This is a genomic window from Streptomyces sp. NPDC089919 (genome assembly GCF_040684615.1).
Taxonomy (GTDB): domain Bacteria; phylum Actinomycetota; class Actinomycetes; order Streptomycetales; family Streptomycetaceae; genus Streptomyces.
Genome location: NZ_JBFBGK010000063.1, coordinates 1 through 48723, shown reverse-complemented (window position 1 = coordinate 48723; position 48723 = coordinate 1). Strand labels below are relative to the sequence as shown.

Below are 48723 nucleotides of genomic sequence, written 5' to 3'. Positions count from 1 at the left end.
CTTCCCGAAACCGGTGGGCGCCGCCCCCGGAGCCCCCGCGCCTCAAACGCCGGCGAGGCTGGTACGGGGGACGGCGGGGCTACGCCCCGACCCCCGCACCGCCGCTCCGCGACGGTCGCCTCAATCGCCGGCGAGGCTGGTAGGCGTACAGCGGGGCTCCGCCCCAGGAGCCCCGCCCCGCCCCCCTCAAGCCCCCGGCAAGCGGCGCCCCCCGCTTCCCGCCGCCACCGGCAGGCCGGGTACCCCCCGGGCGCCCGGGCCGACCACGGACGCACGGGCCGCCGGGGCGAAGGAGGTCAGGGCCACGCCGGTCACGAGGAGGACGGCCGCGGCCCAGCGCGGGCCGCTGATCTGCTCGTCCAGGAAGAGGGCGGCGGCGGTCATGCCGAAGGCCGGGACCAGGAGGGAGAAGGGGGCCACCGACGAGGCCGGGTAGCGCCGCAGCAGGTAGCCCCAGGCGCCGAAGCCGAAGACCGTGGACACCCACGCGACGTAGCCGAGGACGCCCAGCCCGCTCCAGTCCAGGCCCCGCAGCGCGGCCAGGTCCTCCTCGGGGCCCTCCAGCAGCAGGGACAGGACCAGCAGCGGGAGCACCGGGACGGTGCACACCCACACCATGAAGTTGAGGGCGTCCTTCGGGGCCGCCTTGCGGGTCAGTACGTTCGACACGCCCCAGCAGGCCGCGGCCGCGACCACCAGCAGGAAGGCCGGCAGCGGCCCCGACGCGCCCTGGTCGACCCCGGCCACCACGATCCCGGCCAGCGCGACCGCCATCCCGGCCAGCCGCAGCCGGCCCGGCCGCTCCCCCAGTGCGAAGGCGGCGAAGACGGCGGTGAAGACCGCCTGGACCTGGAGCACCAGGGAGGACAGCCCGGCCGGCATGCCGTGCGCCATGCCGGTGAAGAGCAGGCCGAACTTGGCGACCCCCAGGGCCAGTCCGACCCCGATGATCCACTTCCAGCCCACCACCGGCCGCCCCACCAGGAACACCGCCGGCAGCGCCGCGACCAGGAAGCGCAGGGCGGACAGCAGCAGCGGCGGGAAGTGGCCGAGACCGATCTCGATGACGACGAAATTGACGCCCCACACGGCGGCGACGAGCACGGCCAGGGCGATGTGTACGGGACGCATGATCCGAGCATCGATCCCCCGACCGTGAAGCACCAGCACGGATTGCTTCACCTTCGGATGAAGCATTGCTGAATCCACCGCGCTGCCTATGCTGGACCCATGCTCGATCTGGCCCGGCTGCGCGCCCTGCACGCCGTCTCCGTCCACGGCTCGGTCGCCGCCGCCGCGGCGGCCCTGGGCTACACCCCCTCGGCCGTCTCCCAGCAGATCACCAAGCTGGAGCGGGAGACCCGGACCACCCTGCTCGAACGCCGCGGCCGGGGCGTGGCGCTCACCGACGAGGCCCGGCACCTGGCCGCCGCCGCACAGGAGCTGCTGGCGATCGTGGAGCGGACCGAGACCACCCTGGAGGAGCGCCGCGGGCAGCCCTGCGGCCGGCTGACCGTCGCCGCCTTCGCCTCGGCCGCCCGGGGCCTGCTGCCCGGCGTCCTGGCCGACCTGGCGGTCCGTCATCCCGGGCTGGACGTACGGCTGTCGGAGGTGGACCCGCACCTGTCGGTGGACCTGGTGGCCCGGGGGGTCACCGACCTGGCCGTGGCGCACGACTGGGACATCGCCCCGCTGCCCGCCCCCGAGGGAGTCGAGCAGGCACCGATCGGCGAGGACCGCTGCGACCTCCTGGTGCACCGGGACCACCCCTTCGCCGGCCGGGCGCAGGTGCGCCGCCCGGAGCTGGCCGGCCAGCGGTGGATCTGCCAGCCGCCCGGCCGGGTGTGCCACGACTGGCTGATGCGCACCCTGCGCACCGCCGGGCACGAGCCGGAGATCGCGCACGTCGCCGAGGAGAACCACACGATCGTGGCGCTGGTCGCGGCCGGCCTCGGGATCGCGGTGGTCCCCCGGCTCGGTACCGGCGCACTCCCGGCGCAGGTGACCGCCGTCCCCCTCGAACCGGCCCCGGTCCGCCGGCTGTACGCCCTGTGGCGCACCGGCGCGGCCCGCCGGCCCGCGATCACCGAGACCGTCGCCACCCTGCGCGCCCACTGGCCGCCCCCGGCCTGAGCCCGCCGACGGCCCACGCGCCCCGCGGCCCGCGTGTCCCGGCGGTCCGGCCCCGGGGCCGCAGTAGCGTGCCGGGATGGTGTACCGAGCCTCCCGTCGCACCCTGCTCGCCGCGGCCGCGCTGGCCGCCGTCACGCCCGGGGCCGCCACGGCCGCCGCCGCGCCGGACCGGCCGGACCTCCCGGCGCCCTGGCTGCGCCGTCTGGTCGGCCGGATGGACCTGGCCGAGAAGGTCGGGCAGCTCTTCGTCACCCGCGTCTTCGGCCACTCCGCCACCGCGCCCGACGAGGCGGACGCGGCGGCCAACCTGGCCGCCTTCGGCGTGCGCACCGCCGCCGAGCTGGTCGAGCGGTACCGGGTGGGCGGGGTCGTCTACTTCGGCTGGGCGCACAACGTCCGCTCCCCCGCGCAGGTCGCCGACCTCTCCGACGGCCTCCAGCGGGCCGCCCTCGCGCTGCCCGTGCCGGTGCCGCTGCTGGTCTCCGTCGACCAGGAGCACGGCGCGGTGGCCCGGATCGGCCGGCCGGCGGCCCTCTTCCCGGGCGCGATGGCGCTCGGCGCGGGCGCGCTGGGTTCGGGCTCGGTGGACCGGGCCCGCGAGGCCGCCCTGCTCGCGGGCCGGGAGCTGGCCGCGCTCGGCATCGGCCAGGACTACGCGCCGGTCGCGGACGTGAACGTCAACCCGGCCAACCCGGTGATCGGCGTCCGGTCCTTCGGGTCCGACCCGCAGGCGGTGGCCGCCCTGGTCGCCGCCCAGGTGCGGGGCTACCGGGCGGCCGGGATCGCCGCCACCGCCAAGCACTTCCCGGGCCACGGCGACACCGAGACCGACAGCCACGTCGGACTGCCCGTGATGCGGCACTCCCGCGAGGAGTGGGAACGGCTGGACGAGCCGCCCTTCCGCGCGGCCGTGGCGGCGGGCGTGGACGCCGTCATGACCGCGCACATCGTCTTCCCCGCGCTGGACCCGTCGGGCGACCCGGCGACCCTGTCGCGGCCGATCGTGACCGGCATCCTGCGCGAACGCCTGGGCTTCGGGGGCGTGGTGGTCACCGACGCCCTGGACATGGCGGGGGTGCGCCAGAAGTACGGGAACGACCGGGTGCCGGTGCTGGCCCTGAAGGCCGGCTGCGACCAGCTGCTCAACGCCCCCGACCTGGAGCTGGCGCAGCGCAGCGTGGTGGCGGCGGTGCGCGGCGGGGAGCTGTCGGAGGAGCGGATCGAGGAATCGGTCCTGCGGATCCTGGAACTGAAGCGGCGGCGGGGCCTGTTCGAGGACCCGTACGTCGATCCCGGCCGGGTGCCGGCGGCGGTGGGCACCGCCGCACACCTGGCGGCGGCCGACGCGATCGCGGCCGGCACCACCACCCTGCTGGCCAACCCGCGGGGTCTGCTGCCGCTGTCCCCGGAGCGCACGCCCCGGCTGCTGGTCACCGGCGCGGACCCGCTGTCGCCCTCCGGCACCACCGGCCCGACAACCGGCGTGCTCGCCCAGGAGCTGACCGCGCTGGGCTTCACCGCGACCGCGCTGCCCACCGGCCTGGAGCCGGACGCGGCGGCCGTGGCGGGGGCCGTGGCGGCCGCCCGGCGGGCGGCCGCGGTCGTGGTGTGCACGTACAACGTGACCGGTGCCGGGGGTCCGCAGCGCACGCTCGTGCAGGCGTTGGTGGACACCGGCGTCCCGGTGGTCGCGCTGGCGGTGCGCAACCCGTACGACGTGGCCGCGCTGCCGGAGTGCGCCGCCAGCCTGGCCTCGTACGCCTGGACGGACGTGGAACTGCGCGCCGCGGCGCGGGTGCTGGCCGGCGAGGTGCGGCCGGCCGGCCGCCTCCCGGTGCCGGTGCCGGGCCGCTACCCGCTCGGGCACGGGCTCACGTACTCCTGAGCGCACGACCGTGCCCCGCCCGCCCGGGAGGGCGGACGGGGCACGGGTACGACGGGACCTGCGGCGGTGTTACGGGCGCAGGGCCGAGACCCGCTCGAGGTCGCGGCGGTCCAGCTTGGCGTCCGGCTTCGCCAGCGGGCGGGCCTTGGCCGCGTCCGCCTGGACGGCGGCCGGGGCGACGCCGCCCCACTGGAGGATCCGGGCGGTGGCCAGGGCCTTCTCGGCGTCCTTCAGCTTGGCGACGTTCGCGCCGTGGTTGGCGCCCGGGGCGACCATCACGAAGCTGTCGCGGGAGCCGTAGCCGAGGTGGAAGGGCTCCGCACCCCACGGGTCGTTCTGCCCGTACACGAAGAGCATGTGGCGGGCGTTGTGGCGGACCCACTGGTCCACGTCGTGCATCGCCTTCGGCTGGAAGGCCATGGGGATGCTCGCCGGGACGAAGTTGCGCGGCGGCTGGTAGCCGTACCGGCTCAGCTTGCCGAGCCAGGGCTGCTTGATGTCCGGGGAGCCGAGCTGGGTGCCCGCCTGGTAGTAGTACGGGGTGTACGTCTCCAGGCCCTGGTCGGCGTAGGCCGAGAAGCCGGAGATCGTGTCGATCGAGTCCCAGATCTGCTGGTCGGTCGCGGTCTTGGCGTCCGGGATCGTGGCGCAGTCGGCGAGCAGGCTGTACTGCCAGAAGGCCCACACGTAGTCGAGCACGACGGCCTCGTAGGCCTTGTCGAGGGTGCCGACGGTGGTGAAGGTGTAGCCGTTCTCGGCGGCGTACGCGGCGTACTTGGCCTCGAGCGCGTCACGGCGCACCAGCGCCTCGCGCTGCACGCCCTCCAGCTTGGTGCGGCACTCCTTGGTGCCGACCTTCTGGAAGAAGCGGTCGTAGGCCGAGTCCTCCTTGTTGATGACGTCGTTGGGCGCCACGTACGCGACCACGCCGTCCATGTCGCGCGGGTAGAAGCGCTCGTAGTAGGTGGCGGTCATGCCGCCCTTGCTGCCGCCGGTGGCGATCCAGTTCTTGGAGTAGAGCGGCTTCAGCGCCTTGTAGATGGCGTGCTGGTCGCTGGCGGCCTGCCAGATGTCCAGCTTCGACCAGTCGGCGGGAGCGGGCCGCGACGGGGTGAAGAAACGGTACTCCAGAGAGATCTGGTTGCCGTCGACGATGGTCGTCGGCTCCGCCCGGCGCGGGCTGGTGTTGACGTTGTAGCCCGAGGTGTAGAAGACGGTCGGGCGCGAGGTGTCCTTGTGGAGCAGGGTGAAGCGCTGCTCGAAGGTGCCCTTCCACGGCTTCCGGTGGTCGACCGGCTGCTTGAAGTTCAGTACGAAGAAGCGGTAACCGTCGTACGGCTTCTCCTCGATGAGGCTGATCCCCGGGATCGCGAGGATCCGGTCCTTGATGTCTGTGCCGTTCCCCGGCCCGGCGGCGGTGGCCGCCCCGGCCGTGGCGCCGGCCGCCGTCATGGTGCCGATCAGCACCACGAGCGACAGCAGCCATCTGAGCGCCTTGCGCATGCACCCTCCCCTGAGTTCACTGCGGACGCCGTGAACCTAGCGGGGTCAACGCGGTGCTGACCAGCCCCGGTCGGGACGGATCAGCACAAGATCCAGCCCGACTCGACGGATCCGGCGCCCACGGCACCCTTCACATAGACACACCGGGTGAGCGCGTACACGGTGACGGGCCCGGCCAGCCGGGTGAACCTGCCGCTGTCCCGCACGGGCACCCCGCCGCGCGGCTGGATGCTCACCGACATCTGCTGCCGGCCGCCCGGGCGCTTGGGGATCGTCACCGCGCAGGCGTGGGTGCGGGTCTTGTAGACCTGGACGGTGCCGGTGCTGAAGGGCAGGGACTTCATCAGCCGGCCCGCGCAGCCGGAGGCCGCGTGGGCGGCCGGCACGCCGACCCCGCCGAGCAGCAGCGCGGCGCCGGCCAGCGCGACGCCCGCGCTCCTGGCCGCCCCCCGGCGGCCCCCTCCCCAGGAAGCAAACACCCTCGACCCCTCACCGTCCGAACGCCAGTACCTACCTCGGACGCGCGGGGGCACGGCTTGGTTGCATCCCGCACCGGGGTGGCGGAGAAACGCTCCTGCGCCCACCGCCTCCCGCGGTCAGGCCGCGGCGCGCTCGTCCTGGCCGATGAAGGTCCGCCACAGCCGGGCGTACCGGCCGTCCAGGGCCAGCAGCTCGGCGTGGGTGCCGTCCTCGACGACCCGGCCGCGGTCCATCACGACCACCCGGTCCGCGCGGGCGGCGGTGGTCAGCCGGTGCGCGACCACCAGGGTGGTGCGGCGGCCGGCCAGCCGGTCGGTGGCCTGGTTGACCAGCGCCTCGGTCGCCAGGTCCAGGGCGGCGGTGGCCTCGTCGAGCAGCAGGACGTCCGGGTCCACCAGCTCGGCCCGGGCCAGCGCGATCAGCTGGCGCTGACCGGCCGAGAGGTTCCGGCCGCGCTCGGCGACCGGGTGCAGGTACCCGCCGTCCAGGGTGGCGATCATGTCGTGGGCGCCCACCGCCCGGGCGGCGGCCTCCACCTCGGCGTCGCTCGCGTCCGCCCGGCCGTAGGCGATGGCGTCCCGGACCGTGCCGGCGAAGAGGTACGACTCCTGCGGGACCACGCCCAGCCGGTGCCGGTAGCCGGTGAGGTCCAGCTCGCGCAGGTCGGTGCCGTCGGCGGTGACCCGGCCGCCGGTCGGGTCGTAGAACCGCGCGACCAGCTTCACCAGGGTGGACTTGCCGGCGCCGGTCTCGCCGACGAAGGCGACCGTCTGGCCCGCCGGTATCCGCAGGTCGATGCCGGCCAGCGCCTCGCCCTTGCGGTCGGCCTCCTCGGGCGTGCCGTACGCGAAGTGCACGTCCTCGAAGGCGATCTCGCCGCGCAGGGCGCCGACCTCGCGGGGCCGCTCCGGCTGCGGGGTGCGGGTGGGCTCGCGCAGCAGCTCCTGGATGCGGCCCAGCGAGACGGTGGCCTGCTGGTAGCCGTCGAAGACCTGGGAGAGCTGCTGGACGGGGGCGAAGAAGAGGTCGATGTAGAGCAGGTAGGCGACCAGCGCGCCGGTGGTGAGGGTGCCGGCGTCGACCCGGCCGGCGCCCACGATCAGCACGGCCGCCGAGGCCAGCGAGGAGAGCAGCTGGACGAAGGGGAAGTACACGGATATCAGCCACTGGCCGCGCACCCGGGCCTCGCGGTAATCGTCGCTGCGGGCGGCGAACCGCTCGGCGCCGGCCCGCTCGCGGCGGAAGGCCTGCACGATCCGCAGCCCGGAGACGGACTCCTGGAGGTCGGCGTTGACCACCGAGACGCGGTCGCGGGCCAGCTCGTACGCCTTCACGGAGCGGCGGCGGAAGACGATGGTGCCGATCACCAGCAGCGGCAGGGTGGCGAAGACGATCAGGGCCAGCTCGACGTCGAGGACGAGCAGGGCGACGAGGATGCCGAAGAAGGTCAGCACCGAGACCACGGCCGTCACCAGGCCGGTCTGCAGGAAGGTGCTGAGCGCGTCCACGTCCGTGGTCATCCGGGTCATGATCCGGCCGGTCAGCTCGCGCTCGTAGTAGTCCAGGCCGAGCCGCTGGAGCTGCGCGAAGATCTTGACGCGCAGGCTGTAGAGCACCCGCTCGCCGGTCCGGCCGGTCATCCGGGTCTCGGCGACCTGGGCCGCCCACTGGGCCAGTACGACGACCAGCGCGAGGCCGGCCGCCACCCAGACGGCGCCCAGCGCGAGCCGGGAGACGCCCTCGTCGATGCCGTGCCGGATCAGCACCGGCAGCAGCAGGCCGGCGACGGCGTCCACCGCGACCAGACCGAGGCTGACCGCCAGCGGGGCCCAGAAGCCGCGCAGCAGCCGGCGCAGGCCGTAGCTGTCCTCGGGCGCCGCGGCCCGGGCCTCGTCCACGTCGGGGGTGTCGGTGGCCGGCGGCAGCGCGGCCACCTGGGCCAGCAGCTCGGGGGTGGCGGGCATGCCGGCCACCGCGGAGCCCATGCTGTGCGGCGGGCCGGCCGGGGAGCCGGCGGGAGCCGCACCCGCGGCGGGGGCGGCCGCGGGGGTCTCCTCCTCCGCGCGCCGCCACAGCTCGGGGGTGACGGCGTCGGCGACCCGGCGCTTGGCGCTGACCGGCTCGGCGTCGATCTCCGCCTCGGCCTCCAGGTCCAGCTCGAGCTCCAGCTCGGCCAGGGTGGCGGCCTCGGCCGTGTCCAGCCCGGCCGCGGCCTGGCCGGCCGGGTCCGGGGAGCCGCCGGCCAGGGCCTCCGGGTCGGTCAGCAGCCGCCGGTACAGCTCCGAGCGGCGCTCCAGCTCGGCGTGGGTGCCGATGTCCGAGAGCCGGCCGCGGTCCAGGACGGCGATCCGGTCGGCCAGCGCCAGGGTGGAGCGGCGGTGGGCGATCAGGAGGGTGGTCCGGCCGGCCATGACCGAGCGGAGCGCTTCGTGGATCTCGTGCTCGATGCGGGCGTCCACCGCGGAGGTGGCGTCGTCCAGGAGCAGCAGCCGGGGGTCGGTGAGGATGGCGCGGGCCAGGGCGAGGCGCTGGCGCTGCCCGCCGGAGAGGGTCAGGCCGTGCTCGCCGACCTTGGTGTCGTACCCGTCGGGCAGGGCCTCGATGAAGCCCTCGGCCTGGGCGGCCCGGGCGGCGGCGCGGATCTCCTCGTCGGTGGCCTCCGGGTGGCCGTACGCCAGGTTGGCGCGGACGGTGTCGGAGAAGAGGAAGCTGTCCTCCGGGACCAGGCCGATGGCGGCGCGCAGGGAGTCCTGGGTCAGCTCGCGGACGTCGTGGCCGCCGACCCGGACGGTGCCGTCGGTGACGTCGTAGAAGCGGGGCAGCAGCAGCGAGACGGTGGACTTGCCGCTGCCGGAGGCGCCGACCACGGCGACGGTCTCGCCGGGGGCGATGGTCAGGCTGAGGCCGTCGAGGACCGGGCGGGCCGGGTCGTAGCCGAAGGAGACCTTGTCGAACTCGACGGTGGCGGGGGCGTCGGCGGGCAGCTCGGTCGTGCCGTCCTCGATCACCGGCTCGGTGTCGATCAGCTCGAGGACCCGCTCGACGCCGGCCCGGGCCTGCTGGCCGACGGTCAGGACCATGGCGAGCATCCGGACCGGGCCGACCAGCTGGGCGAGGTAGGTGGAGAAGGCGACGAAGGTGCCGAGGGTGACCTGGCCGCGGGTGGCCATCCAGCCGCCGAGGGCCAGCATCGCCACCTGGCCGAGGGCGGGGACCGCCTGGAGGGCCGGGTTGTAGCGGGAGCTGAGCCGGATGGTGCGCAGCCGGCCGGCGAAGAGCCGGCGGCCGGTCTCGCGGAGCTTGTCGGTCTCCTGCTCCTCCTGGCCGAAGCCCTTGACGACCCGGACGCCGGTGACGGCCCCGTCGACCACGGAGGCGACGGCGGCGGCCTGGCCCTGGGCCCACCAGGTGGCGGGGAAGAGCTTGGCGCGGCTGCGCTTGGCTATGAACCACAGGGCGGGGGCGATGGCCAGGGCGATCAGGGTGAGCAGCGGCGAGAGCCACAGCATGATGCCGAGGGACATGCCGAAGAGGAGGAAGTTCCCGATGGTCATCGGGAGCATGAAGAGCAGGCCCTGGATCAGCTGGAGGTCGCTGGTGGCGCGGCCGACGACCTGACCGGTGGAGAGCTCGTCCTGCCGGCGGCCGTCGAGCCGGGCGATGGTGTCGTACATCTCGGTGCGCAGGTCGTGCTGGACGTCGAGGGCCAGCCGGCCGCCGTAGTACCGGCGTATGTAGGTCAGGACGTACCCGACGAGGGCGGCGGCGACCAGCGCGGCGGCCCAGGGGGTCATGGACTTGCTCTGCCCGACGATGACGTCGTCGATGATCACCTTGGTGATCAGGGGGACGACGGCCATCAGGGCCATGCCCGTCAGCGAGGAGCCGAGGGACAGGAGGACGTTGCGGCGGTAGCGCCAGGTGTAGCCGGCGAGCCGGCGGGCCCAGCCGCGCGCGGGACCGCTTCCGGCCGCCGCGTCCCCCGCCACCGTGCTGTGCTGTGCTGGTCCGGCTGTCTCTGCCGCCGCCACGTGGAGCCTCCCCGTATCGTCCTGTCCTGCCGGACAGCCCAACACGTGGAGCTGCGGATTTCATCCCGCCGCAACAAACCACCGGTCGCACGAGGGCGCACTCCGGGGGCGCACGACCACCCCCCTTGCGCGTCTCCGCCCCACCCCGACCACCCCCCGAGCGACGCGTTCAAGCCACACCGTCACTACGCCGCACGGGTGCGGTCCCGCTGCCCGGCCGGGCCCCTACCTGTACGCCCCGCCGCGGGCGGTCGGGATGTGTGGGGTAGCCGCTTGACGGGTCGTGGCAGGCTGGTCCGGCGGCGGACCCGGGCCTGGGATCGCCGCAGGCGACGGCGAAGCCGCGAAGTCCCAGGGTTGGTCCTGCCGCAGGGCCCGCAGGCCACGACCCGTCAAGCGGCGCGGGGCCCCGCACATCCCGACCGCCCGCCCCGAAGCCCCCCCCCCGGGGAGGACCCCCCTCACCCCAGATGCGTGGCCGCGAACATCCGCAGCCGCACCGGCAGGACCACCACCGACGGCCCCGGCGTCGCCAGGGACTTGGCCAGGTCGGTGGCCAGGTCGTCCGGGGTGGTGGTGACCGCCGGGACGCCGAAGGCGGCGGCGAGGGCGGTGAAGTCGGGGCGGACCAGTTCGGTGGCCTCGGTGGCGCCGTACTCCTGGTCCATGTACTCGCGCAGGATGCCGTACCCGCCGTCGTCCACGATCAGCCAGGTGACGTCCAGCCCGTGCTGCCTGGCCGTGGCCAGCTCGGCGAGCGAGTACATCGCCCCGCCGTCGCCGGAGACGGCCAGCACCGGGGTCCCCGGCTCGGCCGCGGCGGCGCCCAGCGCGGCCGGGAAGGCGTAGCCCAGGCCGCCGGCGCCCTGGGCCGAGTGCATCGTGTTGGGGTGCCGGGCGTCGAAGGCGGACCAGGCCCAGTACGACAGGATCGTCATGTCCCAGAAGGACGGCGACCGGTCCGGCAGCGCCTGCCGCACCGCCCCCAGCACCGCCAGCTCGGCCCCGAGGTCCTGCTCCGCCAGCCGGACCCCGATCTCGCCCAGCACCATCCGCACCCGCTCCGGCGCCCACGGGTCCGGTCGCTCGCCGACCGTCTCCAGCAGGGCCATCAGGGCCAGCCGGGCATCGGCGTGGATGCCGAGGGCGGGGTGGTTGGACTCCAGCTTGCCGAGGTCGGCCTCGATCTGGATCACCCGGCCGCCCGGGAAGAAGGTGTGGTAGTTCGAGGACAGCTCGCCCAGCCCGGAGCCGACCACCAGCAGGACGTCCGCGTCCTCCAGGAAGTCGGTCATGTGCCGGTCCTCCAGCCACGACTGGAGCGAGAGCGGGTGGGTCCAGGGGAAGGCGCCCTTGCCGCCGAAGGTGGTGACCACCGGTGCGTTGATCCGCTCGGCGAGCTGCCGGAGCTTCTTCGCGGCGTCGGCCCGCACCACCCCGCCGCCCGCGATGATCACCGGCCGGCTCGCGGTCTCCAGCCAGTGCGCGGCCAGCGCGGTCAGCTCCGGCCGCGGGGCCAGCTCGGGCGGGCTCGGGTCCACGCCGGTGACCTCGGGGAGCACCGTCTCGGCGGCCAGCACGTCGGCCGGCACCTCCACCCAGACCGGTCCGGGCGGGGCGGTCAGCGCCGACTCCCAGGCCGCCGCGACCGCGGAGGGGATCTGCGAGGCGGTCCGGGCCACGTGCACCGACTTGACCACGTCGCGGAAGGAGGCCTGCTGGTCGCGCAGCTCGTGCAGGTGGCCGCGCCGGCCGCCGCCGAGCCCGGCCGCGGGCACCTGCGAGGAGATGGCCACCACCGGCGCCGAGGCCGCGGCGGCCTCCTGGAGCGCGGCGAGCGAGGTCAGCGCGCCGGGTCCGGTGGACAGCAGCAGCGGCGCCGCCTCACCGGTGATCCGGCCGTACGCGTCGGCGGCGAAGCCCGCGTTGTTCTCCATGCGCAGCGCGATCAGCCGCAGCCCGGAGCGCCGGACCGCGTCGAAGAGGGGCAGCGCGTGCTGCCCCGGGAGCCCGAAGACGGTGGTCGCCCCGAGCCCCTGGAGCGTTTCCACGACCAGGTCCCCGCCGGTCCGGCCGGGCGGCGGCGACAGGGCCGCCGCCGTCTGGGCCTCGGTGGGACGGAGTACCAGGTCGTGGTCGTGCGTCACGCGCGTGTCAGCCCTTCGGGTTCGCCGTCGCCGCCACGCTGCGCCTAACGGCCCTGTCGGCCCGCGGCGATCTGACGGCTCATGATCGTCGTCAGCTCGTACGCGGTGTGCGAGGCGGCGACGGAGGTGATCTCGGCGTGATCGTACGCCGGGGCGACCTCGACGACGTCCGCCGAGACCAGGTTGCAGGAGGAGAGCCCCCGGATGATCTCCAGCAGTTCGCGGGAGGTCATGCCGCCCGCCTCGGGCGTGCCGGTGCCGGGCGCGTGGGCCGGGTCGAGCACGTCGATGTCGATGGAGATGTACAGCGGGCGGTCGCCGATGCGCTGGCGCAGCTGGTCGGCGACCTCGTCCGCGCCGCGGCGGTAGACGTCGGCGGAGGTCACGATGCCGAAGCCCATCTTGGCGTCGTCGTCGAGGTCCTGCTTGCCGTACAGCGGGCCGCGGGTGCCGACGTGGGACAGCGCCTCGGTGTCGAGGATGCCCTCCTCCACCGCGCGGCGGAACGGCGTGCCGTGGGTGTACTCGGCGCCGAAGTACGTGTCCCAGGTGTCGAGGTGGGCGTCGAAGTGGAGCAGCGCGACCGGGCCGTGCTTCTTGGCGACCGAGCGCAGCAGCGGCAGCGCGATGGTGTGGTCGCCACCGAGGGTCATCAGGCGGGAACCGTTGCCCAGCAGCTCGTCGGCGGCGGCCTCGACCGTCTCGACGGCCTCGTTGATGTTGAAGGGGTTCACCGCGATGTCACCGGCGTCGGCGACCTGCGCGAGGGCGAACGGCGAGGCGTCCTGGGCCGGGTTGTACGGGCGCAGCAGGCGGGAGGCCTCGCGGATGGCGTTGCCGCCGAAGCGGGCGCCGGGGCGGTAGGAGACGCCGGAGTCGAAGGGCACGCCGACCACGGCGACGTCGGCGGAGCCGACCTCGTCCAGCCGGGGCAGCCGCGCGAAGGTCGCGGGACCGGCGTACCGCGGGATCCGGGAGGAGTCGACGGGGCCGCGGGGCGTCTGCTCGGTGCTCATGAGGGGGTGCCCTTCTGTGTCATACCGCCCGGGTGGGGTGCCGCCCCGGGTCTCTTTCGAGGGTAGGTGGCCCTCGCGTGCGGACGAAGTGTACGTTTCCTCCACCTACCGTCGCCGATATGTACGGACCCTCCATGCCGAAGCCGTCCGATCCCCTCGAACCGCCCTCCGCTCCGGCCTCCGCCGAGCCCGTCCCTAGCGGGGCCGCGGGCGGGCGGGGGTCGGTGGGCCCGGCCGGCGCCGGCGCGGCCGGTGCGGGGCCCGGGGCTCCGGTCGGGCCCGGGCCGGAGAGCGCACCCGTGGCGCTGGAGGCGTTGCTGGCGGACCAGGGGCTCGGGCTGCGCCGGGCGGGCGGCGGGGCCGAGGTCCCGGTGTACGGGGTGCACGCCTCGGAGATGGCCGACCCCTCGCCCTACCTCCTGGGCGGGGAGCTGTTGCTGACCGCGGGCCAGGAGCTGGGGCCCGGGGCGTACGAGGGGTACGTCGAACGGCTGGTCGCGGCCGGGGTGGCAGCGCTCGGTTTCGGCGTGGCGCCGGTGCACGCGGAGGTACCGCAGGACCTGGTGCGGGCCTGCGACCGGCTGGGCCTGGCGTTGGTGGAGGTACCGCCCGGCACCCCCTTCAGCGCCGTGGCCCGGACGGTCTGGCGGCTGATGGCCGCGGCCCGCACGCGCGAGCTGCGGCGGGTCACCGAGGCGCAGCAGGCCCTGGCTGCCGCGGCCACCCGCCCGGACCCGCTCCCCGCGGTCCTGGCCCGACTCGCCGCCACCCTGGGCGGCTGGGCGGCGGTCCTCCCACCGCCCGCGGCGCCGGAGGCCGCGCCCCCGCTCCATTCCGCCGGGCCGACGCCCGCCGCCCCCGCGGCGGCCGCGCTGGCGGGGCTGGCGCGGCGGGTGGCCGCCGGCGGGGCGGCCTCCGCCGCGGAGACGGTGGCCGGCACGCACCTGGCCGTGTACGCCCTCGGCACCCCGGGCGGGGCCGGCGGCGGACCGCTGCTGTGCACGGCCACGCCCCGCCGGCTGCCCGGGGACCACACGATCGCCGGGGTGGCCGCGGTGCTCCTCACCCTGCTGACCGGCCGCCGGGCCGGGGGCGGCGGCGAGGGGGCCGCGCTCCTGCGGCTCCTGCTCGGCGGCGACCCGGCGGACGCCCTCGGCGGCGGCAGCTGGACCGTGGTCCACGCCCGCGGCAGCGGCGACCCCGCCGAGCTCGCCGCGGCGCTGGGCACCACCTTGTACGCGGCCGAGGGCCCGTCCGTACGGCTGCTCACCGACCACCCGACGACCCCCCGGCCGGGCTGGCGGCTGGGCCTGAGCGCCCCGGTGGACCTCGGCCCGCCCCGCACGCCCGGTCCGGGCACCCCGGCGGCACCCGAGCCGGCCGGCACCTCCACGGCGTCCGGTCCCGGCGCGCCCCCCGCGGACCTGGCCGTGGCCGACGCCCAGGCCGCCCGGGCCCTGGAGCGGGCCGAGGCGGCCCGGGCGCCGCTGGCCCGGCACGCCGATGCGGGGCTGGCCGGCCTGGTCGGGGCGGCCGAGGCCGGGGCGTACGCGGCCGCCCTTCTCGCCCCGCTCCCGCCCGCGCTGCGCGCGACCCTGCGCTCCTGGCTGGCCCACCACGGCAGCTGGGACCGCACCGCCGCCGCGCTCGGGATCCACCGCAACACCGTCCGCCAGCGGATCGCGAAGGCCGCGGCCCTCCTGGACCGCGAGCTGGACGACCCGGACACCCGAATGGACCTGTGGTTCGCCCTGGGCGCGGCGGAGCGGACCGGCCGGCCCCGCCGCCCCGGCGGCGGCCGGTCGCGCCTCGAGCGGGGCTTCGGGTATGGCGTGAAACCGTCGTGGGGAGGACCGGGCGGGGATGTGACGCAGCCGCTCCGCGCGCCTCTGGACAGCCCCGGTGACTGCCCGGTAACTTAATAAGCTGAGCAAGCGCTTAGCCAAGGCGGCGGACCGCCGCGACGGATGGGAGGCGGCCGTGCGCCGTACGGTATTCAACGAGGACCACGAGGCGTTCCGGGAGACCATCCGGGCCTTCATCGAGGCCGAGGTCGTCCCCGTCTACGACGACTGGTTCGCGGCCGGACAGGCGCCGCGCGACTTCTACTACAAGCTCGGCGAGCTGGGCGTCTTCGGGATCAACGTCCCCGAGGAGTTCGGCGGCGCGGGCCTGGACACCCACAAGTTCGAGGCCGTCCTGTACGAGGAGACCTCCCGCGCGGGCGTCAACTTCGGCGGCTCCGGCGTGCACGTCCTGCTCGCCCTGCCGTACATCAAGATGCTCGCCACCGACGAGCAGAAGAAGCGCTTCCTGCCGAAGTTCGTCTCCGGCGAGGAGATGTGGGCGCTCGCGATGACCGAGCCGGGCACCGGCTCCGACGTCGCCGGCATGAAGACCACCGCCAAGCTCTCCGAGGACGGCACGCACTACGTCCTCAACGGCTCCAAGACCTTCATCACCGGTGGCGTGCACGCCGACCGCGTGATCGTCTGCGCCCGCACCTCCGCCCCGAGCGAGGACGACCGCCGCTTCGGCATCTCCCTCTTCGCGGTGGACACCAAGTCCGAGGGCTACTCCATCGGCCGCAAGCTCGACAAGCTCGGCCTGAAGACCTCCGACACCGCCGAGCTGGCCTTCGTCGACGTCAAGGTCCCGGTCGAGGACCTGATGGGCGAGGAGGGCAAGGGCTTCTACTACCTGGGCCACAACCTCGCCTCCGAGCGCTGGGGCATCGCCTTCGGCGCGTACGCCCAGGCCGCCGCGGCCGTCCGGTTCGCCCAGCAGTACGTCACGGACCGCACGGTCTTCGGCAAGCCGGTGGCCCACTTCCAGAACACCAAGTTCGAGCTGGCCGCCTGCCAGGCCGAGGTGGACGCCGCCCAGGCCGTGGCCGACCGCGCCCTGGAGGCCCTGGACGCGGGCGAGCTGACCCCGGCCGAGGCCGCCTCCGCCAAGCTCTTCTGCACCGAGGTCGCGCACCGCGTGATCGACCGCTGCCTCCAGCTGCACGGCGGCTACGGCTACATGAACGAGTACCCGATCGCCCGCCTGTACGCCGACAACCGCGTCAACCGCATCTACGGCGGCACCAGCGAGATCATGAAGTCGATCATCGCCAAGTCGATGGGCCTGTAACCCTCTTGGCCGAGTCCGAAGCCGCCGCGTCCGCACCGGACGCGGCGCTGGCCGACCTCCTCGACCTGCTCGACCTGGAGCAGATCGAGGAGAACATCTTCCGCGGCACCAGCCGGACGTCCCTGGTGCCGCGGGTGTTCGGCGGCCAGGTAGCCGCACAGGCCCTGGTGGCCGCGGGCCGCACGGTCCCCGGCGACCGGCTGCCGCACTCGCTGCACTCGTACTTCCTGCGCACCGGCGACTCCGGCGCGCCCATCGTGTACTCCGTGGACCGGATCCGCGACGGGCGGTCCTTCACCACCCGCCGGGTGGTCGCGGTGCAGCACGGGCAGCCGATCTTCCACCTCTCCGCGTCCTTCCAGACGTACGAGGAGGGGCTGGAGCACCAGAGCCCGATGCCCCCGGCGCCCGACCCCGAGTCGCTGCCGACGGCCGCCGAGGCGCTGCCGCGCTACCGCGACACCTTCCGCGACCCGGGCACCGTCGAGCGGCTGCTCGAGGCGCGCGGCGCGGTGGACCTGCGGTACGCGACCACCCCGCCCTGGGGTTCGGTCGGGCAGCCCACCGAACCGCGCTCGCAGGTGTGGTTCAAGACCCGCGGCAAGCTCGTGGACGATCCCCTGCTGCACATCTGCCTGGCCACGTACGTCTCCGACATGACGCTGCTGGACGCGGTGCTGCTCGCGCACGGCCGCGGCGGCTGGGCGGTGGGCGACGTGGTCGGCGCCTCGCTGGACCACGCGATGTGGTTCCACCGGCCGTTCCGCGCCGACGAATGGCTGCTGTACGACCAGGAGTCCCCCTCGGCCCACGGCGGCCGCGGCCTGGGCCAGGCCCGCATCTACACCCAGGACGGCCGCCTGGCCATCACCGTCATCCAGGAGGGCGTGGTCCGGGTCCCCCGGGCCTGACCGCCGCGCCCGGCCGGCCTCGGTCCGGCCGGGTCGCGGACGCCGTCACACCAGGCCCGCCGCGTCCAGGAGGTAGGCGGTCATCGGGTCGTAGTAGCGCGGGTCGCGGACGTGGTCGTCGAGGGGGACGACCACGTCGAGCGTGCCCTCGGCCTCGCCGAGGAAGAGCGCCGGGTCGTTGCAGTCCGCGTACCCGACCGCGTCGAGCCCGCGCTGGCCCGCGCAGCCGGCCCAGCCGTGGTCGGCGACGACCAGGTCGGGCGCCGGCCGGCCGGCCGCGGCCAGCCCGTCCAGGATCGCCGCCATCGGCGCCGGCGAGTGCGTGTGCCACAGGGTCGCGCCCCGCTCCAGCACGGCGACGTCGGCGAACTGCCACACCTGGCCCTCGTCGGCGGTCAGCCCCGCCGGGATCACCACGATCTCGCAGCCGGCCGCCCGCAGCGCGGCCGCCGTGGCCCGGTGGACGTCCAGGAGGCCACCCGGGTGACCGGTGGCCAGCAGGACGGCCTGCCGGTCCACGGCCGCCTTGCGCAGCCGGGCCGCCATCCGCTCCAGGCCGTCGACGGTCAGCTCGGGGTCGATGGTGTCCTGGCCGGCCCGGTGGGACGGGTCGTCGACCACGCCGCACCGCTCGGCCATCACGGCCAGCACGTCCTGCTCGTCGCTCCAGCGGTCCCCGAGCTCCAGGCCCAGCCAGTAGTGGCGGTCGCCGTTGGCGAGCTTGCGGTAGTGGCTGAGGTTGTTCTCGCGCGGAGTGGCCACCTGTCCGGCGATCCGGGTGCGGACGAGATGGTCGACGAGTTCGGCGCGGCTGGGTGTCCCCGTGGATATCGGCATGAGGATCATTCTGCCGCCGCGGGCCGGACCACGGGCGCTCCGTCCCGCTCCCCGGACACCTCGTCCGCCCCGTGCGTCAGCCCGTGCGCCTCACTCCCCCAACGCCGCGAACGCCCCGTACGCCAGCCGCCGCAGCAGCGACTCCGTCGCCTCCCGGCCCAGCGGGCCCAGGTGCGGGGTGGAGTTCAGCAGGCCGAAGACGGCGTGCACGGCGACCCGCACCTCGGCCTCCGGCACCTGCGGGTGCAGGGCGCGCACCGCGGCCACCCACAGCTCGACGTACTGCCTCTGGAGCTGGCGGACCAGCTTGCGGTCGGCCTCGCGCAGCCGGTCGAGCTCGCGGTCGTGCAGGGTGATCAGCGGCCGGTCGTCCAGGGCGAAGTCGACGTGCCCGTCGATCAGCGAGGACAGCAGCGCCGCCGGGTCGCCGTCCGCCTCGGCCACGCGGTAGCGGCCGCCGGTCAGCAGCCGCTCGCTGATGCCGACCAGCAGCTCGGCGAGCATCGCGTCCTTGCCGGCGAAGTGCCGGTAGAGGCCGGGCCCGCTGATGCCGACCGCGGCGCCTATCTCGTCCACGCCCACGCCGTGGAAGCCGCGCTCGGCGAAGAGTCGAGCGGCCTCTTTGAGGATCTGCTCACGACGGCTCGGGGCGGCGGCTTTGGTGCTCATGGGAATTCATTCTAGACAGCGCGGTTAGCGCTCGTTAACCTCTAGGAAACGCGTTAACGCTCATTAACCGAGCAAGGGAGCTCGAGGGATGCAGCAGGCACCAGTGCTGGCGAGCGCCGCCGATCCGGCGTCCGAGGCCTGGCGGGCCAATGAGTCGGCCCACCAGGAGCTCACCGACGGCCTGCGGGCCCGGCTCTCCGCGGCCCGGGAGGGCGGCGGCGAGAAGGCCCGCGCCAAGCACACCGCGCGCGGCAAGCTGCTGCCCCGCGACCGGGTGGACACCCTCCTCGACCCGGGTTCCCCCTTCCTGGAGCTGGCCCCGCTGGCCGCCGAGGGCATGTACGGCGGCGCCGCACCGGCCGCCGGCGTGATCGCCGGCATCGGCCGGGTCAGCGGCCGCGAGTGCGTGATCGTGGCCAACGACGCCACCGTCAAGGGCGGCACCTACTACCCCATGACGGTCAAGAAGCACCTGCGCGCCCAGGAGGTGGCCCTGGAGAACCACCTCCCCTGCCTCTACCTGGTCGACTCCGGCGGCGCCTTCCTGCCGATGCAGGACGAGGTCTTCCCGGACCGCGAGCACTTCGGCCGGATCTTCTACAACCAGGCCCGGATGTCCGGCGCCGGCATCCCGCAGATCGCCGCGGTGCTCGGCTCCTGCACGGCCGGCGGAGCGTACGTCCCGGCCATGAGCGACGAGGCCGTCATCGTCCGCAACCAGGGCACGATCTTCCTGGGCGGCCCGCCGCTGGTGAAGGCCGCCACCGGCGAGGTGGTCACGGCCGAGGAGCTGGGCGGCGGCGAGGTCCACTCCCGGGTCTCCGGAGTCACCGACCACCTCGCGGAGGACGACGCGCACGCCCTGCGGATCGTCCGCAACATCGTCGCCACCCTGCCCGAGCGCGGGCCGCTGCCCTGGGAGGTGACCGCCCCCGAGGAGCCCAAGGTCGACCCGGCGGGGCTGTACGGCGCGGTGCCGGTGGACTCCCGCACCCCGTACGACGCCCGCGAGGTGATCGCCCGGATCGTGGACGGCTCCCGCTTCCAGGAGTTCAAGTCCGAGTACGGCCAGACGCTGGTCACCGGCTTCGCCCGGATCCACGGCCACCCCGTCGGCATCGTCGCCAACAACGGCATCCTGTTCTCCGAGTCCGCCCAGAAGGGCGCCCACTTCATCGAGCTGTGCGACCAGCGCGGCATCCCGCTGCTGTTCCTCCAGAACATCTCCGGCTTCATGGTCGGCCGGGACTACGAAGCCGGCGGCATCGCCAAGCACGGCGCCAAGATGGTGACCGCGGTGGCCTGTGCCCGGGTCCCCAAGCTGACGGTCGTGGTGGGCGGTTCCTACGGCGCCGGCAACTACTCGATGTGCGGCCGGGCGTACTCCCCGCGCTTCCTGTGGATGTGGCCCAACGCCAAGATCTCCGTGATGGGCGGCGAGCAGGCCGCGTCCGTGCTGGCCACCGTCAAGCGCGACCAGCTGGAGGCCCGCGGCGAGTACTGGTCCCGGGACGAGGAGGACGCCTTCAAGGACCCGGTGCGCGCCCAGTACGACGAGCAGGGCAACGCCTACTACGCCACCGCCCGGCTGTGGGACGACGGCGTGATCGACCCGATGGAGACCCGGCAGGTGCTGGGCCTCGCGCTGACCGCCTGTGCCAACGCCCCGCTGGGTGAGCCCGGCTTCGGCATCTTCCGGATGTGAGGACGATGTTCAACTCTGTTCTGGTCGCCAACCGCGGTGAGATCGCGGTCCGCGTCATCCGCACCCTGCGGGAGCTCGGCATCCGGTCGGTCGCGGTCTTCAGCGACGCGGACGCCGACGCCCGGCACGTCCGCGAGGCGGACACCGCGGTGCGGATCGGCCCGGCCGCCGCGGCCGAGAGCTACCTGTCGGTGCCCAAGCTGATCGACGCGGCCCGGCGCACCGGCGCGCAGGCGGTCCACCCCGGGTACGGCTTCCTCGCGGAGAACGCCGCCTTCGCGGCGGCCTGCGCGGAGGCCGGGCTGGCCTTCATCGGCCCCCCGGCGGCAGCGATCTCGCTGATGGGCGACAAGATCCGCGCCAAGGAGACCGCCAAGGCCGCCGGGGTGCCGGTGGTCCCGGGCTCCTCGGGCAGCGGGCTGACCGACGCCGAACTGACCGCGGCCGCCGAGGAGATCGGCATGCCGGTGCTGCTGAAGCCCTCGGCGGGCGGCGGCGGCAAGGGCATGCGGCTGGTGCGCGACGCCGCCCTGCTGGGCGAGGAGATCGCGGCCGCCCGCCGCGAGGCCCGGTCCTCCTTCGGCGACGACACGCTGCTGGTGGAGCGGTGGATCGACCGGCCCCGGCACATCGAGATCCAGGTCCTGGCCGACTCCCACGGAAACGTCGTGCACCTCGGCGAGCGCGAGTGCTCGCTGCAGCGCCGCCACCAGAAGGTGGTGGAGGAGGCCCCCTCGGTGCTGCTGACCGAGGAGATTCGTTCCGCCATGGGCGAGGCGGCGGTCTCCGCGGCGCGTTCCTGCGGGTACGTGGGCGCGGGCACGGTCGAGTTCATCGTGCCGGGCGGGGACCCGTCCTCGTACTACTTCATGGAGATGAACACCCGCCTCCAGGTCGAGCACCCGGTCACGGAGCTGGTGACGGGCCTGGACCTGGTCGAGCAGCAGCTGCGGGTGGCCGCCGGCGGGGCCCTTCCGCTGACCCAGGCGGAGGTCCGGCTGACCGGGCACGCCATCGAGGCGCGGGTCTGCGCGGAGGACCCGGCGCGCGGCTTCCTGCCCTCGGGCGGGCGGGTGCTGGGCCTGTCCGAGCCGTCCTCCTCCTCTCCCGCCGCCGTCGTCCGGTCCGACTCGGGCCTGACGGCCGGCGTGGACGTCGGCAGTACGTACGACCCGATGCTGTCCAAGGTCATCGCCTGGGGCCCGGACCGGGCGGCGGCCATCCGCTCGCTGCGGTCCGCCCTCGCCGAGACGGTCATCCTGGGCGTCCCGACCAACGTCGGCTTCCTGCGCCGCCTCCTCGACCACCCCTCGGTGGTCTCCGGCGACATGGACACGGGCCTGGTCGAGCGCGACCTCCCGGACCTCCTCCCGGAGGGCGTACCCGCCGAGGTGTACGCGGCTGCGGCCCTGCTGGCCGCCGCGCCCGCCCCCGCCGCGGGCGGCTGGGTCGACCCGTTCTCCTCCGCCAACGGCTGGCGCCTGGGCGGCACCCCCGCCTGGACCGTCCACCCCTTCCGCATCCCCGGCCAGGACCCGGTGGCAGTCCGCACCCGCACGGCGGGCGCGGGCGTCGACGTCCTGCTGCCAGGGGCGGACGGGCCCGCGACGGCCCGTACGGTCAGCCTCGGTGCGGACCGGCTGACGGTCGAACTGGACGGCGTCACGCACCACTTCCGGTACGCCGCCTCCCCGGAGGGGACCTGGCTCGGCCGGGACGGCGACACCTGGCACGTCATCTCCCACGACCCGGTCGAGGCGAGCCTGACCGGCCGGGGCCACGCCGGCGCCGACACCCTCGCCGCCCCGATGCCCGGCACCGTCACCGTCGTCAAGGTCGCGGTGGGCGACACGGTCGCCGCGGGCCAGAGCCTGCTGGTCGTCGAGGCGATGAAGATGGAGCACGTCATCTCCGCCCCGCACGCCGGCACCGTCACCGAACTGGACGTCACCCCCGGGGCCACCGTCGCGATGGACCAGGTCCTCGCCGTGGTCACCCCCGACGCGGACGCGGAGGAGACGGCATGAGCGCCCCGGGCCTGCCCATGACCGTGCCGGCCGCCGGCCTGCCCGCCCGGGTCCGGATCCACGAGGTCGGGGCCCGCGACGGCCTGCAGAACGAGAAGGCCACGGTCCCGACCGAGGTGAAGGCCGAGTTCATCCAGCGGCTGGCCGCCGCCGGCCTGACCACCGTCGAGGCGACCAGCTTCGTGCACCCCAAGTGGGTCCCGCAGCTCGCGGACGCCGAGGACCTCTACCCCCGGCTCGCCGGGCTCGGCGTCGACCTGCCGGTCCTGGTGCCCAACGAGCGCGGCCTGGACCGCGCCCGGGAGCTGGGCGCCACCCGCATCGCGGTCTTCGGCTCGGCCACCGAGACCTTCGCCCAGCGCAACCTCAACCGCTCGGTCGCCGAGTCCCTGGCCATGTTCGAGCCGGTGGTGGCCCGGGCCAAGGCCGACGGGATGCACGTCCGCGGGTACCTGTCGATGTGCTTCGGCGACCCCTGGGAGGGGGCCGTACCGGTCCCGCAGGTGGTGCGGGTCGCCAAGGCACTGCTCGACCTCGGCTGCGACGAGCTGAGCCTGGGCGACACCATCGGCGTGGCCACCCCCGGCCACGTCGCGGGCCTGCTGGGCGAGCTGAACGCCACCGGCGTGCCGACCGACCGGATCGGCGTGCACTTCCACGACACCTACGGCCAGGCGCTGGCGAACACCCTGGCCGCCCTGCAGCACGGCGTCACCACCGTCGACGCCTCGGCGGGCGGCCTCGGCGGCTGCCCGTACGCCAAGAGCGCCACCGGCAACCTGGCCACCGAGGACCTGGTGTGGATGCTCGACGGCCTCGGCGTCGAGACCGGCGTCGACCTGGCCGCCCTCACCGCCACGAGCGTGTGGATGGCCGACCGGCTGGGCCGGCCCAGCCCCTCCCGCACCGTCCGCGCCCTCTCCCACAAGGAGTAAGACAGACATGCCCCTCGACCACCGGCTCACCCCCGAGCACGAGGAACTCCGCCGCACCGTCGAGGAGTTCGCCCACGACGTGGTGGCCCCCAAGATCGGCGACCTCTACGAGCGCCACGAGTTCCCCTACGAGATCGTCCGCGAGATGGGCCGGATGGGCCTGTTCGGCCTGCCGTTCCCGGAGGAGTACGGCGGCATGGGCGGGGACTACCTCGCCCTGGGCATCGCCCTGGAGGAGCTGGCCCGGGTCGACTCCTCGGTGGCGATCACCCTGGAGGCCGGGGTCTCGCTCGGCGCCATGCCGATCTACCTCTTCGGCACCGAGGAGCAGAAGCAGCAGTGGCTGCCGAAGCTGTGCTCCGGCGAGGTGCTGGGCGCCTTCGGCCTGACCGAGCCCGGCGCCGGCAGCGACGCCGGCGGCACCCGCACCACCGCCGTCAAGGACGGCGACCAGTGGGTCATCAACGGCTCCAAGTGCTTCATCACCAACTCGGGCACCGACATCACCGGCCTGGTCACGGTCACCGCCGTCACCGGCCGCAAGGCGGACGGCCGGCCGGAGATCTCCTCGATCATCGTGCCCTCGGGCACCCCCGGCTTCACCGTCGCCGCCCCCTACTCCAAGGTCGGCTGGAACTCCTCGGACACCCGCGAGCTGTCCTTCGACGACGTCCGGGTCCCGCTGGCCAACCTGGTCGGCGCGGAGGGGCGCGGCTACGCCCAGTTCCTGCGGATCCTGGACGAGGGCCGGATCGCCATCTCGGCGCTGGCCACCGGCCTGGCCCAGGGCTGCGTGGACGAGTCGGTCAAGTACGCCAAGGAGCGGCACGCCTTCGGCAAGGCCATCGGCGACAACCAGGCGATCCAGTTCAAGCTGGCCGACATGGAGATGCGCGCCCACATGGCGCGGATCGGCTGGCGGGACGCGGCCTCCCGGCTGGTGGCGGGCGAGCCCTTCAAGAAGGAGGCGGCGATCGCCAAGCTGTACTCCTCCACGGTCGCGGTGGACAACGCCCGTGACGCCACCCAGATCCACGGCGGGTACGGCTTCATGAACGAGTACCCGGTGGCCCGGATGTGGCGCGACTCGAAGATCCTGGAGATCGGCGAGGGCACCAGCGAGGTGCAGCGGATGCTGATCGCCCGCGAACTGGGCTTCGCCTCCTAGTCGTTCGCCCCGCAGTCCGAGACCCGACCCGGAGCCCCCGCGAGCCCTTCGCGGGGGCTCCGGCGCGTCCGGGCGGCGGCGCGACGGGGCGAGGTGAGGACCCCCTTACCGCGAACGGATGAGGTTAGGCTAACCTACGTTCCAAATGGCCCCGAGGCCACCCGAAACGCGCACGAAAGCGGACACCCATGCCCCAGTCCCGACCCTCCCGCCTCTCCCGCCGCGGCGTCCTCGCCGCCGGCACCGCACTCTGCCTGGGCGCCGTCCTGGTCGGTTGCGGTTCCGACTCGGGCGACAAGGACAAGGGAACGGACGCGGGTGCCGCCAAGACCGCCGCGGGCCCCTGGAGCTTCAAGGACGACCTGGGCAAGACCCTGACCGCGAAGTCCACCCCGAAGAACGTCGTGGCCTTCACCGGCACCGCCGCCGCACTCTGGGACTACGGCGTCCACGTCAAGGCGGTCTTCGGCCCCACCAAGACCAAGGACGGCAAGCCGGACGTCCAGGCCGGTTCGATGGACATCTCGAAGGTGGAGATCCTCGGCAACGTCTACGACGAGTTCAACGTCGAGAAGTACGCGGCCCTGGAGCCCGACCTGCTGGCCACCAACACCTGGGACGGCACGTACTGGTACGTCCCGGCCGCCTCCAAGGACAAGATCCTCGGGCTGGCCCCCGCCGCCGCCATCGCCGCGGGCGGCAACGTCACCATGGACAAGGCCCTGGCCCGCACCGCGGAACTGGCCACGTCGCTGGGCGCCGACATGAACGCCAAGGCGACCGTGGCCGCCAAGACCCGCTTCGAGGCCGCCTCCGCCAAGCTCCGCGCCGCCACCAAGGCCAACCCCGGCATCAAGGTGCTGGTCGGCTCCGGCTCCCCCGACCTCTTCTACGTCTCCACCCCGGACACCGCGGCCGACCTCAAGTACTTCAAGAGCCTGGGCGTCGACTTCGTCACCCCGCAGAAGCTGGACCAGGGCGGCTTCTTCGAGAGCCTGAGCTGGGAGAACGCCGGCAAGTACCCGGCCGACGTGATCATGCTCGACAACCGCACCGGCACCCTGCAGCCCTCGGACCTCAAGGCCAAGCCGACCTGGGCCGGGCTGCCCGCGGTCAAGGCGAACCAGGTCGTGCCGCGCGTGGCCGAGCCCATCTACTCGTACGACAAGTGCGCGCAGCTGCTCGAGGACCTGGCCAAGTCCATCCAGAGCGCCAAGAAGACCGGCTGACCGCACCGCACCGGCCGGGCCGTCCGCGGCGGCCCGGCACCGAACTCCCCGGGGGGACCCACCGCATGACCGCCACCGAGCCCGAGGCACCGGCCGAGGTACCGGCCGCCCAGCACTTCGGCTTCTTCGCCCTGGAAGTGCTGCGCACCCGCCGGATCGGCCACTCGTTCCTGCGCGTCACCTTCGGCGGCGAGTCGCTGTCCGGGTTCCGCTCCGGGGGCTACGACCAGAGCCTGTCGCTCTTCCTGCCGCCGGCCGGGGTCGAGCACGCCGAGCTGCCCGCCACCGGCGAGGACACCTGGTTCGCGGCCTGGCGCGGGATGCCGGACGAGAGCCGCCCGGTGATGCGCTCGTACACGGTGCGCGAGCAGCGCCGCACCGCCGAGGGCGCCGAAGCGGACGAGCTGGACATCGACTTCGTGCTGCACGGCGAGTCCTCCCCGGCCTCCCACTGGGCGGGCCGTGCGGTGGCCGGCAGCCGGATCATGGCGATCGGCCCGCGGGTGGCGCAGAACAAGTCGGTCCGCTTCCAGCCGGAGGCGGCCGAGGGCGGCCTCCTGCTGATGTACGCGGACGAGACCGCCCTGCCGGCGGCCTTCTCGATCCTGGAGCGGCTGCCCGAGGCGGCCCGCGTCCGGGCCTTCTTCGAGGTCCCGCACGCGGAGGACCGGCTGGTCCCGCTGACCCCGGCCGAGGCCCACCTCACCTGGATCGTCCGCGACGAGGCCGGCCCCGGCCGCACCGAGCGGGTGGTGGCCGCGGTCCGCGCCGCCGAGCTGACCGGCCCGGGCGATCCGGGTACCGGCGCCCCCGAGGGCACGTACGCCTGGCTGGCCGGCGAGGCCGGCACGGTCCGCGCGGTGCGCCGGCACGTCGTCCAGGAGCGCTCGGTGGACCGCCGCGCGGTGCGCTTCACCGGCTACTGGCGCCTCGGCGCCAGCGAGGAGCAGCTCCTCGCCGAGGCGTACGCCGGCCAGGCCCCCGACGAGGAGCCCGACGCGGCGCTGTAGGGCCTGTCTTCCGGATCATGCCTGGCCCGAGACGCCTGGCACCGGCTCCCCGCACGCGGCGAGCCCCCCGAACCGCTGGCCGGTACGTCCGAACGGCCCTGACCCCGGCCAGCACCCGAAGCGGGCGCACCCTCCCCGAAACCCGGCCCCTCGGGGGGTGCGCCCGCTTCCTCTCGTCTCCGGGACGTCGCCGGTCAGCCGGTCGGAGGTGTCCCGGGACGTCCCTGGGATCCCGGGACCCCCGGAACACGGTCGGGGGTGGGCTACGTTCCAGCCCGGCTCACACCTCGACATCCACACGGGAGACCTTCATGCGCAAGCGCCTCGCCGCGATCCTGACCGCCGTCTCGGCGGTGGCCGGTCTGGCCCTCGCCGCCACGCCCGCCCAGGCGGCGAACCGGTACGGCATCGAGATCGACAACCCCGACGGCTACTGCCTGGACGTCCCCAACAGCAACTTCACCCCGGGCACCCCGCTCCAGGCGTGGACCTGCAACCACACCGACGCCCAGCGGTGGAACCTGGTCCACACGGGCAGCCACTACATCCAGATCCAGTCCGCCGCGCACCCGGACCTGTGCCTGAACAACCAGTACGGCCGCGACCACACCGGGGACCGGATCCTCATCTACTACTGCAGCAACGCCGACTCGTACTTCAACACGGTCGGCGTCGACTGGAACGAGTACTGGCAGTTCCAGCCGAGCGCGTCGTCCGTCAACTGCCTCAACTACGCGGGCGGCTCCCACCAAGGCGCCTGGCTGATCCAGTACCCCTGCTCCGACCGCGACCGCAACTCCCTCTTCGACCTCTGGAACGAAGCCGTCTCCGACTGACAGCGCACGGGGGCGGGCCCACCACAAGCCCGCCCCGCCCTACTCCGGCGCCCCGCGCCTGAGGGTGGAAGCAGCGGTTGCATCCCGTGTTCGAGGAAGTCGACTGCTCGCATGTGGAAGAGCGTCTGGTGCCGCGCGAAGACCAGGCTGCCATCGAGCAGCTCCGTGTGCGCCGGGCATCGACGGTGGACCGTCCGTACGTGTGGACGTACGCGGGGCGTTGACACCACGGCCCCCTCACAGCCACGGCACCTCCGCCGAGCGGTAGTAGCCCACGCCCAGGGACTTCAGGCGGGGGGCCTGGGTGGCCAGGCGGAGGCGGTAGGTGTCCCAGGACAGGGATGAGGCGGGGGACCAGCCGAGTTCGGCGGTGCTGATCAGGCGGGGGAAGGCCATCAGGTCGGCGTCCGCCGTGGTGGCCACCTTCTCCGTCCACAGGGCGGCCTCGACGCCCGCCACCGCCGACTCGTCGACGCCCGGGAGGTAGCGGCCCGGGTCCCATTCGTACGAGCGGCGGACCGGGACGTAGCCGGCCCACGACATCCCCGGTCCGGTCTGCGCGTCGTACTTCATGTCCAGGTACGTGCGGTCCGCCGGGGACAGGATCACCTTCGTCCCGCCCCGGACCGCCTCCGCCAGCTGCGCCTTGTCCGCCGCCGACGTCTTGTCGTGGCCCCAGTACTGGAGGACGGCCCCGGGCGCCGGCTTCGCGCCCGCCAGCTGGTGCCAGGCCAGCACCGTCTTGCCCTGCGCCGCGACCAGCTGCTGCGCCCGGGCCATGAAGGCGGCGTAGTCGGCGTGCGGGGTGGAGTACGCCTCGTCCCCGCCGATGTGCAGGTAGCGGCCCGGCGTCAGCTCGGCCACCTCCCGCAGCACGTCCGCCACGAACTCGTACGTGCGCTCCTTCGCCACGCACAGCGAGCTGAAGCCCACCTTGGTCCCGGTGTAGCGGGCCGGCGCCACGCCCGAGCAGTTCAGCTCGGGGTAGGAGGCGAGGGCGGCGTTGACGTGGCCCGGCATGTCGATCTCCGGGACCACCTCCAGGTACCGCTCCCCCGCGTACCGCACCAGCTCGCGGTAGTCGGCCTTGGTCCAGTGGCCGCCCGGGCCGCCGCCGACCTCGCTCGCCCCGCCGTAGGCGGCCAGCCGGGGCCAGGAGTCGACGGCCAGCCGCCAGCCCTGGTCGTCGGTGAGGTGCAGGTGCAGGACGTTGATCTTGTACAGCGCCAGCTGGTCCACGAACCGGCGGACCTGCGCGGGGCTGAAGTAGTGCCGGGCCAGGTCGATCATGGCCCCCCGGTAGCCGAACCGCGGGGTGTCGGCGACCGTGCCGCCCGCCACCTCCGCCGGTCCCCCGGCGGGCAGCAGCTGCCGCAGGGTCTGGGTACCGCGGAAGAGGCCGGCGGGCCGGTGGGCGGTGACCACCACCCCGTCCTCGTCGGCGGCCAGCCGGTACCCCTCCTCCCCGTACGCCCCGGCCGCCGGGTCCAGCCGGAGCCGGATCCCGTCCCCGGCGCCGGGCGCGTCGGTCCCGGCGACCTTCAGCGGCAGCCCGGTCTCCGGCCGCAGCGCCGCCGCCAGCAGCTCGCCCACGCCCCGGGCGGCCGCGGACCCGGCGGTGGTCCGGATCACCGTGCCCGTGCCGAGCCGGTAGCCGGGGCCGCCGGGGGCCGTCCGGGCGGGGGCCGGGACGATCCGCTCGTACGGGGGGAGCGCCGCGGCCCGGGCCCGGTCCGCGGACCCGGACCCCGCGGCGGTGGCCGCACCCGCACCGGCGGCCGATCCGGTCAGGACCGTGCAGACCAGCAGGGCGCCGAGGACGCGCAGGAGTCTCATGGCCCCAGATATAGGGCACCGGCCGGCCCCGGGGCGCCCCCGGACCGCCGCGGAGCTGCCGAAACCATCCGGAAGGAGGGAGTCCACGTCCGGTCACCACCGCCCGGGACCATCCACCCACCGCCCCTTTCCTGCCGATTCTCGACGGAATTACGGATTCCATTGGTCCGTACCTACGCGATCCTGCCCGATATCGGGCAGGAATGTTGCGTTCCGCCGTGACCAACCCGCAATATCTACGGGTGCTCGATCGCCGCCCGTCGTCTCACGACGACCTCGTCGACCACCTGGTGCGCAGCACCGCGCTCCAGCGCGGCGAAGCCGCCCGGGTGGTGCTCGACGTGCTGGCGTACTTCGACGAGACGACCGAGGAGTTCGTCCGCCGCCGCCACCGCGAGCTGCAGGCGGGCGGCTCGGTGAACGCGGAGATCTTCGAGCGCATCGCGGCCGAGCTGCCGCACCGCGCCGTGGCGCCGCCGGAGCTGTCCCTCCGGCAGTTGCGCCGCATCGTCTACGGCTGACCGGCCGGACGACGCGGACCACAGGACACACGGACAGACGGACAGACGGACAAGCAGGACGCGGCCCCACGAACGGCCGCTCGGCTCGACCGCCCCCGACCAGGGGGCACACCCGGAACGACGGAGGGGATTCAGACTTCATGTGCGGAATCGTCGGATACATCGGCAAGCGTGACGTGGCTCCGCTGCTGCTCGAAGGCCTGCAGCGGCTCGAGTACCGCGGCTACGACTCGGCGGGCATCGTCGTCAACAGCCCCAAGACGCCGGCCCTGAAGGTCGTCAAGGCCAAGGGCCGCGTCCGCGAGCTGGAGTCCCGCGTCCCCAAGCGCTTCGCGGGCACCACCGGCATCGCGCACACCCGCTGGGCCACCCACGGCGCGCCGAGCGACATCAACTCGCACCCGCACCTGGACCCGGAGAACAAGGTCGCCGTGGTCCACAACGGCATCGTCGACAACGCCGCCGAGCTGCGCGTCAAGCTCGAGGCCGACGGCGTGGTCTTCGCCTCGGAGACCGACACCGAGGTCATCACCCACCTGGTGGCCCGCTCCCAGGCCGACTCCCTGGAGGAGAAGGTCCGCGAGGCGCTGAAGAACATCGACGGCACCTACGGCATCGCCGTGATGCACGCCGACTTCCCCGACCGCATCGTGGTGGCCCGCAACGGCTCCCCGGTGGTCCTGGGCATCGGCGAGAAGGAGATGTTCGTCGCCTCCGACGTGGCCGCGCTGATCTCCCACACCCGCCAGGTCGTCACCCTCGACGACGGCGAGATGGCCACTCTGAAGGCCGACGACTTCCGCACCTACACGACCTCGGGCACCCGCACCAACGCCACCCCCGAGACCGTCGAGTGGGAGGCCGCCTCGTACGACATGGGCGGCCACGACACGTACATGCACAAGGAGATCTCCGAGCAGCCCGACGCGGTCGACCGCGTGCTGCGCGGCCGGATCGACGAGAAGTTCTCCACCGTGCACCTGGGCGGCCTGAACCTGGACGCCCGCGAGGCCCGCGGCATCCGCCGCGTGAAGATCCTCGGCTGCGGCACCTCGTACCACGCCGGCATGATCGGCGCCTCGCTGATCGAGGGCCTGGCCCGGATCCCCGCGGACGCCGAGCCGGCCTCCGAGTTCCGCTACCGCAACCCGGTCGTGGACCCCGACACCCTGTACATCGCCGTCTCCCAGTCCGGTGAGACGTACGACGTGCTGGCCGCGGTGCAGGAGCTCAAGCGCAAGGGCGCCCGCGTCCTCGGCGTGGTCAACGTGGTCGGCTCCGCGATCGCCCGCGAGGCGGACGGCGGCGTCTACGTGCACGCCGGCCCCGAGGTGTGCGTGGTCTCCACCAAGTGCTTCACCAACACGGTGGTGGCCTTCGCGCTGCTCGCCCTGCACCTGGGCCGGATCCGCGACCTGTCGGTGGCCGACGGCAAGCGGATCATCGAGGGCCTGCGCAAGCTCCCCGCCCAGATCCAGGAGGTCCTGGACGGCGAGGAGGACATCAAGAAGCTGGCCGCCGAGTACGCCGAGGCCAAGTCGATGATGTTCATCGGCCGGGTCCGCGGCTACCCGGTCGCCCTGGAGGCCTCCCTCAAGCTGAAGGAGATCTCCTACATCCACGCCGAGGCGTACCCGGCCTCCGAGCTCAAGCACGGCCCGCTGGCCCTGATCGAGCCGGCCATGCCGACCGTCGCCATCGTCCCGGGCGACTCCCTGCTGGAGAAGAACCGCGCCGCCCTCGAGGAGATCAAGGCCCGCAGCGGCCGGATCCTCGCGGTCGCGCACCAGGAGCAGGAGCGCGCCGACCACACCATCGTGGTCCCGAAGAACGAGGACGAGCTGGACCCGATCCTGATGGGCATCCCGCTCCAGCTGCTGGCGTACCACACCGCCCTGCACCTGGGCCGGGACATCGACAAGCCGCGCAACCTGGCGAAGTCCGTCACCGTCGAGTAGTCGCGACGGTGGACGAGGAACGGCCCCCACGGAGCACCAGGCTCCGTGGGGGCCGTTCCCTTTTCCGTGCCGCCGGCCCTTCGGCCGGCCGGCCTGCGGACTCAGCTCGCTGCCACCGCCCCGCGGCCGGAAGCCTTCTTGCCGAGTGCCGTGGGCCAGCTGGCGAGTGCGGCCGTGGCGCCGTACCAGGCGAGCAGGCCCGCGACGGCGGCGACCCAGCCGCCGACCTTCGCCAGCCCGCTGCTGTCCGCGAACGCGGAGACCGCCAGCAGGAGGAGGGAGAGGAACTGCAGGGCGTAGAAGCCCTGACTGAAGAGTCCGCCCGGTGCCGCGGCCGCGAGGGTCAGGGCGACGAGGGCGAACAGGACCAGAAACGTTCCGGCAGCGTCGGCGGAGGACTTGCCGCCCGCGGCGTTGGCCCAGGTGAACCAGAAGGCGCCGAGCCCGGCGAAGGCGGTGCCGTTGAAGCCGTTGCCACCGCGGTACTCGAGGATGCCCAGGACGAACAGGGCGAGACCGCCGACGTACGTGGCGAGAGAGACGGAGTCGGCCACGGACACGCCGTCGATGACGCCGGTGTTGCCGATGCCGAACGCGAGAAGGGTGAGTCCCAGGGCCATGTGGCCGAGGGTCGACGTGCTGGCCTTGCTCCCGGCGGAGACGTCACTGTCCACGGCGGGCTCCCTTCGATCTGCAGTTGTCTGCTGCTACCGACCTGCTGCTACCCAGCGACATTTATGTTCCCTTCACAAAGGAACAATGCACCCATCAGGGGTCACGGAATGACAACAACCGGTCGCTGTGCGCGTTTGGCCAGCCTGCCCGCCACCGAGCCGAAGATCCGGCCGACGATGCCGTGGGTGGAGCCCACCACGATGGCGTCGGCGGAGTACTCCCGGCCGACCTCCTCGAGTTCGTGGCAGATGTCGCCGCCCCGCTCGACCAGGATCCAGGGCACCTCAGCCAGGTAGTCGGCACAGGCCAGCTCCAGGCCGAGCACTTCGGTGCGGTGGTCGGGGACGTCGACGAAGACCGGGGGCTCGCAGCCCGCCCAGACGGTCGTGGGCAGCCGGTTCGCCACGTGGACGATGATCAGACCGGAGCCGGAGCGCTTGGCCATGCCGATGGCGTAGGCGAGGGCGCGCTCGCTGGAGGTGGAGCCGTCGAAGCCCACCACGACGCCGTGCCGGAAGGCCGGATCGCAGGGATGGCGCGCCTCTTCGACCGCTCGGAGGTCCGCCGCGGAATCGGCGACCTGCTTGCGCTTGCGGCTCGCGGGTTCGGGGAATTCGTGACCGGCCATGGGTGTCTCGGCGAAGAGTGTCCTAGTGGAGGCAACAGAGGGTGACGAAGCTGTGTCCGGGAATCATCTTCCCAAGCCCATACCCCCAAGGGTACGGCGACACTCATTCCCTGCACAGGGCCGTCCGCCCCTTGGGAGAGCGTCCCCCGGAGCATGCCGGAGGCGGGGGCTCTTGGCAACGTCCCCTGCTCCCTACAGTCAGTGACGAGCCACCCGCTCGGACAGTGACCACGACCTCACGCGCGGCGTTGGACAAGGGTCAGACCGTCCCCGAAGAGCCCTCAGGAGCCTCCGTGCCCGGTCCTCCGGTTCACCCCGTCCAGCAGTCCGCCCCGCCGACACCCGTTCACCCTTCCGGGGATCCCGCCGGTGATGTCGTACGGTGGGCCGCCTTCAGCTGTCTTCTGGTGCCCGTGGTGCTCGTGGTGTACGGCACCTCCTTCGGCGGGGCCGCGGTGGCCACGCTGGGGCTGGTGGTGGTCACCGCGGTCTGCCGGGTGCTGCTGCGCCACTCGGAGCGCAACGCCGCCCGCGTACCCACCGGTACGCCCCGGGGCCGGCACGGCGGGCACACCCCGCACGACTGACCGGTTCGCACACCCGCCCAAGGTCTGTTTTCAGCCAACTTCATTTCCGAGCACAACCCTTGGCGGAATGTCCACTTAACCCCCCTACCACCAGGGACGAAGCCCCCGAAGGGGTCCAGGGACCCCATGCGTACAGGCCACCCGCCCCCGGTCCGCTTCCCACCAAGGTCGCGGAGTGGAACGCTTCCTGATCGAATGCTTTTCGCCAAGTTGCCAAGTCGACATAGCGCTGCGTGCTGAACTTGTCACGCCGACATCACGCGACGCAGTAGATTCGATCATGTATTTACGGCGGGGGATCACGTGCAAGGCCGAGGGGAAACGTGCAGGTGCGACCAGATCAAGGAGTCGCGACACCCAAGGGGGGCTTAGCGCCATGAGCCAGGACTCCACCGTCGTCGTGGACGCGGGACGGAAGCTCGCCGGGCGCCGCCGCAGGGAAATTGTCGCGGTGCTGCTGTTCAGCGGCGGACCCATCTTCGAAAGTTCAATTCCACTCTCCGTGTTCGGCATTGACCGGCAGGACGCGGGAGTACCCCGATACCGACTGCTCGTCTGCGCGGGCGAGGAGGGGCCGCTCCGTACCACCGGCGGCCTCGAGCTCACCGCGCCGTACGGACTGGAGGCGATCGCCCGGGCAGGCACGGTCGTCGTGCCGGCCTGGCGGTCGATCACGTCACCGCCGCCTCCGGAGGCGCTGGACGCACTGCGTCTGGCGCACGAGGAGGGGGCCCGGATCGTCGGGCTGTGCACGGGAGCCTTCGTGCTCGCCGCCGCAGGCCTGCTCGACGGGCGGCCCGCGACGACGCACTGGATGTACGCGCCGACGCTGGCCAAGCGGTACCCGTCCGTCCACGTCGATCCGCGCGAGCTGTTCGTCGACGACGGCGACGTACTCACGTCCGCGGGCACCGCGGCCGGAATCGACCTGTGTCTGCACATAGTGCGGACCGACCACGGCAGCGAGGCGGCCGGGGCCCTGGCCCGCAGGCTCGTCGTCCCGCCCCGCCGCACCGGCGGGCAGGAGCGCTATCTCGACCGGTCCCTGCCGGAGGAGATCGGCGCGGACCCGCTGGCCGAGGTCGTGGCCTGGGCGCTGGAGCACCTCCACGAGCAGTTCGACGTGGAGACCCTGGCCGCCCGCGCCTACATGAGCCGGCGGACCTTCGACCGGAGGTTCCGCTCGCTCACCGGCAGTGCGCCGCTCCAGTGGCTGATCACCCAGCGGGTGCTCCAGGCACAGCGGCTGCTGGAGACCTCCGACTACTCGGTCGACGAGGTCGCCGGACGGTGCGGGTTCCGCTCCCCGGTGGCGCTGCGCGGGCACTTCCGGCGGCAGCTGGGGTCCTCCCCGGCCGCCTACCGGTCCGCGTACCGGGCGCGCCGGCCGCAGGCCGACACGTCCGCGGTCACCGAGGTGCCGATGCCCCACCAGCGCACTCCGCAGCCCCAGCGGGCGGCGGCGGCACTGGCGGCCAGCGGTCCGTCGGTGACGGAGCTGTACTCGCCCGGCCGGGCCGCGCTGTAGGCCGGGCCACCTTGTGAACCGAGGTCCCGCGGATCTGTCCACGTACGATCCGCGGGACCTCCCATAAGGTGTGTGCATGAACGATCGCATGGTGTGGATCGACTGCGAGATGACCGGGCTCTCGCTGACGGACGACGCACTTATCGAGGTGGCCGCACTGGTCACCGACTCGGAGCTGAACGTGCTCGGCGACGGCGTGGACATCGTGATCCGCCCGCCGGACGCCGCACTGGAATCCATGCCCGACGTGGTGCGCGAGATGCACACCTCTTCCGGCCTGCTCGACGAGCTCGCCGGGGGCACCACCCTCGCCGACGCCGAGGCCCAGGTCCTGGCGTACGTACGCGAGCACGTCAAGGAGCCGCGCAAGGCGCCGCTGTGCGGGAACTCGGTCGGCACCGACCGGGGCTTCCTGCTGCGCGACATGCCCGCGCTGGAGGGCCACCTGCACTACCGGATCGTGGACGTGTCCTCGGTCAAGGAGCTGGCCCGCCGCTGGTACCCGCGCGCCTACTTCAACAGCCCGCCGAAGAACGGCAACCACCGGGCGCTCGCGGACATCAAGGAGTCCATCGCCGAGCTGCGGTACTACCGCGAGGCGGTCTTCGTCCCGCAGCCGGGGCCGGACTCGGACACCGCGAAGTCCATCGCGGCCAGGCACGTCCTGCCCACCGAGTAGGACCGGCCGGCCGCGGCACGGGCGCCCCCGGGGATCCGGGGAGCGCCCGCCGCGGGGCCCGCCGCCTCCGGGCGGCGGAAACGAGGGCGCGAGCACCCCCTCCGACCCTGTACTCTTTTCCTCGGCCGGTCGGATTTCCGACCGGGCATGGTGGGTGTAGCTCAGTTGGTAGAGCACCTGGTTGTGGTCCAGGTGGCCGCGGGTTCAAGTCCCGTCACTCACCCTGGTACGAAGGCCCCGGAGCGCGCGAGCGCACCGGGGCCTTCGGCGTTCCGCCACCCGCTCAGGACGAGGCCCGGACCACCAGCTCCGTCGGGAGCACGACCCTGGGCCGGTCCGCCGCCGGCCCCCCCGCGATCTGCTCGAGGAGCAGCCGCGCCATGGCCCGGCCCATCTCCTCGATCGGCTGCCGGACGCTGGTCAGCGGCGGTTCCATGTGCCGGGCCACCACCGAGTCGTCGAAGCCCACCAGCGCCACGTCCTCGGGTATCCGGCGGCCGGCCGCCCGCAGCTCCTGCCGGGCGCCGGCGGCCATCACGTCCGAGGCGGCGAAGACGGCGTCCAGGTCCGGCCGGCGCGCCAGCAGCTCGGCCATCGCCCGCCGGCCGCCGTCCTCGGTGAAGTCCCCCTCGCACACCAGCAGCTCGTCCGGGGGCAGCCCGGCGGCCGCCAGGGCCCCCCGGTAGCCGGCCAGCCGGCACTGGGCGCCGTACACGTCCAGCCGGCCGGTGATGGTGGCTATCCGGCGGCGGCCGCGGGCCAGCAGGTGCCGGACCGCCTCGGTGGCGCCCGCGGTGTTGTCGGAGTCCACGCTGGCCAGCGGCTCGGCCGCGGACCGCCGGCCGCTGACCACCGCGGGGATGCCCAGCTCGGCCAGCAGGTCGGGCAGCGGGTCGTCGGCGTGCACGGAGACCAGCAGGACCCCGTCCACCCGGTGCGCGGCGAGGTACTGGGCCAGCCGGCGGCGCTCGCGGTCGCTGCCGGCGAAGGTGAGCAGCAGCTGGAGCTCGGTCTCGGCGAGGGCGGCGCCGACCCCGCGCAGCACCTCGGAGAAGTACGGCTCGGCGAAGAAGCGGGACTCCGGCTCGGGGACCACCAGCGCGATGGCATCCGTGCGGTTGGCGGCCAGGGCGCGGGCCGCGCGGTTGGGTACGTACCCCAGCTCGGCCACGGCGGCCTCCACCGCCGCACGGGTGGCGTCGCTGACCTTCGAGGAGCCGTTGACCACGCGGGAGACCGTGCCCCGGCCCACTCCGGCCCGCGCGGCGACCTCCTCGAGGGTCGGCCGTCCCCCGCTGCGCCCCTGAACGTTCATGGCTGCCTCCCTGAGGGGAAATCTAGTCCCCCAGCCCCGAACAACCGGTCGAGGAGGTCCGTGCGGGACCCCTTGACGCCCCGTGGGAGCGCTCCCACACTGTGGCACACATCGCTCAGGGAGGAAACGCATGCGCTCCAGAACGAGAACCGCCCTCATCGCCGCCCTGCTGGGGACCGCCCTGCTGACGGCCGGCTGCGCCGAGGACGGCGGCTCCGCCCGCGGCTCCGGCAACGGCGGGGCCAAGGGCAGGACCACGATCACGGTCGGCGTCTTCGGGGCCTTCGGCCTCCAGGAGGCCGGGCTCTACGACACCTACTCGGCCCAGCACCCGGACGTGGTGATCAAGCAGACCTCGATCGAGCGCAACGAGAACTACTACCCCCAGCTCCTCACCCACCTGGGGACCGGCAGCGGCCTGGCCGACATCCAGGCCGTCGAGGTCAACAACATCGCCGAGATCACCGCCACCCAGGCCGACAAGCTGGTCGACCTGGGCCGGACCCCGGGCGTGGACCGGGCCGCCTTCCTGCCGTGGAAGTGGGCCCAGGGCAGCACCGCGGACGGCCGCACGGTGGGGCTGGGCACCGACATCGGCCCCCAGGGCATCTGCTACCGCAAGGACCTGTTCGCGGCGGCCGGGCTGCCCACCGACCGGGCCGCGGTGGGCGCGCTGTGGGCCGGCGACTGGGCGAAGTACCGCGCGGCCGGCGAGCGCTACAAGGCCAAGGCGCCGGCCGGGAAGGCGTTCGTGGACTCGGCCTCCGGGGTGATGGCGGCCGTCACCGGCTCCAGCGCCCGGCGCTACTACGACGACGCGGGCAAGGTCGTCTACAAGACCAACCCGGCCGTCCGGGGCGCCTTCGACCTGGCCGCGTCCTTCGCGACCGGGGGGCTCAGCGCCCGGCTCCAGCAGTTCACCCCGAACTGGGACCAGGGCTTCTCCAACGGCTCCTTCGCCACCGTCTCCTGCCCGGCCTGGATGCTCGGCTACATCCAGGACAAGGCCGGTCCGGCCGGCAAGGACAAGTGGGACGTGGCGGCGGCCCCGCTGCCCAGCAACTGGGGCGGCTCCTTCCTGGTCGTGCCCAAGGCCGGCAAGCACGCCGAGGAGGCGGCGAAGCTCGCGGCCTGGCTGACCGCGCCCGCGCAGCAGGCCGTCCTCTTCGCCAAGCGCGGCAGCTTCCCCAGCGCCAAGGCCGCCTACGCGCTGCCGGCGGTGGCCGGGGCGAAGCACCCGTACTTCGGTGACGCGCCCATCGGGGAGATCTTCGCGAAGGCGGCGGAGGGCATCCCGGTGACGGTGGTGGGCCCGAAGGACCTGGTCATCGCCCAGAACCTGGCCGACGTCGGGATGCTCCAGATCGACCAGAAGGGCCGGAGCGCCGACCAGGGCTGGCGGGCGGCGGTGGCCGCCATCGACAACGCCCTCGACCAGTGAGCGCACCGTCCACGGCGCAGCGGCCCGCGCTCGCCTCCCGGCCCGCGGCCGGGCGGCGGGCGCCCGGCCGGGTGCGCGGGGCCGGGCGCTGGGCCCCGTACGGCTACCTCGCGCCGTTCTTCCTCTTCTTCGCGGCCTTCGGGCTCTTCCCGCTGCTCTACACCGGCTGGGCGGCGCTGCACCAGGTGGAGCTCACCGACCCGTCGACGATGACGTGGGTGGGGCTGCGGAACTTCACCCGGCTGTGGGACGACGCGTTCTTCTGGAACGCGCTGCGCAACACCGTCACCATCGGGCTGCTGTCGACCGTGCCGCAGCTGCTCGTCGCCCTGTGGATCGCGCACCTGCTCAGCCACCGGCTGCGCGGCTCGGCCTTCTTCCGGGTCGCGGTGCTCACCCCGTACGCCACCTCGGTCGCGGCGGCCACGCTGGTCTTCGTGCTGCTCTTCGGGCGGGACTACGGGATGGTCAACTGGGCGCTGGGGGCCCTCGGGATCGGCCCGGTGGACTGGCAGAACGGCACCCTCGCCTCCCAGGCGGCGGTCTCCACGATCGTGATCTGGCGGTGGACCGGCTACAACGCCCTGATCTACCTGGCGGCCATGCAGTCGGTGCCGGCCGAGCTGTACGAGTCGGCGGAGCTGGACGGGGCCTCGCGCTGGCAGCAGTTCCGGCACGTGACGCTGCCCGGGCTGCGCCACACGATCCTGTTCACCTGCGTGGTCTCCACGATCGGCGCCACCCAGCTCTTCGGGGAGCCCCTGCTCTTCAACGGCAGCGCGGGGGCCACCGGCGGGGCGGACCACCAGTTCCAGACCCTCGGGCTGTACCTGTACGAGCAGGGCTGGGTGAACCTGCACCTGGGCCGGGCCTCGGCGATCGCCTGGGCGATGTTCCTGATCCTGCTGCTGGTCGGCGCGGTGAACTGGGCGCTGGCGCGGTGGCTGCGGCGCGGCGAGGGGGCGGCCCGATGAGCGCGCGCGGGACCGGGGCGGAGCGCCGGCCGGGGAAGCTGACGTACGCCGTGCTGGCGCTGTTCGCGCTCGGATCGCTCTTCCCGCTGGTGTGGACGGCGGTGGCGGCCTCCCGGGACAACACCCGGCTGGCCCAGACCCCGCCGCCGTTCTGGTTCGGGAGCAACCTGTGGGGCAACCTGTCGGTGGCCTGGCACGAGGCGAACATGGGCACGGCCCTGCTCAACACCACCGTGGTGGCCGGATCGGTGGCGGCCGGCACGGTGCTCTTCTCGACCCTGGCCGGCTTCGCCTTCGCCAAGCTGCGCTTCCGGGGCCGCGGGCCGCTCCTGCTGCTGGTGATCGGCACGATGATGGTGCCGCCCCAGCTGAGCGTCGTACCGCTGTACATGCTGATCGCCCGGCTCCAGTGGACGGACCACCTCCAGGCGGTGGTGCTGCCGACGCTGGTCTCGGCCTTCGGGGTGTTCTTCATGCGGCAGTACCTGATGGAGGCCCTGCCCGGGGAGCTGATCGAGGCGGCCCGGGTGGACGGCGCGGGGGCCCTGCGGCTGGTGTGGCACGTGGTCTTCCCGGCGGCCCGGCCGGCGATGGCGGTGCTCGGGATGCTGACCTTCGTGATGGCCTGGAACGACTTCTTCTGGCCGGTGATCGCGCTGACCCAGCAGGGCAGCCCCACCGTGCAGGTGGCCCTGACGGGCCTGGGCCGGGGCTTCATCCCCGACCAGTCGGTGATCATGGCGGGCGCCCTCCTCGGCACCCTGCCGCTGCTACTCGTCTTCGTCCTCTTCGGCCGGCAGATCGTCGGCGGGATCATGCAGGGAGCGGTGAAGGGATGACTCAGGTGAACGACCCGGTGCGGTTCCCGGCGGGGTTCCGGTGGGGGGCGGCCACGGCGGCGTACCAGATCGAGGGCGCGGTCCACGAGGACGGGCGGGCACCGTCGGTCTGGGACACCTTCTGCCGGACCCCCGGGAAGGTGGCCGGTGGGGACACCGGGGACGTGGCGGTGGACCACTACCACCGGTGGCGCTCCGACCTGGGGCTGCTGGCCGAGCTGGGGGTGGACGCGTACCGCTTCTCGGTCTCCTGGCCGCGCGCGGCCACGGAGCGCGGCCTGGGCTTCTACGACCGGCTGGTGGACGGGCTGCTGGCGCAGGGCACGGCCCCGCACGTGACGCTGTACCACTGGGACCTCCCCCAGGAGGCCGAGGACGCGGGCGGCTGGCCGGCCCGGGAGACGGCGTACGCCTTCGCCGAGCACGCGGGCCGGGTGGCGAAGGTGCTGGGCGACCGGGTGGAGCTGTGGACCACCCTCAACGAGCCCTGGTGCGTGGCCTTCCTCGGGTACGCCTCGGGGGTGCACGCGCCCGGCCGCACGGACCCGGTGGCGGCGCTGCGGGCGGCCCACCACCTCAACCTGGCGCACGGGCTGGCCGCCGGGGCGCTGCGCGAGGCGCTGCCCGCAGGGGCCCGGATCGGGATCGCGCTCAACCCGAGCGTGGTGCGCCCGCTGACCGGCTCGGCGGCCGACGCGGACGCGGCGCGCCGGATCGACGCGCTGGCCAACCGGATCTTCACCGGGCCGCTGCTGGGCGGCGGGTACCCGGACGACCTGCGGGCGGACACCGCGGGGCTGACGGACTGGTCGTTCGTCCGGCCCGGGGACGAGGCCACGGTCCGGGCGCCGGGCCTCGACTTCCTGGGCGTCAACTACTACACCCCGGCGCTGGTCTCGGCGGCGGCCGGCCCGGCGGTCCGCTCGGACGGCCACGGCTCCTCGGCGCACTCGCCCTGGCCCGCGGCCGAGGGGGTCTCCTTCCACCAGCCGCCGGGCGAACGCACCGCGATGGGCTGGTCGGTGGACCCGAGCGGCCTGTACGACCTGCTGATGCGCTGCGCCCGGGAGGCGCCGGGGCTGCCGCTGATGGTCACCGAGAACGGCGCCGCGTACGAGGACGCCGTCGGCCCCGGCGGCGAGGTGCACGACCCGGAGCGGATCCGCTACCTGCACGGGCACCTGGCGGAGCTGGCCCGGGCGATCGGCGACGGGGCCCCGGTGACCGGGTACTACCTGTGGTCCCTGCTGGACAACTTCGAGTGGTCCTACGGCTATGCGAAGCGCTTCGGGCTGTACCACGTGGACTACGCCACCCAGCGGCGCACTCCGAAGTCCAGCGCCCGCTGGTACGCCCGGCTGGCCCGGACGGGCGTCCTCCCGCCCCCGGAGCGGGAGCGGGAGGACGGGGGGCGCACGGGCTGAGGGGCGGTGGTCAGGTGACGCCGCCCTGGGCGTCGAGCATGCCCTTGACGGCGTCGTCGAAGTACGAGCTCTTGTTCCAGCCGTCGGAATTGACCGTGCTGGTCACGCCGTTGACCGCGCCGAGGCCGTTGGCGTCGTTGTACTCGCGCAGCCAGGGTCCGCCACTGGAGCCGCCGCCGAAGTTGCACTTGATCTGGATCTTGCCGTCGAAGACGGAGACCTGCTGGGTGGTGCCCTGGCACCACCACTGGATCTCGCCGCCGGCGTTGTTGCCCGGGTAACCGAGCACGGTCACGGCCTGGTTGCGGGAGTAGTTCCAGCTCAGGCCGTGGCCGCCGGTGACGTTGACGACCTTGTTGCCGTTCAGCGGCCAGGTGGTCACCATCGCCACGTCGCGGTTCAGGTCGCTGTCGCTCATCCACGAGTTGAAGGCGCGGAACTGCTTGGCGGCGAAGGTGCCGAGCGGGCGGGCGCCGGAGCGGTAGCGGGGGACGTAGGTCCAGTTCTGCATCCAGGTGCCGCCGCGGCCTTCGTGGACGCAGTGGCCCGCGGTGATCAGCAGCTGCTTGGAGTCGCTGTTCAGGGCGCTGGCGGAGCAGACGTAGTTCAGGCCGTCGCTGGGGTCCCGGAAGAAGACCTTGCCCACCGCGGCGGACTCGTTGACCAGGATCGAGCGCGGGGCCGCGGCGGCGGGCCGGGCGGCCGGGGTGCTGCCGGGGCGCCCGGTGGGCCCGGCCGACCGGGCGCCGGGGTCCGGGCGGTCGGAGAGCCGGTCGAGCGGGATCGCGTCGCGCATCCGCTCGGGGGTCCAGTAGGCGGCCAGGGCCGCTCCGGTGTCGGGTACGGAGTGGGCGGTGGTGGCGGTGTCGGAACGGACGTCCGCCGGGGCGCTCGCCCCGGCGGAGGCCGCGCCGGTCAGGGCGAGCAGGGCGGCTGCGGCCAGTGGAAGGAGGACGGTTCGGAGCCTGCGCACGTACGCACTTCCCCTCTGTGGGTGGGTTTGCGTGACACCTGTGCCGTGGGCCCCACCGACCCTAGGGGTGTCCGCTCTGCCCCTGGCAGTCGGATTTCAGCCCTTCCGCGCCAACCAATTCACGAGCGCACGGGGCCGGCTCCCCGCACGGCGCACACGCCCCCGAGGTCGCGCGCCCCGGCGCCCACCGGCGGGCAGGCCCGGGGCCGGAAACCGGAACCGCCCCGACCTCTGCCGCGCGTGCGGACCCCGGGCTACGGTCGGCGCAACGGGCTCCACAGCGCGCCGGAGACACGGGAGGGTCGGCGTGCGGATGGAGGCTGTCCCGTCATGCGCGAACCCACCGCACCCGAATCCCCCGCACCGCAGGCCGCCGCGCCGCACACCACCACAACCGACGCAGCCGCGCCCGCCCCCGGAGCCGCCGGCCTGGGCGGGGTGTTCCGGCTGGGCGGGCCCCTGTTGCCCGTCCTGGCCTTCCTCGCCCGGCTGCCCGCCGCGCTGTGCCCCATCGGCACCCTGCTGCTGGTCAACGAACGCACCGGCATCGGGGCCGCCGGCACCGTCGCCGGGGCTCTGTGGCTGGGCCAGGCACTCGGCGGTCCGGTCGTCGGCCGGCTCGCCGACCGGCGGGGGCACCGGCCGGTGCTGCTGGCCGCCTGCGCCACCAACGCGGCCGCCCTGGCGGCCCTGGTGGCGGCGGTGCTCGGCGGACTGCCGCCGGCCGCCTCGGCCGGCCTGGCGGCCCTCGCCGGGCTCACCGTCCCGCAGATCGGCCCGCTGGCCCGGACCCGGTGGGTGCGGCTGGCCGGCCCGGACCGGGGCCTGGTCGACGCCGCCCTGTCCTTCGACACCACCCTGGACGAGGTGGGCTTCATGGTGGGCCCGGCGCTGGCCGGGGTGCTCGCCGTCACCGTGCACCCGGCCTCGGCGCTGGTGCTGGCGGCGGCCCTGATCCTGGTCTTCGGCGTGCTGTTCGCCGTACACCCCACCGCCCCCGGTCCGCAGCGGGCCGGCGGCGCCGGGGACACCGGCCCGGCCGGCAGGCTGCGGACCCCCGGGCTGGTCGTGCTCGGCACGATGGGGGTGTTGCAGGGCGCCGCCTGGAGCGGCGCCAACACCGGGGTCAACGCCCTCGCGGAAGAACTCGGCACCCCCGGTACCGCCGGGCTGGTCTGGGCCGCCATGGCGGTGACCAGTTCGGCGGCCGGCTTCGCGACGGCGGCCCGGCCCGGCCGGGCCCCGCTCGTCACGCGGCTGCGGCGGACCGTGACCGCCCAGGCCCTGCTCACCCTGCCGCTGCTCGCGGTCGGCGGGCTGGGCTGGGCGGCCCTCGCGGTGGCCGGCGTCGGGCTGGCGGTCGCCCCGCACCTGATCGCCCTGTTCGGGCTGGTGGAGCGGGTGGCCCCGGCGGCCCGGATGGCCGAGGCGATGACCGTGCTGGGCAGCGCCCTGATCGTCGGCCAGGGCCTGGCGGCCGTCGCCGCCGGGCAGTTGGCCGGGGCGCACGGCCCCCGCGCCGCCTTCGCCCTGGCCTGCGCCGCGATGGCCGCCTCGGCACTGGTGGCCCTCCGCGCCGGCGGCCTCCTGCGCGAGCCCGCCCCCGGAGGGCTCGGTTCCCAGCGCTCCTGAGCCGGCGGCCCGGCGGGGGCGGCGACGCGGCCGCCGCCGTCCGGGCGCCGGCCGTCCGGGCCCCGGTCAGCCCAGGATGCCGAGGTCGTACGGCAGTTGGTAGCGGACCGGGTCGTCCGGCAGGAACCAGTGGAAGCCCTCCTCGAAGAAGACCGCGACCAGGTTCACCGCGATCACCAGCCCGAGGAAGCCCAGCGCCACCTGCCCGACGGCCCGGTAGGGGCCGTCCTGCGGTACCGACCGGTCGGACGTCGAGTGGGCCAGCGCCATCACCAGCCCGATCGCCACCACCGAGGCCTGGAAGAGGATCCACGCCCAGACGTAGAGGTGCAGGCCGAACACCTCGCTGCCGTACCCCTTGTCACCCGGCAGGATGTGCAGCATCGTCTGCCGCCAGGAGCAGAAGGACCCGCCGATCACGGCGACCAGGGCCAGCCCCCAGCCCATCATGTAGTCCCGGCCGCCGATCAGCCCGCCGATGCCGCGCCGCACGATCACCCCGGAGCCGATCGCCGCCAGCAGCATGAACATCCGCTGCACGATGCACAGCGGACACGGGTACTCCCACTCCACGAACTGGTAGTAGAGCCCGCCGCAGACCACACCCGTCCAGCCGACGGTGAAGAAGCACGCGAACCAGTACTGGACCTTGCCCAGGAGACCGCCGTCCACCGGCGCGGCCTCGGGGAGGATGCTGCTCATCGCGGCCATGGGTCAGTAGCTCAGGTCGAGGGCGAGGCTGCTGGTGATGTGGTGGGCCATCAGCAGGATGACGGCGACCAGCATGACGAACCACGCCCCGAGCACCACCATCCGGGACGACTGCCGGTACATGGCCAGCAAGGTGGCGAGGATGCCGCCGAAGATCAGGGTGTCCATGGGCCCGGACGCTACCGAAAGTCGGACAAACGCGACCTGAGGCGCGCCACCGGCCCGGGGCTGTTTCCCCTGCTCAGGCCCAGGTACGCGGCCTCAGGCCGAGGCCCGGCGACCGCCGCCGGCACCGCGCCGGACCCGGCCGCGGTGGCCCCGTCGGCCGCGGGCCGGGGACCCGTCCCGGCCTCCGGTGCCGATCCACACCCTGACCTCCGTACCGCCCAGCACCGAGGCGCCGATCCGCAGGTCGCCGCCGGTGGACTCGGCGACCCGGCGCACGATGTCCAGGCCCAGCCCGGTCGAGCCGTCCCGGGCGCCGTCGTTGCCGCGGCGCAGGGCGGCGTCCGGGTCCGCGATGCCCGGGCCCGCGTCGGAGACCAGCACGATCACCGCGTCCCCCGCGTCGTGCACGTCCACCGCGAAGGGGGTGCCCTCCGGGGTGTGCCGGAAGACGTTGCCCAGCATGGCGTCCAGCGCGGCGGCCAGCTCCGGCCGGGCCACCGGGATCCGCACCGCCCGGTCCACCCCGGCCAGCCGCACCTCCCGGCCCTCGTCCTCGGCCAGCGCGGACCAGAAGTCCATCCGCTCCCGGATCACCTCGGAGGCGTCGCAGCCAGCGCCGGGGCGGCCCGGTCCGGTGGCCGGCCGCTGTTCGCGGGCGGTCCGGATGATGGTGTCCACCTCGCGCTCCAGCTGCGCCACCGCGGCCCGGGTCTGCTCGGCCGCCGGGCCGTCGCCCAGGGAGGCGGCGTTGAGCCGGAGCACGGTCAGCGGGGTGCGCAGCCGGTGCGAGAGGTCGGCGGCCAGCTCCCGTTCGTTGGCGAGCAGCCGCACCACCTGGTCGGCCATGGAGTTGAAGGCGGCGGCGGCCGAGCGCAGTTCCGCCGGGCCCTCCTCGGGCACCCGGGCCCCCAGCCGGCCCTCGCCCAGCTCCTGGGCCGCGTCCGCCAGCCGCTCGGCGGGCTGCACCATCCGCACGCCCAGCCGGTCGGCCACCGCCACCGAGCCGACCACCAGCGCGAGGCCCACCCCGGCCAGCACCAGCCAGGCGGTGGTCACGCCGTTGCTGACCTCGCCCTCCGGTACGTAGATCTCCACCACGGCGATGCCGCCGGAGCCGATGGCCGTGGGCTGCAGCAGCACCGAACCGCCGCCCGGCACGCCGGTGGTGGTGGCCCGGCCCAGCCGCCGGGTGTCGGCGACCTCCCGGGCGCTCGCCCAGCCCGAGCCGATGTCCACCGGGCCGCTGCCGGCCACCCCGGCGTCGGGGTCGGCCGGTACGGCGGGCACGTGGACGGCCATCCGGTTCGCGGCGCCCATCTGCGTGGAGGCGACGGCCTTGACCAGCTGGCGGCGGTCGGTGGTGATGGAGAGGGTCGGGCCGATGGCGGCGGCCTGGCGTTCGGCGTTGGAGATCGCCCGGTCCCGGGCCATCTCCTGGACGACCATCCCCAGCGGCACGGCGAAGGCGACCACCACCATCGTGGTGACCGCCAGACACACCTTGACCAGGGCCCACCTCATCGGCGCGGACCCTCGGCCGGGGTGTGCGGGGGAGCCCCTTGACCGGCCGTGGCAGGCTGGCTCGGAGGCAGGCCCGGGCCGGTGGTGGCCGAAGGCCACGGCGAAGCCGCGAAGCCACCGGGGTGGGCCTGCCGCAGGGCCTGACAGCCACGGCCGGTCAAGGGGCGGGGGACCCGCACACCCCGGCCGGGACGCCCCCCGCTCACCGCGGCGGCTCCAGCTTGACCCCGACCCCCCGCAGCGTGTGCAGGTACCGCGGCTTGGCGGCGGTCTCGCCCAGCTTGCGGCGCAGCCAGGACAGGTGGACGTCGATGGTCTGGTCGTCCCCGTACGACTGCTGCCACACCTCGGCCAGCAGCTCCCGGCGGGCCACCACCACCCCCGGCCGCCCGGCGAGGAAGGCCAGCAGGTCGAACTCCCGCCGGGTGAGGTCCAGTACCGCGCCGTCCAGCTCGGCCGAGCGGCGCAGCGGGTCGATGGCCAGCCCGCCCACCCGCAGCACCCGCGAGGGCGGCTCGGCGCCGGCCGGCACCCGGGCCCGGCGCAGCACCGCGGCCATCCGGGCCGACAGGTGCTCCACCGAGAAGGGCTTGGTCAGGTAGTCGTCCGCGCCGTCGTTGAGCAGCCGGACGATCTCGGCCTCGTCGTCCCGGGCGGTGGCGATGATCACAGGTACGTCGGTGATGCCGCGCAGCATCTTCAGCGCCTCGGCCCCGTCCAGGTCGGGCAGCCCGAGGTCCAGGATCACCACGTCGAAGCGGAGGTGCGCGACCTCGCGCAGCGCCTCCAGGGCCGTGCCGACGCTCCGCACGGTGTGGGAGGCCTCGGTCAGGTGCCGGATGAGGGCGGAACGTACGAACTGGTCGTCCTCGACCACGAGCACACTTGCCATGGCCCGCACCGTACGCCATCCGGGGGACCCTCGGGGGTGTCGGGACGGCTCTGGGGCGAGTGGTGCAGTATGTGCCGTGATGCGCAGAGGACTTGTTCATGGGGCGGCCTGGACGCTCGCCACCGGTGCGTCGGTCACGCTGTCGTGGTGGGGCGTGCACACGGTCATGGCCGGCACCGCCTACGACCCGCCGCGCGCGCTCCCGCTCACCGCGCAGACCCTGTCGTCCTCGACGTACCGGCCCGCTCCACCGCCCTCGCCCTCGGCGCCCGCGCCGCGGACCTCACCGCCCGCGACCCGTCCGGCGTCCCCGGCGCCGTCGAAGGGTTCCGACGGCCGCACCGAGCGGGACGTCCCCCCGGACACCGGCACCGACGCGGACGCGGACGCGGGCACCGTCAAGAGCTACACGGTGGACGGCGGCCGGGTCGCCTTCGACCTCGGCGCCCGCTCGGCCCGCCTGGTCAGCGCCACGCCCGCGGACGGCTGGCGCATGCAGGTATGGAAACAACCCACCTGGATCCGCGTCGCCTTCACCCGCGACGGCCACGAGGTCTCCGTCTTCTGCACCTGGCACGACCACCCACCCCTGGTGGAGACGTACACGCAGTAGCGCCCGGTGCAGCGTATCGCCGGGGGCCGGCTGGCTAGGGCCTGTCTTTCGGATCAGGTCGGATCAGCCCGAGGCGTCTGGTGCCGTGCATCGCAAGGCCGAGGAGGGAGCCACTGCGGTGGGGGCACCTCCCAGCGGTAGCTGGGGG

40 protein-coding genes, 1 tRNA gene and 1 pseudogene are annotated in these 48723 nt (G+C 73.8%); 24 read left to right on the top strand and 18 right to left on the bottom strand.

The annotated features are described in order from the left end of the window. Positions 1 to 186 precede the first annotated feature (186 nt). Positions 187 to 1131: an EamA family transporter gene (locus AB0O40_RS23755; protein ID WP_365045152.1), complete on the bottom strand. Its 945-nt coding sequence runs from the start codon at positions 1129 to 1131 to the stop codon at positions 187 to 189. A 99-nt stretch (positions 1132 to 1230) separates the two neighbouring features. On the opposite strand from AB0O40_RS23755, the gene AB0O40_RS23750 reads away from it, so the two are divergent. Together AB0O40_RS23750 and AB0O40_RS23745 are read left to right on the top strand one after the other, a co-directional pair. Beyond that, complete coding sequence (locus AB0O40_RS23750; protein WP_365045149.1) at positions 1231 to 2133, top strand: LysR family transcriptional regulator; 903 nt, start codon at positions 1231 to 1233, stop codon at positions 2131 to 2133. Between the two features lie 76 nt (positions 2134 to 2209). Beyond that, complete coding sequence (locus AB0O40_RS23745; protein WP_365045146.1) at positions 2210 to 4018, top strand: glycoside hydrolase family 3 N-terminal domain-containing protein; 1809 nt, start codon at positions 2210 to 2212, stop codon at positions 4016 to 4018. 69 nt (positions 4019 to 4087) lie between these two features. On the opposite strand, the gene AB0O40_RS23740 is transcribed toward AB0O40_RS23745, so the two are convergent. The 5 genes from AB0O40_RS23740 to speB form a co-directional block, all read right to left on the bottom strand. Next, positions 4088 to 5521 (bottom strand): S28 family serine protease, encoded by a 1434-nt coding sequence (locus tag AB0O40_RS23740; protein ID WP_365045144.1) that lies wholly within the window; start codon positions 5519 to 5521, stop codon positions 4088 to 4090. 80 nt (positions 5522 to 5601) lie between these two features. Continuing rightward, positions 5602 to 6000: a hypothetical protein gene (locus AB0O40_RS23735; RefSeq protein ID WP_365045141.1), complete on the bottom strand. Its 399-nt coding sequence runs from the start codon at positions 5998 to 6000 to the stop codon at positions 5602 to 5604. 117 nt (positions 6001 to 6117) lie between these two features. Next, positions 6118 to 9990 (bottom strand): ABC transporter ATP-binding protein, encoded by a 3873-nt coding sequence (locus tag AB0O40_RS23730; protein WP_365045160.1) that lies wholly within the window; start codon positions 9988 to 9990, stop codon positions 6118 to 6120. 503 nt (positions 9991 to 10493) lie between these two features. Beyond that, on the bottom strand, positions 10494 to 12179 hold the full coding sequence (locus AB0O40_RS23725; RefSeq protein WP_365045138.1) for a thiamine pyrophosphate-binding protein: 1686 nt from the start codon (positions 12177 to 12179) through the stop codon (positions 10494 to 10496). Positions 12180 to 12223: 44 nt separating this feature from the next. After that, positions 12224 to 13195, bottom strand: coding sequence for an agmatinase (gene speB / locus AB0O40_RS23720; RefSeq protein ID WP_365045135.1), 972 nt, complete (start codon positions 13193 to 13195; stop codon positions 12224 to 12226). Between the two features lie 134 nt (positions 13196 to 13329). Between speB and AB0O40_RS23715 the strand changes: the two genes are divergently transcribed. The 3 genes from AB0O40_RS23715 to tesB are packed head-to-tail and all read left to right on the top strand — an operon-like array spanning position 13330 to position 17244. Beyond that, positions 13330 to 15117, top strand: coding sequence for a PucR family transcriptional regulator (locus AB0O40_RS23715; protein WP_365045133.1), 1788 nt, complete (start codon positions 13330 to 13332; stop codon positions 15115 to 15117). Positions 15118 to 15175: 58 nt separating this feature from the next. After that, positions 15176 to 16333, top strand: coding sequence for an acyl-CoA dehydrogenase family protein (locus AB0O40_RS23710; protein ID WP_365045130.1), 1158 nt, complete (start codon positions 15176 to 15178; stop codon positions 16331 to 16333). Between the two features lie 5 nt (positions 16334 to 16338). Continuing rightward, on the top strand, positions 16339 to 17244 hold the full coding sequence (gene tesB / locus AB0O40_RS23705; RefSeq protein ID WP_365045127.1) for an acyl-CoA thioesterase II: 906 nt from the start codon (positions 16339 to 16341) through the stop codon (positions 17242 to 17244). A gap of 45 nt (positions 17245 to 17289) precedes the next feature. On the opposite strand, the gene AB0O40_RS23700 is transcribed toward tesB, so the two are convergent. Beyond that, entirely contained in the window at positions 17290 to 18081 is a 792-nt protein-coding gene (locus tag AB0O40_RS23700; RefSeq protein WP_365045125.1) for a phosphatase, read from the bottom strand. A 90-nt stretch (positions 18082 to 18171) separates the two neighbouring features. Then, on the bottom strand, positions 18172 to 18750 hold the full coding sequence (locus AB0O40_RS23695; RefSeq protein ID WP_365045122.1) for a TetR/AcrR family transcriptional regulator: 579 nt from the start codon (positions 18748 to 18750) through the stop codon (positions 18172 to 18174). A gap of 88 nt (positions 18751 to 18838) precedes the next feature. Between AB0O40_RS23695 and AB0O40_RS23690 the strand changes: the two genes are divergently transcribed. The 7 genes from AB0O40_RS23690 (at position 18839) to AB0O40_RS23660 (ending at position 27660) form a co-directional block, all read left to right on the top strand. Beyond that, positions 18839 to 20455 (top strand): carboxyl transferase domain-containing protein, encoded by a 1617-nt coding sequence (locus AB0O40_RS23690; protein ID WP_365045119.1) that lies wholly within the window; start codon positions 18839 to 18841, stop codon positions 20453 to 20455. Positions 20456 to 20460: 5 nt separating this feature from the next. Beyond that, a complete protein-coding gene (locus AB0O40_RS23685; protein ID WP_365045116.1) occupies positions 20461 to 22482 on the top strand; it encodes a biotin carboxylase N-terminal domain-containing protein in 2022 nt (673 codons plus the stop codon). Next, entirely contained in the window at positions 22479 to 23417 is a 939-nt protein-coding gene (locus tag AB0O40_RS23680) for a hydroxymethylglutaryl-CoA lyase (protein WP_365045113.1), read from the top strand. Before AB0O40_RS23685 ends, AB0O40_RS23680 begins: the two co-directional genes overlap by 4 nt. 7 nt (positions 23418 to 23424) lie before the next feature. Then, on the top strand, positions 23425 to 24585 hold the full coding sequence (locus AB0O40_RS23675) for an acyl-CoA dehydrogenase family protein (RefSeq protein WP_365045110.1): 1161 nt from the start codon (positions 23425 to 23427) through the stop codon (positions 24583 to 24585). A gap of 188 nt (positions 24586 to 24773) precedes the next feature. Then, a complete protein-coding gene (locus tag AB0O40_RS23670) occupies positions 24774 to 25814 on the top strand; it encodes an ABC transporter substrate-binding protein (protein ID WP_365045107.1) in 1041 nt (346 codons plus the stop codon). A gap of 65 nt (positions 25815 to 25879) precedes the next feature. After that, positions 25880 to 26824: a siderophore-interacting protein gene (locus AB0O40_RS23665; protein ID WP_365045104.1), complete on the top strand. Its 945-nt coding sequence runs from the start codon at positions 25880 to 25882 to the stop codon at positions 26822 to 26824. A gap of 311 nt (positions 26825 to 27135) precedes the next feature. Further along, positions 27136 to 27660 carry a ricin-type beta-trefoil lectin domain protein gene (locus AB0O40_RS23660; RefSeq protein WP_365045101.1) on the top strand — a complete coding sequence of 175 codons (525 nt, stop codon included), beginning with the start codon at positions 27136 to 27138 and terminating at the stop codon, positions 27658 to 27660. A 95-nt stretch (positions 27661 to 27755) separates the two neighbouring features. On the opposite strand, the pseudogene AB0O40_RS23655 reads toward AB0O40_RS23660, so the two are convergent. Both AB0O40_RS23655 and AB0O40_RS23650 read right to left on the bottom strand, forming a co-directional pair. Beyond that, a pseudogene (locus AB0O40_RS23655) lies at positions 27756 to 27836 on the bottom strand (Uma2 family endonuclease); the annotation flags it as partial. A 61-nt stretch (positions 27837 to 27897) separates the two neighbouring features. Beyond that, on the bottom strand, positions 27898 to 29496 hold the full coding sequence (locus AB0O40_RS23650) for a beta-N-acetylhexosaminidase (protein ID WP_365045098.1): 1599 nt from the start codon (positions 29494 to 29496) through the stop codon (positions 27898 to 27900). Between the two features lie 242 nt (positions 29497 to 29738). Between AB0O40_RS23650 and AB0O40_RS23645 the strand changes: the two genes are divergently transcribed. Together AB0O40_RS23645 and glmS are read left to right on the top strand one after the other, a co-directional pair. Then, the gene (locus tag AB0O40_RS23645; RefSeq protein ID WP_365045158.1) at positions 29739 to 30017 is read left to right on the top strand and encodes a hypothetical protein; all 279 of its coding nucleotides are present in this window, start codon (positions 29739 to 29741) and stop codon (positions 30015 to 30017) included. A gap of 140 nt (positions 30018 to 30157) precedes the next feature. Beyond that, a complete protein-coding gene (glmS, locus tag AB0O40_RS23640) occupies positions 30158 to 31975 on the top strand; it encodes a glutamine--fructose-6-phosphate transaminase (isomerizing) (RefSeq protein ID WP_365045095.1) in 1818 nt (605 codons plus the stop codon). A gap of 101 nt (positions 31976 to 32076) precedes the next feature. Here the strand turns inward: glmS and AB0O40_RS23635 are convergent, their stop codons facing one another. Both AB0O40_RS23635 and AB0O40_RS23630 read right to left on the bottom strand, forming a co-directional pair. Further along, positions 32077 to 32649: a GPR1/FUN34/YaaH family transporter gene (locus tag AB0O40_RS23635; RefSeq protein ID WP_365045092.1), complete on the bottom strand. Its 573-nt coding sequence runs from the start codon at positions 32647 to 32649 to the stop codon at positions 32077 to 32079. Positions 32650 to 32750: 101 nt separating this feature from the next. After that, a complete protein-coding gene (locus AB0O40_RS23630) occupies positions 32751 to 33278 on the bottom strand; it encodes a universal stress protein (RefSeq protein ID WP_365045089.1) in 528 nt (175 codons plus the stop codon). Between the two features lie 293 nt (positions 33279 to 33571). On the opposite strand from AB0O40_RS23630, the gene AB0O40_RS23625 reads away from it, so the two are divergent. From AB0O40_RS23625 to AB0O40_RS23610, 4 genes are all read left to right on the top strand, one after another. Beyond that, positions 33572 to 33865, top strand: a complete 294-nt coding sequence (locus AB0O40_RS23625) for a hypothetical protein (protein WP_365045086.1) — start codon at positions 33572 to 33574, stop codon at positions 33863 to 33865. Positions 33866 to 34241: 376 nt separating this feature from the next. Continuing rightward, positions 34242 to 35393, top strand: coding sequence for a helix-turn-helix domain-containing protein (locus AB0O40_RS23620; protein ID WP_365045084.1), 1152 nt, complete (start codon positions 34242 to 34244; stop codon positions 35391 to 35393). Positions 35394 to 35469: 76 nt separating this feature from the next. Next, the gene (orn, locus tag AB0O40_RS23615) at positions 35470 to 36072 is read left to right on the top strand and encodes an oligoribonuclease (protein WP_365045082.1); all 603 of its coding nucleotides are present in this window, start codon (positions 35470 to 35472) and stop codon (positions 36070 to 36072) included. A 150-nt stretch (positions 36073 to 36222) separates the two neighbouring features. Then, positions 36223 to 36295: transfer RNA gene (locus AB0O40_RS23610), tRNA-His, on the top strand. 60 nt (positions 36296 to 36355) lie between these two features. Here the strand turns inward: AB0O40_RS23610 and AB0O40_RS23605 are convergent. Beyond that, positions 36356 to 37387: a LacI family DNA-binding transcriptional regulator gene (locus AB0O40_RS23605; RefSeq protein ID WP_365045079.1), complete on the bottom strand. Its 1032-nt coding sequence runs from the start codon at positions 37385 to 37387 to the stop codon at positions 36356 to 36358. A gap of 130 nt (positions 37388 to 37517) precedes the next feature. Here AB0O40_RS23605 and AB0O40_RS23600 point away from each other — a divergent pair, with 130 nt between their 5' ends. The 4 genes from AB0O40_RS23600 to AB0O40_RS23585 all read left to right on the top strand — a co-directional run bounded on the left by AB0O40_RS23600 (position 37518) and on the right by AB0O40_RS23585 (position 42065). Beyond that, the gene (locus AB0O40_RS23600) at positions 37518 to 38828 is read left to right on the top strand and encodes an ABC transporter substrate-binding protein (RefSeq protein WP_365045076.1); all 1311 of its coding nucleotides are present in this window, start codon (positions 37518 to 37520) and stop codon (positions 38826 to 38828) included. 71 nt (positions 38829 to 38899) lie between these two features. Next, complete coding sequence (locus AB0O40_RS23595) at positions 38900 to 39802, top strand: sugar ABC transporter permease (protein ID WP_365045155.1); 903 nt, start codon at positions 38900 to 38902, stop codon at positions 39800 to 39802. Continuing rightward, on the top strand, positions 39799 to 40641 hold the full coding sequence (locus AB0O40_RS23590; protein WP_365045073.1) for a carbohydrate ABC transporter permease: 843 nt from the start codon (positions 39799 to 39801) through the stop codon (positions 40639 to 40641). Before AB0O40_RS23595 ends, AB0O40_RS23590 begins: the two co-directional genes overlap by 4 nt. After that, positions 40638 to 42065, top strand: a complete 1428-nt coding sequence (locus tag AB0O40_RS23585; protein WP_365045070.1) for a GH1 family beta-glucosidase — start codon at positions 40638 to 40640, stop codon at positions 42063 to 42065. The genes AB0O40_RS23590 and AB0O40_RS23585 overlap by 4 nt, the downstream gene beginning before the upstream one ends. A gap of 10 nt (positions 42066 to 42075) precedes the next feature. Here AB0O40_RS23585 and AB0O40_RS23580 read toward each other — a convergent pair whose 3' ends face one another. After that, complete coding sequence (locus AB0O40_RS23580; RefSeq protein WP_365045067.1) at positions 42076 to 43038, bottom strand: trypsin-like peptidase domain-containing protein; 963 nt, start codon at positions 43036 to 43038, stop codon at positions 42076 to 42078. Between the two features lie 330 nt (positions 43039 to 43368). On the opposite strand from AB0O40_RS23580, the gene AB0O40_RS23575 reads away from it, so the two are divergent. After that, positions 43369 to 44670, top strand: coding sequence for an MFS transporter (locus AB0O40_RS23575; RefSeq protein ID WP_365045064.1), 1302 nt, complete (start codon positions 43369 to 43371; stop codon positions 44668 to 44670). Positions 44671 to 44736: 66 nt separating this feature from the next. On the opposite strand, the gene AB0O40_RS23570 is transcribed toward AB0O40_RS23575, so the two are convergent. From AB0O40_RS23570 to AB0O40_RS23555, 4 genes are all read right to left on the bottom strand, one after another. Continuing rightward, the gene (locus AB0O40_RS23570) at positions 44737 to 45372 is read right to left on the bottom strand and encodes a disulfide bond formation protein B (RefSeq protein ID WP_365045061.1); all 636 of its coding nucleotides are present in this window, start codon (positions 45370 to 45372) and stop codon (positions 44737 to 44739) included. Positions 45373 to 45384: 12 nt separating this feature from the next. Then, on the bottom strand, positions 45385 to 45549 hold the full coding sequence (locus AB0O40_RS23565; protein ID WP_365045058.1) for a DUF5993 family protein: 165 nt from the start codon (positions 45547 to 45549) through the stop codon (positions 45385 to 45387). A 93-nt stretch (positions 45550 to 45642) separates the two neighbouring features. After that, on the bottom strand, positions 45643 to 47070 hold the full coding sequence (locus AB0O40_RS23560; protein ID WP_365045055.1) for a HAMP domain-containing sensor histidine kinase: 1428 nt from the start codon (positions 47068 to 47070) through the stop codon (positions 45643 to 45645). Positions 47071 to 47272: 202 nt separating this feature from the next. Further along, positions 47273 to 47962, bottom strand: a complete 690-nt coding sequence (locus tag AB0O40_RS23555; RefSeq protein ID WP_365045052.1) for a response regulator transcription factor — start codon at positions 47960 to 47962, stop codon at positions 47273 to 47275. A 79-nt stretch (positions 47963 to 48041) separates the two neighbouring features. Between AB0O40_RS23555 and AB0O40_RS23550 the strand changes: the two genes are divergently transcribed. Then, complete coding sequence (locus AB0O40_RS23550) at positions 48042 to 48575, top strand: hypothetical protein (protein ID WP_365045049.1); 534 nt, start codon at positions 48042 to 48044, stop codon at positions 48573 to 48575. Positions 48576 to 48723: the final 148 nt, after the last annotated feature.

Bases quoted from the DNA above. Each gene is read 5' to 3' on its own strand.
- AB0O40_RS23750 (WP_365045149.1), top strand. From the start codon at position 1,231: ATGCTCGATCTGGCCCGGCTGCGCGCCCTGCACGCCGTCTCCGTCCAC.
- orn (WP_365045082.1), top strand. From the start codon at position 35,470: ATGAACGATCGCATGGTGTGGATCGACTGCGAGATGACCGGGCTCTCG.
- AB0O40_RS23690 (WP_365045119.1), top strand. From the start codon at position 18,839: ATGCAGCAGGCACCAGTGCTGGCGAGCGCCGCCGATCCGGCGTCCGAG.
- AB0O40_RS23700 (WP_365045125.1), bottom strand. From the start codon at position 18,081: ATGCCGATATCCACGGGGACACCCAGCCGCGCCGAACTCGTCGACCAT.
- AB0O40_RS23695 (WP_365045122.1), bottom strand. From the start codon at position 18,750: ATGAGCACCAAAGCCGCCGCCCCGAGCCGTCGTGAGCAGATCCTCAAA.
- AB0O40_RS23605 (WP_365045079.1), bottom strand. From the start codon at position 37,387: ATGAACGTTCAGGGGCGCAGCGGGGGACGGCCGACCCTCGAGGAGGTC.
- AB0O40_RS23585 (WP_365045070.1), top strand. From the start codon at position 40,638: ATGACTCAGGTGAACGACCCGGTGCGGTTCCCGGCGGGGTTCCGGTGG.
- AB0O40_RS23685 (WP_365045116.1), top strand. From the start codon at position 20,461: ATGTTCAACTCTGTTCTGGTCGCCAACCGCGGTGAGATCGCGGTCCGC.
- AB0O40_RS23675 (WP_365045110.1), top strand. From the start codon at position 23,425: ATGCCCCTCGACCACCGGCTCACCCCCGAGCACGAGGAACTCCGCCGC.
- AB0O40_RS23620 (WP_365045084.1), top strand. From the start codon at position 34,242: ATGAGCCAGGACTCCACCGTCGTCGTGGACGCGGGACGGAAGCTCGCC.
- AB0O40_RS23680 (WP_365045113.1), top strand. From the start codon at position 22,479: ATGAGCGCCCCGGGCCTGCCCATGACCGTGCCGGCCGCCGGCCTGCCC.
- speB (WP_365045135.1), bottom strand. From the start codon at position 13,195: ATGAGCACCGAGCAGACGCCCCGCGGCCCCGTCGACTCCTCCCGGATC.
- AB0O40_RS23575 (WP_365045064.1), top strand. From the start codon at position 43,369: ATGCGCGAACCCACCGCACCCGAATCCCCCGCACCGCAGGCCGCCGCG.
- AB0O40_RS23745 (WP_365045146.1), top strand. From the start codon at position 2,210: ATGGTGTACCGAGCCTCCCGTCGCACCCTGCTCGCCGCGGCCGCGCTG.
- AB0O40_RS23670 (WP_365045107.1), top strand. From the start codon at position 24,774: ATGCCCCAGTCCCGACCCTCCCGCCTCTCCCGCCGCGGCGTCCTCGCC.
- glmS (WP_365045095.1), top strand. From the start codon at position 30,158: ATGTGCGGAATCGTCGGATACATCGGCAAGCGTGACGTGGCTCCGCTG.
- AB0O40_RS23550 (WP_365045049.1), top strand. From the start codon at position 48,042: ATGCGCAGAGGACTTGTTCATGGGGCGGCCTGGACGCTCGCCACCGGT.
- AB0O40_RS23665 (WP_365045104.1), top strand. From the start codon at position 25,880: ATGACCGCCACCGAGCCCGAGGCACCGGCCGAGGTACCGGCCGCCCAG.
- AB0O40_RS23555 (WP_365045052.1), bottom strand. From the start codon at position 47,962: ATGGCAAGTGTGCTCGTGGTCGAGGACGACCAGTTCGTACGTTCCGCC.
- AB0O40_RS23590 (WP_365045073.1), top strand. From the start codon at position 39,799: ATGAGCGCGCGCGGGACCGGGGCGGAGCGCCGGCCGGGGAAGCTGACG.
- AB0O40_RS23715 (WP_365045133.1), top strand. From the start codon at position 13,330: ATGCCGAAGCCGTCCGATCCCCTCGAACCGCCCTCCGCTCCGGCCTCC.
- AB0O40_RS23570 (WP_365045061.1), bottom strand. From the start codon at position 45,372: ATGAGCAGCATCCTCCCCGAGGCCGCGCCGGTGGACGGCGGTCTCCTG.
- AB0O40_RS23560 (WP_365045055.1), bottom strand. From the start codon at position 47,070: ATGAGGTGGGCCCTGGTCAAGGTGTGTCTGGCGGTCACCACGATGGTG.
- AB0O40_RS23740 (WP_365045144.1), bottom strand. From the start codon at position 5,521: ATGCGCAAGGCGCTCAGATGGCTGCTGTCGCTCGTGGTGCTGATCGGC.
- AB0O40_RS23565 (WP_365045058.1), bottom strand. From the start codon at position 45,549: ATGGACACCCTGATCTTCGGCGGCATCCTCGCCACCTTGCTGGCCATG.
- AB0O40_RS23630 (WP_365045089.1), bottom strand. From the start codon at position 33,278: ATGGCCGGTCACGAATTCCCCGAACCCGCGAGCCGCAAGCGCAAGCAG.
- AB0O40_RS23660 (WP_365045101.1), top strand. From the start codon at position 27,136: ATGCGCAAGCGCCTCGCCGCGATCCTGACCGCCGTCTCGGCGGTGGCC.
- AB0O40_RS23600 (WP_365045076.1), top strand. From the start codon at position 37,518: ATGCGCTCCAGAACGAGAACCGCCCTCATCGCCGCCCTGCTGGGGACC.
- AB0O40_RS23755 (WP_365045152.1), bottom strand. From the start codon at position 1,131: ATGCGTCCCGTACACATCGCCCTGGCCGTGCTCGTCGCCGCCGTGTGG.
- AB0O40_RS23650 (WP_365045098.1), bottom strand. From the start codon at position 29,496: ATGAGACTCCTGCGCGTCCTCGGCGCCCTGCTGGTCTGCACGGTCCTG.